Annotated in this window: 55 protein-coding genes (2 of these 55 running past the window's edge); 12 read left to right on the forward strand and 43 right to left on the reverse strand. The window is 67.0% G+C overall.

Features of this window, described 5'->3' with window-relative positions:
• A protein-coding gene (locus LDO22_RS05905; RefSeq protein WP_159631682.1) for an amino acid permease crosses the window boundary here: on the forward strand, positions 1–1151 show its 3' portion. Its footprint begins 247 nt before the window's first position; 1151 of the gene's 1398 nt are visible here — the last part of the coding sequence; its start codon lies beyond the left edge, outside the window; its stop codon occupies positions 1149–1151.
• Positions 1152–1232: 81 nt separating this feature from the next.
• Positions 1233–2060, forward strand: coding sequence for an alpha/beta fold hydrolase (locus tag LDO22_RS05910; RefSeq protein WP_224026448.1), 828 nt, complete (start codon positions 1233–1235; stop codon positions 2058–2060).
• A 125-nt stretch (positions 2061–2185) separates the two neighbouring features.
• Here LDO22_RS05910 and LDO22_RS05915 read toward each other — a convergent pair whose 3' ends face one another.
• Complete coding sequence (locus LDO22_RS05915) at positions 2186–3520, reverse strand: MFS transporter (protein ID WP_224026449.1); 1335 nt, start codon at positions 3518–3520, stop codon at positions 2186–2188.
• A 253-nt stretch (positions 3521–3773) separates the two neighbouring features.
• Between LDO22_RS05915 and LDO22_RS05920 the strand changes: the two genes are divergently transcribed.
• Entirely contained in the window at positions 3774–4508 is a 735-nt protein-coding gene (locus LDO22_RS05920; protein ID WP_224026450.1) for an IclR family transcriptional regulator, read from the forward strand.
• Positions 4509–4565: 57 nt separating this feature from the next.
• Here the strand turns inward: LDO22_RS05920 and LDO22_RS05925 are convergent, their stop codons facing one another.
• From LDO22_RS05925 to LDO22_RS05940, 4 genes are all read right to left on the reverse strand, one after another.
• The gene (locus LDO22_RS05925; RefSeq protein WP_224027171.1) at positions 4566–5825 is read right to left on the reverse strand and encodes an MFS transporter; all 1260 of its coding nucleotides are present in this window, start codon (positions 5823–5825) and stop codon (positions 4566–4568) included.
• 197 nt (positions 5826–6022) lie between these two features.
• Complete coding sequence (locus LDO22_RS05930; RefSeq protein ID WP_224026451.1) at positions 6023–9109, reverse strand: SMC family ATPase; 3087 nt, start codon at positions 9107–9109, stop codon at positions 6023–6025.
• Positions 9106–10284, reverse strand: coding sequence for an exonuclease SbcCD subunit D (locus tag LDO22_RS05935; protein WP_224026452.1), 1179 nt, complete (start codon positions 10282–10284; stop codon positions 9106–9108). The genes LDO22_RS05930 and LDO22_RS05935 overlap by 4 nt, the downstream gene beginning before the upstream one ends.
• Positions 10285–10341: 57 nt before the next feature.
• Positions 10342–11274, reverse strand: a complete 933-nt coding sequence (locus LDO22_RS05940) for an aquaporin (protein WP_224026453.1) — start codon at positions 11272–11274, stop codon at positions 10342–10344.
• A gap of 221 nt (positions 11275–11495) precedes the next feature.
• Here LDO22_RS05940 and LDO22_RS05945 point away from each other — a divergent pair, with 221 nt between their 5' ends.
• Positions 11496–12581, forward strand: coding sequence for an ADP-ribosylglycohydrolase family protein (locus tag LDO22_RS05945; RefSeq protein ID WP_224026454.1), 1086 nt, complete (start codon positions 11496–11498; stop codon positions 12579–12581).
• On the opposite strand, the gene LDO22_RS05950 is transcribed toward LDO22_RS05945, so the two are convergent.
• Together LDO22_RS05950 and LDO22_RS05955 are read right to left on the reverse strand one after the other, a co-directional pair.
• Complete coding sequence (locus LDO22_RS05950) at positions 12562–13041, reverse strand: DUF4395 domain-containing protein (RefSeq protein WP_159631674.1); 480 nt, start codon at positions 13039–13041, stop codon at positions 12562–12564. The two genes, LDO22_RS05945 and LDO22_RS05950, sit on opposite strands and share 20 nt — an antisense overlap.
• A gap of 79 nt (positions 13042–13120) precedes the next feature.
• Positions 13121–14182: an exonuclease domain-containing protein gene (locus LDO22_RS05955; RefSeq protein ID WP_159631673.1), complete on the reverse strand. Its 1062-nt coding sequence runs from the start codon at positions 14180–14182 to the stop codon at positions 13121–13123.
• Between the two features lie 82 nt (positions 14183–14264).
• Between LDO22_RS05955 and LDO22_RS05960 the strand changes: the two genes are divergently transcribed.
• Positions 14265–15059 carry a VTT domain-containing protein gene (locus tag LDO22_RS05960; RefSeq protein WP_159635376.1) on the forward strand — a complete coding sequence of 265 codons (795 nt, stop codon included), beginning with the start codon at positions 14265–14267 and terminating at the stop codon, positions 15057–15059.
• Between the two features lie 106 nt (positions 15060–15165).
• On the opposite strand, the gene rdgB is transcribed toward LDO22_RS05960, so the two are convergent.
• The 6 genes from rdgB to clpS all read right to left on the reverse strand — a co-directional run bounded on the left by rdgB (position 15166) and on the right by clpS (position 19510).
• Positions 15166–15813 (reverse strand): RdgB/HAM1 family non-canonical purine NTP pyrophosphatase, encoded by a 648-nt coding sequence (rdgB, locus tag LDO22_RS05965; protein ID WP_159631672.1) that lies wholly within the window; start codon positions 15811–15813, stop codon positions 15166–15168.
• The gene (gene rph, locus LDO22_RS05970; RefSeq protein ID WP_159631671.1) at positions 15810–16568 is read right to left on the reverse strand and encodes a ribonuclease PH; all 759 of its coding nucleotides are present in this window, start codon (positions 16566–16568) and stop codon (positions 15810–15812) included. Before rph ends, rdgB begins: the two co-directional genes overlap by 4 nt.
• Positions 16569–16636: 68 nt before the next feature.
• Positions 16637–17434, reverse strand: coding sequence for an MBL fold metallo-hydrolase (locus tag LDO22_RS05975; RefSeq protein WP_159631670.1), 798 nt, complete (start codon positions 17432–17434; stop codon positions 16637–16639).
• The gene (gene murI / locus LDO22_RS05980; protein WP_201302407.1) at positions 17431–18501 is read right to left on the reverse strand and encodes a glutamate racemase; all 1071 of its coding nucleotides are present in this window, start codon (positions 18499–18501) and stop codon (positions 17431–17433) included. Before murI ends, LDO22_RS05975 begins: the two co-directional genes overlap by 4 nt.
• A gap of 66 nt (positions 18502–18567) precedes the next feature.
• Positions 18568–19134 (reverse strand): DUF2017 domain-containing protein, encoded by a 567-nt coding sequence (locus tag LDO22_RS05985; protein WP_224026455.1) that lies wholly within the window; start codon positions 19132–19134, stop codon positions 18568–18570.
• Complete coding sequence (gene clpS, locus LDO22_RS05990; protein ID WP_224026456.1) at positions 19127–19510, reverse strand: ATP-dependent Clp protease adapter ClpS; 384 nt, start codon at positions 19508–19510, stop codon at positions 19127–19129. The genes LDO22_RS05985 and clpS overlap by 8 nt, the downstream gene beginning before the upstream one ends.
• A gap of 96 nt (positions 19511–19606) precedes the next feature.
• Between clpS and LDO22_RS05995 the strand changes: the two genes are divergently transcribed.
• Both LDO22_RS05995 and LDO22_RS06000 read left to right on the forward strand, forming a co-directional pair.
• The gene (locus LDO22_RS05995) at positions 19607–20935 is read left to right on the forward strand and encodes a nicotinate phosphoribosyltransferase (protein ID WP_224026457.1); all 1329 of its coding nucleotides are present in this window, start codon (positions 19607–19609) and stop codon (positions 20933–20935) included.
• On the forward strand, positions 20935–21567 hold the full coding sequence (locus LDO22_RS06000) for an isochorismatase family protein (RefSeq protein WP_224026458.1): 633 nt from the start codon (positions 20935–20937) through the stop codon (positions 21565–21567). The genes LDO22_RS05995 and LDO22_RS06000 overlap by 1 nt, the downstream gene beginning before the upstream one ends.
• 4 nt (positions 21568–21571) lie before the next feature.
• Here the strand turns inward: LDO22_RS06000 and LDO22_RS06005 are convergent, their stop codons facing one another.
• The 5 genes from LDO22_RS06005 to LDO22_RS06025 form a co-directional block, all read right to left on the reverse strand.
• The gene (locus tag LDO22_RS06005) at positions 21572–23353 is read right to left on the reverse strand and encodes a DEAD/DEAH box helicase (protein ID WP_224026459.1); all 1782 of its coding nucleotides are present in this window, start codon (positions 23351–23353) and stop codon (positions 21572–21574) included.
• The gene (locus LDO22_RS06010; RefSeq protein WP_159631664.1) at positions 23353–23691 is read right to left on the reverse strand and encodes a DUF3039 domain-containing protein; all 339 of its coding nucleotides are present in this window, start codon (positions 23689–23691) and stop codon (positions 23353–23355) included. The genes LDO22_RS06005 and LDO22_RS06010 overlap by 1 nt, the downstream gene beginning before the upstream one ends.
• 109 nt (positions 23692–23800) lie before the next feature.
• The gene (nagB, locus tag LDO22_RS06015) at positions 23801–24580 is read right to left on the reverse strand and encodes a glucosamine-6-phosphate deaminase (RefSeq protein ID WP_159631663.1); all 780 of its coding nucleotides are present in this window, start codon (positions 24578–24580) and stop codon (positions 23801–23803) included.
• A 21-nt stretch (positions 24581–24601) separates the two neighbouring features.
• Positions 24602–26173, reverse strand: a complete 1572-nt coding sequence (locus LDO22_RS06020; protein ID WP_159631662.1) for a transporter — start codon at positions 26171–26173, stop codon at positions 24602–24604.
• Complete coding sequence (locus tag LDO22_RS06025; RefSeq protein ID WP_159631661.1) at positions 26155–26949, reverse strand: ABC transporter ATP-binding protein; 795 nt, start codon at positions 26947–26949, stop codon at positions 26155–26157. Before LDO22_RS06025 ends, LDO22_RS06020 begins: the two co-directional genes overlap by 19 nt.
• Positions 26950–27000: 51 nt before the next feature.
• On the opposite strand from LDO22_RS06025, the gene LDO22_RS06030 reads away from it, so the two are divergent.
• Positions 27001–28878, forward strand: coding sequence for a Na+/H+ antiporter (locus tag LDO22_RS06030; RefSeq protein ID WP_159631660.1), 1878 nt, complete (start codon positions 27001–27003; stop codon positions 28876–28878).
• 10 nt (positions 28879–28888) lie between these two features.
• Here the strand turns inward: LDO22_RS06030 and LDO22_RS06035 are convergent, their stop codons facing one another.
• The 4 genes from LDO22_RS06035 to LDO22_RS06050 are packed head-to-tail and all read right to left on the reverse strand — an operon-like array spanning position 28889 to position 33022.
• Positions 28889–29167: a DUF3253 domain-containing protein gene (locus LDO22_RS06035; RefSeq protein WP_224026460.1), complete on the reverse strand. Its 279-nt coding sequence runs from the start codon at positions 29165–29167 to the stop codon at positions 28889–28891.
• Positions 29168–29195: 28 nt separating this feature from the next.
• Positions 29196–30293 carry an NADH:flavin oxidoreductase/NADH oxidase gene (locus LDO22_RS06040; RefSeq protein ID WP_224026461.1) on the reverse strand — a complete coding sequence of 366 codons (1098 nt, stop codon included), beginning with the start codon at positions 30291–30293 and terminating at the stop codon, positions 29196–29198.
• Positions 30293–31300 carry a tetratricopeptide repeat protein gene (locus tag LDO22_RS06045; protein WP_224026462.1) on the reverse strand — a complete coding sequence of 336 codons (1008 nt, stop codon included), beginning with the start codon at positions 31298–31300 and terminating at the stop codon, positions 30293–30295. Before LDO22_RS06045 ends, LDO22_RS06040 begins: the two co-directional genes overlap by 1 nt.
• Positions 31301–31351: 51 nt before the next feature.
• Positions 31352–33022, reverse strand: a complete 1671-nt coding sequence (locus tag LDO22_RS06050) for a hypothetical protein (RefSeq protein WP_224027172.1) — start codon at positions 33020–33022, stop codon at positions 31352–31354.
• 233 nt (positions 33023–33255) lie between these two features.
• Here LDO22_RS06050 and LDO22_RS06055 point away from each other — a divergent pair, with 233 nt between their 5' ends.
• Positions 33256–34569, forward strand: coding sequence for an AI-2E family transporter (locus LDO22_RS06055; protein WP_159631656.1), 1314 nt, complete (start codon positions 33256–33258; stop codon positions 34567–34569).
• A 13-nt stretch (positions 34570–34582) separates the two neighbouring features.
• On the opposite strand, the gene LDO22_RS06060 is transcribed toward LDO22_RS06055, so the two are convergent.
• Positions 34583–35380, reverse strand: a complete 798-nt coding sequence (locus LDO22_RS06060) for an alpha/beta hydrolase (RefSeq protein ID WP_224026463.1) — start codon at positions 35378–35380, stop codon at positions 34583–34585.
• 45 nt (positions 35381–35425) lie between these two features.
• On the reverse strand, positions 35426–35779 hold the full coding sequence (locus LDO22_RS06065; protein WP_159631654.1) for an ATP/GTP-binding protein: 354 nt from the start codon (positions 35777–35779) through the stop codon (positions 35426–35428).
• A gap of 128 nt (positions 35780–35907) precedes the next feature.
• Here LDO22_RS06065 and nucS point away from each other — a divergent pair, with 128 nt between their 5' ends.
• Positions 35908–36603 (forward strand): endonuclease NucS, encoded by a 696-nt coding sequence (nucS, locus tag LDO22_RS06070; RefSeq protein ID WP_159631653.1) that lies wholly within the window; start codon positions 35908–35910, stop codon positions 36601–36603.
• A 304-nt stretch (positions 36604–36907) separates the two neighbouring features.
• Positions 36908–37111, forward strand: coding sequence for a cold-shock protein (locus LDO22_RS06075; RefSeq protein WP_011692441.1), 204 nt, complete (start codon positions 36908–36910; stop codon positions 37109–37111).
• A 130-nt stretch (positions 37112–37241) separates the two neighbouring features.
• Here the strand turns inward: LDO22_RS06075 and LDO22_RS06080 are convergent, their stop codons facing one another.
• The 14 genes from LDO22_RS06080 to LDO22_RS06145 all read right to left on the reverse strand — a co-directional run bounded on the left by LDO22_RS06080 (position 37242) and on the right by LDO22_RS06145 (position 50780).
• Positions 37242–39788, reverse strand: a complete 2547-nt coding sequence (locus LDO22_RS06080) for a phosphatidylglycerol lysyltransferase domain-containing protein (RefSeq protein WP_159635367.1) — start codon at positions 39786–39788, stop codon at positions 37242–37244.
• 32 nt (positions 39789–39820) lie between these two features.
• On the reverse strand, positions 39821–41149 hold the full coding sequence (locus tag LDO22_RS06085; RefSeq protein WP_159631652.1) for an alpha/beta hydrolase-fold protein: 1329 nt from the start codon (positions 41147–41149) through the stop codon (positions 39821–39823).
• A 5-nt stretch (positions 41150–41154) separates the two neighbouring features.
• Complete coding sequence (locus LDO22_RS06090; RefSeq protein WP_159631651.1) at positions 41155–41586, reverse strand: DUF2550 domain-containing protein; 432 nt, start codon at positions 41584–41586, stop codon at positions 41155–41157.
• Positions 41587–41596: 10 nt separating this feature from the next.
• Positions 41597–41881: a F0F1 ATP synthase subunit epsilon gene (locus LDO22_RS06095; protein ID WP_018760117.1), complete on the reverse strand. Its 285-nt coding sequence runs from the start codon at positions 41879–41881 to the stop codon at positions 41597–41599.
• Between the two features lies 1 nt (position 41882).
• Positions 41883–43337, reverse strand: coding sequence for a F0F1 ATP synthase subunit beta (gene atpD, locus LDO22_RS06100; RefSeq protein WP_159631650.1), 1455 nt, complete (start codon positions 43335–43337; stop codon positions 41883–41885).
• 82 nt (positions 43338–43419) lie between these two features.
• A complete protein-coding gene (locus tag LDO22_RS06105; protein ID WP_159631649.1) occupies positions 43420–44310 on the reverse strand; it encodes a F0F1 ATP synthase subunit gamma in 891 nt (296 codons plus the stop codon).
• A gap of 72 nt (positions 44311–44382) precedes the next feature.
• Entirely contained in the window at positions 44383–46020 is a 1638-nt protein-coding gene (atpA, locus tag LDO22_RS06110) for a F0F1 ATP synthase subunit alpha (protein WP_141160059.1), read from the reverse strand.
• 78 nt (positions 46021–46098) lie between these two features.
• Entirely contained in the window at positions 46099–46926 is an 828-nt protein-coding gene (locus tag LDO22_RS06115) for a F0F1 ATP synthase subunit delta (protein ID WP_159631648.1), read from the reverse strand.
• Positions 46926–47477 (reverse strand): F0F1 ATP synthase subunit B, encoded by a 552-nt coding sequence (locus tag LDO22_RS06120; RefSeq protein WP_159631647.1) that lies wholly within the window; start codon positions 47475–47477, stop codon positions 46926–46928. The genes LDO22_RS06115 and LDO22_RS06120 overlap by 1 nt, the downstream gene beginning before the upstream one ends.
• Before the next feature lie 54 nt (positions 47478–47531).
• The gene (gene atpE, locus LDO22_RS06125) at positions 47532–47750 is read right to left on the reverse strand and encodes an ATP synthase F0 subunit C (RefSeq protein WP_003804776.1); all 219 of its coding nucleotides are present in this window, start codon (positions 47748–47750) and stop codon (positions 47532–47534) included.
• A 110-nt stretch (positions 47751–47860) separates the two neighbouring features.
• Positions 47861–48661, reverse strand: coding sequence for a F0F1 ATP synthase subunit A (gene atpB / locus LDO22_RS06130; RefSeq protein ID WP_159631646.1), 801 nt, complete (start codon positions 48659–48661; stop codon positions 47861–47863).
• Between the two features lie 81 nt (positions 48662–48742).
• Positions 48743–49081, reverse strand: a complete 339-nt coding sequence (locus LDO22_RS06135; RefSeq protein ID WP_224026464.1) for an AtpZ/AtpI family protein — start codon at positions 49079–49081, stop codon at positions 48743–48745.
• Positions 49074–49556, reverse strand: coding sequence for a hypothetical protein (locus tag LDO22_RS06140; RefSeq protein WP_159631644.1), 483 nt, complete (start codon positions 49554–49556; stop codon positions 49074–49076). The genes LDO22_RS06135 and LDO22_RS06140 overlap by 8 nt, the downstream gene beginning before the upstream one ends.
• Positions 49557–49667: 111 nt before the next feature.
• The gene (locus LDO22_RS06145; RefSeq protein ID WP_159631643.1) at positions 49668–50780 is read right to left on the reverse strand and encodes an MraY family glycosyltransferase; all 1113 of its coding nucleotides are present in this window, start codon (positions 50778–50780) and stop codon (positions 49668–49670) included.
• 289 nt (positions 50781–51069) lie between these two features.
• Here LDO22_RS06145 and LDO22_RS06150 point away from each other — a divergent pair, with 289 nt between their 5' ends.
• On the forward strand, positions 51070–51966 hold the full coding sequence (locus tag LDO22_RS06150; protein WP_224026465.1) for a glycosyltransferase: 897 nt from the start codon (positions 51070–51072) through the stop codon (positions 51964–51966).
• A gap of 46 nt (positions 51967–52012) precedes the next feature.
• Here LDO22_RS06150 and LDO22_RS06155 read toward each other — a convergent pair whose 3' ends face one another.
• The 5 genes from LDO22_RS06155 to rho form a co-directional block, all read right to left on the reverse strand.
• Positions 52013–52780: a WecB/TagA/CpsF family glycosyltransferase gene (locus LDO22_RS06155; protein WP_224026466.1), complete on the reverse strand. Its 768-nt coding sequence runs from the start codon at positions 52778–52780 to the stop codon at positions 52013–52015.
• Positions 52780–53667 (reverse strand): L-threonylcarbamoyladenylate synthase, encoded by an 888-nt coding sequence (locus LDO22_RS06160; protein ID WP_224026467.1) that lies wholly within the window; start codon positions 53665–53667, stop codon positions 52780–52782. Before LDO22_RS06160 ends, LDO22_RS06155 begins: the two co-directional genes overlap by 1 nt.
• Positions 53664–54569, reverse strand: coding sequence for a peptide chain release factor N(5)-glutamine methyltransferase (gene prmC / locus LDO22_RS06165; protein ID WP_224026468.1), 906 nt, complete (start codon positions 54567–54569; stop codon positions 53664–53666). The genes LDO22_RS06160 and prmC overlap by 4 nt, the downstream gene beginning before the upstream one ends.
• 16 nt (positions 54570–54585) lie before the next feature.
• Entirely contained in the window at positions 54586–55659 is a 1074-nt protein-coding gene (gene prfA / locus LDO22_RS06170) for a peptide chain release factor 1 (protein WP_159631638.1), read from the reverse strand.
• 256 nt (positions 55660–55915) lie between these two features.
• Positions 55916–56519: the final stretch of a transcription termination factor Rho gene (gene rho / locus LDO22_RS06175; RefSeq protein ID WP_224026469.1), read on the reverse strand. The gene runs 1535 nt beyond the window's last position; the window shows 604 of its 2139 coding nt (coding positions 1536–2139); its start codon lies off the right edge, out of view; the stop codon is at positions 55916–55918.

Here is a 56519-nt window from a genome sequence, read left to right on the forward strand (position 1 = left end):
CCAGCGGGGCTTTTTCCGTGTACGCGGAGCGGGCGCTGGGCCGGACGGCAGGAGCCACCATCGGATGGCTGTGGTGGCTGCAGCTCGTGGTGGTGATTGCGGCCGAGGCCCTGGGTGCCGCCGGCCTGCTCTTCTCCGTCTGGCCCGTGGTGCCGGTCTGGGCGCTGGCGCTGTTGTTCATGGTGGTCTTCACCGGCATCAACCTGGCCGGCGTCCGGAACTTCGGTGAGTTCGAGTTCTGGTTCGCCATCCTCAAGGTGGCCGTCATCGTCCTGTTCCTGGCAGTCGGCGCCGCCCTGCTCCTGGGCCTGCTGCCCGGCGTCGACTCCCCCGGGGCGGAAAACCTGACCGGAAACTTCGCCCCCCAGGGCCTGGGTGGGGTTGCTGCGGCCCTGTTCGTGGTGATCTTCGCGTTCGGCGGGACGGAGATCGTCTCCGTGGCCGCGGCCGAAACCGAGGATCCCGAGCGCAGCGTCGGCAAGGCCATCCGGACCGTGGTGTGGCGAATCCTGGTGTTCTACATCGGCTCCGTCTTTGTCATTGCCGCCGTGCTTCCCGCCACGTCCAAGAGCCTTGCCTCGCCCTTCGCCGGCGTGCTGGACGCTGCCAGGATCCCCGGCGCCTCCACCGCCATCACCCTCGTGGCCGTCGTCGCACTCCTCTCGGCGCTGAACGCGAACCTCTACGGCGCCTCCCGCATGGTGTATTCGCTCTCGCAGCGGGGGGAGGCGCCCCGCGTCCTCACCCGGCTCAACAATGCCGGCGTGCCGCTGCTCGCGGTCGCAGTCTCCGTGGCCTTCGGTTTCATCGCCACGGTCCTGGAGCTGTTGTTCCCGGAACGGATCCTGCCGGCCCTCTTCCAGCTGGTGGGTTCCACGTGCCTGGTGGTGTGGGGCAGTGCCCTGGTCTCCCAGCTGATCCTGCGCCGGCGGGCAGACCGGGACGGCACCGCGCTGCCCCTGCGGATGCGGGGCTTCCCCGGCCTGACCATCCTGGGCCTGGTCCTGCTGGGACTCATCTTCGCCGTCGGTTTCAGCGCCGAGGGCAGCCGCATCCAGCTCTTCAGCACCTTCGCCCTGATCGCCGGAATTGCGCTGGCGTGCGCCGCCGGGGCCCGGCTGACCGCCAGGAACCGGGCCGCCAACAGGTAGAGTGGAGCGTACCTTTCCAAGGAAGACGCACCGACGCGCCGGGCCCGCCCAGGCGCCGTACCTGATTGGGGAACTGACACCATGAGCGGCAGGCACACCGGACAGCAGCAGGCGCACACCGTTGAAGGGACCGACCCGCAGCTGTACGTGGCGGTCCATGAACCCGCCAGCGACGCCGGCCTCCGGCCGGTCCTGCTGCTGCACGGCTTTTCCTCCTCCTCCAAACTCAACTGGGAGGACACTGGCTGGGTGTCGGCCCTGCTTGACGCCGGCCGCCGGGTTATTACCGTTGACCTGCCGGGCCACGGCCGCAGCGGCGCGCCGGAGGACCGGGATTCCTACTCCCCCAGCAAAATCAGGGCGGACCTGCTCCAGGCAGCGTTCGACGCCGGAGCGCGCCCCCTGCACGACGGCGACCCTGCCAGCGGGCTGGACGTAGTGGGTTATTCCCTGGGGTCCCGGCTCGCGTGGGAGTTCGCCGCGACCCAGCCGGAGTTGGTGCACCGGCTGGTGCTCGGCGGGCCCAACGACGCCGACCCCCTGGCCGCATTCGACCTTCGGGCCGCCCAGGACTACCTGGCGGACGGCACGCCGATCAACGACGAATCCACCGCCCAGCTGCTCAAAATGGCCCTGCTGCTGCCGAGCAACAACATCTTCGCCCTGCTGTCCCTGGTGGAGGCCATCAAAGCGGAACCCTACGACCCCTCCGAAGCGGTACCCCACGTTCCCATGCTGCTGGTGGTGGGCGACAAGGACGAGCGGGCCCACACCCTGCCCAGGCTCGCCGAACTGGCCCGAAGTGCCGGCTCCATGGCCGAGCAACTGGTCCTGCCCGGCCGGAACCACACCAACGCCATCACCAGCAGGGCGTTCAAGCAGGCCGCCATTTCATTCCTGGGCGTTTAGGCGGCACGGACCTCCCGGGCAGTCGGCAGACTTACCCCGCATGCACCAGCAGCCCGGACCTGGCGGTCCGGGCTGCTGGTGCATGCGGCTTCGCTGATCTTGGCGGGGTCAGGGTGCCGGTGGGATCAGTGGTGGCTGCTGACGCCGAGCGGGCGGCCCTTGGTCTCCTTGGCCAGCACCACGCCGACGGCGGAAATGACGCAGAGGATCATGATGTAGATACCGATGGAACCGGTCCATTTGGTGGACTGCAGCAGGGTCTCCGCGATGGTTGCTGCGAAGGCGCCGCCCAGGATGGCGCCGAAGGCGTACCCGATGGAGATGCCGGAGTACCGGACGTTGGCGGGGAACATCTCTGCGTACATGGCGGACATGGGTCCGTAGGACAGGCCCAGGCCGATCGTCAGGACGAACAGGGCGAGGCCGTAGAGCATGATGTCCTTGGTGTCGATCAGGGCAAACATGGGGATCATCCACGCAAAGACAATGGCGTAGCCGATCAGGAAGGTCTTGACGCGGCCGATGCGGTCCGACAGCCATCCGCCCACCAGGGTGAAGATCAGCCAGCCGAAGGATGCCAGTGTGGTGGCCAGGAGGATCTGCGGTGTGGGCATCTTCAGGGTCTTGGTGGCGTAGGAGATGAAGAACGCAATCAGCAGGTAGCCCGCTGCATTGTTGCCGATGAAGATCAGGGTGGAGTACAGGACGGGCAGCTTGTGGTTCCGGACCAGCTCACCCAGCGGTGCTTTGCTTTCCTTCTTCCGCAGGGCCATCTCCTGGAAGACCGGGCTCTCGGCGACCGCGCGGCGGATGAGGTAGCCCACCACGATCAGGACGATGGAGAGCAGGAACGGCACACGCCAGCCCCAGGCAGCGAAGTCTTCCTTGGACATGCCGGTGTTGAGGAAGAACAGGAGGCCGGTGGCGAGGATCATGCCCACGGGCACACCGATCTGCGGGTAGGCACCGAAGAGGCCGCGCCGGTTCACCGGCGCATGCTCGACGGCCATGAGGGCGGCTCCGCCCCATTCACCGCCGGCCGAGAAGCCCTGGATAACCCGCAGCAGGATCAGCAGCACGGGGGCCCAGGCCCCGATCTGCGCGTAGGTGGGCAGCATGCCGATGAGGGCGGTGGCCGCGCCCATCATCACGAGGGTGAAGACCAGCATTGCCTTCCGCCCCAGGCGGTCACCCAGGTGCCCGGCGATAACTGCGCCGAGGGGGCGGAACAGGAAGCTGATGCCGATGAGGGCAAAGGAAAGGATCTGCGCCAGGCCCGGGTTGGACTCGTTCAGCGGTGCCAGGAACAGCGGTGACAGCAGCGTTGCGGTCAGCTGGGCAAAGATGAAGAAGTCGTACCACTCGATCGTGGTGCCGACGAGGGTGCCGGCGAGGACCTTGCGCTCCTCCCGCCGGCTGCTGGGACCGGCGAGCGTATCCACCTTGGAAGGTGTGGTCATTGAAACTCCATTGTTCATTGGGCAGCAGTGCTGCCCGTACGCCTTCAGAATTACCGACAGAACGGTCAGTTAGTTAGTAGGGTACTACGGAAAGTGTGATGCGGGACACGGAATGGTCAATATTTGCGGTGAACGGCAACCGGAACAGAAGTTCTATATTTGAACTGCAAGTTCGTATAAAGGACACTACCGGCAGCGAGTGGCTGGGACAAGAGTCATAGAACTCCGGGGCCGCCAACCTAGGATGGACATCATGACTCCTCCAGCAGCCGCAGCCGGGACGGGAGCGGCGGCACACGCTTCGCCGTCCCAGACCCTCTCGCGCGGCATCCGCGCCCTCGAAATCCTGGCAGCCGCCCCTGGCCCGCTGACCATCGCTGAGCTTGCCGATGCCATGGGTGTCCACCGGTCGGTGGCTTACCGGATCCTGCGCACCCTCGAAGACCATTCGCTGCTGGTGCGCGATGATGCCGGACGGGTCCAGCCGGGCCCCGGCCTGGCGGTCCTGGCACGGGGCGTGTCGCGCAACCTGCAGAGCGCCGCGTTGCCCGAACTTACCCAGCTGGCGAACTCCCTGAACATGACTGCATTCGTGGCGGTGTGGGACCACCATGACTGCATTACGCTCGTCACGGTCGAGCCGAGGCATTCCGGCGCAACCGTTGCCCAGCACCCGGGCACACGGCACCCCATCAATGCCGGCGCCCCCGGGATCGCCATCCAGTCCGCCCTCTCGGAGGAGGAATGGGACCGGTTGGCCACCGGCGTGCCGTACCGCCCGGAGGCTGCGGAGGCACGCCGGAAAGGCTACTCGGCCAGCCACGACGAGGTGATCGCCGGGGTCTCATCGCTGGCAGCACCGGTGCGGGTGCCGGGTGGGCGTCCGGCTGCACTTGCAGTGGTCTATATCCGTTCCGCCCATGATCCGGATGCCGTGGGAGCTGCCATCGCCGAAAGTGCGGCGAGGATCGAGCGCCAGCTGGCGTAACCGCTCTGCCGGAGTAACGCCGTAGCGGACCGGCGCCGCCCGCAGGGACGTGCCGTGTCAGGCTTTGCGGCGGAGGACGACGGCGGTTCCCGCGCCGAGCACGGCCAGCGCCGCCGCCGCGAAGACCGGGACGAGGAACGCGGCTCCGGCCCCCTGGAGCTGGGCCAGCTGTCCCCCAACAGAGGACCCGATGGCTGTACCGGCGACAATGCCGCTGGCCAGCGCAGTCATCACGGTGCCGAGCCTGCCGGCGGGTGCCACTTTCCCGCCCACGGCGAAGACGGTAACCATGACGGGACCCACCGGGAGTCCCAGGACCAGCAGGACTGCCGCCATCATGGGCAGCGATGACGGTACCAGCAGCAGGACCGCGAGACCTGCCATCAGGACCGCGCAGGACACCCAGCGCAGCGCCAGTCCCGCACGGCGCGGCCAGTATGCAACCGAGAGCGCCGCGGCGGCGGAACTGAGGCCCATGACGGCATACAGCAGCCCGGCGATTTCCGCGCCGGCAAGCCCGGCAGAGAAGGCGCTCAGGGCGGCCTGGGTGGAACCAAAGAATGTGCCCATGCAGGCCATGGCAAGGACGGGCAGTGCCACGGTCCACGGCAGCTTACTGCCGTGCGCAGCATCCTTGCGGGTCCCGGGTGCCGCCGGCCGGCTGGCGGGGACAGCCCGGTGGGTTGGATGAACGGCGAAGAGAGGCACCAAAATGATGGTCATCGCCGCTGCCAGGACCAGCGGAAGCCACGGCGCCACAAGGCTGGCCAGGATCCCCACCAGGGCCGGTCCCAGGACAAAAGTCACCTCGTCGGCCGTACTCTCGTAGGAAAGCGCTGTGTCCAGGTCACGGGCAGCCCCACCGGATGATGCCGTTGGATCTCCGGCGTCGGCCGTGAGCGACATCCACCTGACCCGGGCCAGGGGCCCAACCTGTGGGCAGGTGGCACCGGCCGCGAAGGCAGCCGCAAGGACAGCGGGCAGGAAACCGCCCGAAACGCCAGCGGTATGGGCGGCGAGGACCAGGGCCAGCACGGCCACTGTGTTGAATACGGCCGCCAGCAACAGGACCGGCCGCTGTCCCCGCCTGTCCGCAAGGGATCCCAGCACGGGAGCCCCCAACGCGGACCCGATACCAACGGCGCCTGCTGCGGCTCCACCGGCCGCAAAGGAGCCGCTGGCGGATGTGGCCAGGGTGAGCGTGCCCATGGCCAGCATGGCCAGGGGAAGCCGCGCAAAGAGGCCAAGGGGAATGAAACCCCTGCCGGCCAGTTGGGGAAGGCGGGTAAAGCGTCCCCGCGCTGCCGCTTCCGTCATGTCCGGGTCAAGGGTTTCCCGGGATGGAGATGCCTGGACAGGGGCGGTGCCGGTGGATGAGGGGGTGGTTTGTGGTGTCACGTCGGGGCTCGTTCAGTACGTGCGCATCGTCCCTCCTCCCGATGCGCGCAACCCGGTAACACCGATCAGTATATCGGCCCCCGTCAGGGGTTGCGCAGAGGATAGGCAGGGGTTGGTCAGAGGAGGGCGTCGAGGCTTTCGGAGATCCGCAGGGTTGAGCCGTTGCGGTTCTTGACCACCTGCAGTTGGGTGCCGATCCGCTGTTTCATTTCGGCCACGTGGCTGACCAGTCCCACGACCCTCCCGCCGTCGCGGAGTCCTTCGAGGGCATCCATGACTTGCTCCAGGGACTGGTCGTCCAGGCTCCCGAAGCCCTCGTCAACGAACAGGGTTTCGATTTCCACCCCTCCGGATTCCTGCTGGACCACGTCCGCGAGCCCCAGGGCCAGCGAGAGGGAGGCCATGAAGGATTCGCCTCCGGACAGCGTGGAGGTGTCCCGGCGGAATCCCGTCCACTGGTCCACTACTTCCAGGCCCAGCCCTGACTTTGCTCCGCGGGCTGCCTTGGCGTCAGTGTGCTGGAGAAGGTAGCGGCCGTCGCTCATGGCCACCAGGCGTTCGGAGGCCGCGAGGGCCACCTGCTCCAGCCGCGCGGCCAGCACGTAGCTGGTCAGGCTCATCCGGTAAGTGTTTTCGCCCCGGCCAGCGGCGGCATCGGCCAACCCGGCAAGCATCTGCGCACGCTCCGCCGGCTCGCGCGAGGAGCCGGCCAGCGCTGCATATTCGGCGGCGATGGACTTCAACGACGCCAGGCAGCGGGCAGCCATGCCGGCAGCCAGATCGGCTTCGCGCGCCACATTCCTGGCTGTCGCCGCGTCCAGGCGCAGCGCCGCCAGCCGCTCCTCATCCGCTGTGAAGCCGCCGGCGGCTTCGTCCAGGGCGAGCACAATGTCCTCCGACTCAAACAGCCCTGCCACGCGGGCTGCCTCGTCCTGGGCTGCACGGACGGCGGACTCGAGGGCTGCCAGTTCAGCGGGCCCGAGGAGCTGGCTGCGGGCATCGTCGGCGCTTGCGAAGCCGGCATCTGGCAGGGCCAGTTCCAGGTGTTCCTGTGCTTCGGCGGCCTGCAGCCGGGCCATATCCAGCCGCGCCTGCGCTTCGACGGCTTTGTCCAGTACAGCCACGGCCTCCTCAAGTGCCCGCAGCCGGCGTTCCAGGCTGCGGTGGCCGCCCCGGAGGCCGGTAAGCGCCGTGTCCAGCGACGCAATCTGTTCGGCCAGGTCGGCAAGGGACGCTGCCGTCCGGGACAGCTCCACTTCCGTTTCGGACAGCGTGGCCCGCGCCTGGGTAAGGGCGGCGTCCAGGGCGTCCAGCCGCTGCCGCCTGTCCTGCAGCTCCTCCGCAGCCTGCTCGGCGTCCGCCGCCGCAGCAAGGGCCTCCTCCGCGCCGGAGCGGGCCTCCTGCACGGGGGTAGTCCCACCTTGACCGGCGAGGACCGCCACTGCCTGCTCTGCCTCGGCAAGGTCTGCGGCGACCAGGGCATGGGCTGCCTCGGCGGCTTCGTACAGACCGTGGGCCCGTTCCTCATCCTGGGCCAGGGCCGGGCCTCCGGTTCCCGCATCCGCCGGGCCGGGATGATGTCCGCTTCCGCAGACGGGGCAGGGTTCCCCGGCAACCAGCCCCGCTGCCAGTTCCGATGCAGCGTTGGCCAGCCGTTCCTCCCGCAGGTCCAGCCAGCGGCGTTTGGCCTCGAGGAGGTTCTCCCGCGAGTCGCCGTGGCGGCTCTTGACCCGGTCCCTGCGTTCGATGGCTGTCCCGTGCCGCCGGACGACGTCCAGCAGCTCCGCCGCCGCAGCAGCTTCCTTGCGCCGCAGCGCAGCTTCCACCGAACGGGCCTCCAGCTGGTCCATGCCGTTGGCCAGCTGTTCGCGTTCCGCCACCAGGCGCTCGGTGCGCCGGCCCAGTGTCTCCACGGCGAGCTCCAGCTCACCCAGCCTGCCGGTGAGGCCTTGGTGCCGCTTCCGCAGCTCCTGGAACCTGTCCTCGTCGGGCAGCCGTGCCTCGACGACGGCCAGCAGCGATCGCAGGCGGCCCAGTTCCTCCGGAGCCCCCGGCATGCTCCCCCAGGCGTCTTTTGCGGTTCCGGGGCTGGCATCGGCACTCTCTGCCGGTCCACTGCCGAGCTGGGCCAGTTCGCCGCCGTCCCCGGCGGCCAGGCGGAGCAACGTCATGGCTGATTCGGCGGCCGCGGCGGCGGCACGGACTTTGGCAGCTGCAGCGTCCACAGCCTGCAGTTGCCCGTGAAGAACCTCTGCCTGGCGGTGCCGCCCAAGCCGGGCGCTGGTTTGTTCCCGCTGCGCCGCCCCTGCCTCGACGGCCTTTTGCCGTGCTGTCGCGGCTGCGAGTTTGCGGTGCCGTTCATGGCGGGCAGCCTCCTGCTCAGCCTCTGTGCGGCGCGCCTGGTTCACAGCCTCAGCGGCGGCGGCCCGCTCCGTGAGTTCCGCCAGGCGCACGGCAGCAGACGCCTGCAGCCAATCAAGGCGGCGGGGGATGTCGTCCGCCGGCGGCGCCTCCTCCTCGGGAAGCTGGAGCGGGGCGGCCTCGGTTTCGGCACGCGCGGCCAGGATGCCGAGTTGGCCGGACAGCACGGCCACGTCCTCCCGCGCGGCGGCGGCCTGCCGTGACAGTTCCTGTTCCAGGGCTTCAAACCTCTGGGTACCGAAAAGCTTCTGCAGCAGGTCCAGCCGGTCAGCAGCCTTGGAGCGAAGGAAGGCAGCGAAATCACCCTGCGGCAGCATCACCACCCGGGTGAACTGTTCGCGGTCCATGCCCAACAAGGCCATGATCTCCGCGCCCGCTTCATCGTTGCGGGCAGACTTCTCCACCCAGGCCCCGCCCACCCGTTCGCGGAGCAGCGTCTTGGCCTGCTGGACCGTGAAGCCGTTCTTTCCGCGGGTACTGGGCTTCTCCCACGCCGGGGACCGGGTCACTTCGAAGCGGCGGCCCTGGGCGGAAAATTCACAGGTAACGGCGGGGTCCTGCCCGGGCTCGGCATGGTCGCTGCGCAGCCGCTTGCCGTCCTGCCGTGCCCCCGGAACGGAGCCGTAGAGCGCAAAGCAGATGGCATCAAGCACGCTGGTTTTGCCGGCGCCGGTGGGCCCGTTCAGCAGGAACAGTCCGTGTGCGCTGAGCCGGTCAAAATCGATGTCCTCGGTTCCGGCAAAGGGCCCGAACGCCGAAATGCGCAGATGGTGGATCCTCACCGCGACACCTCCAGGAGCCTGACGTTCTCCAGCGCGGCCGCGAGCGCGGTCCTTTCCGCCGGGTCAGCGCTCCTTCCCCGCACGTGGTCCAGGAACCCGCAGCAGACGGCGAGGTCGTCCGGGGCGCCTGCGAGCCTGCTGCTGTAGCTGGCCTCCGTGGCGGCAGTGGCGCCTTGGGGATCAAAGGCAAGGACCAGCGTGTCAGGGAACCTGGCGCGCAGCCGTTCCATGGCACGGGTGGGGCGCTGGGAATCGGTAAGGGTGACCTGGCAATAGGCGGTTTCAGCCCATGCATGGGCCGGATCCCCCAGGAGATCCTCCAGCGGTCCGCGGAGAACGGCCAGCGAACGCGGGGCCTCCCAGAGGACTTCCGCCACCGACGCGACGCCCTCCGGGCCGATCTCCACCAGCCAGGCGCCCTTCTGGTGCGTGGACTCCGAAAAGGAATAGGCCAGCGGCGACCCCGAATACCTGACGGAACCGGACAGCTTCTGCCGGCCATGCAGGTGGCCCAGCGCGGTATAGCTGAACCCGTCGAAGAGGTCCAAAGGAACAGCTCCCACGCCGCCAATGCTGAGGTCCCGCTCGCTGTCTGAACTGATGCCTCCGCTGGCGAAGGTATGGGCCAGGACCACTGAGTGGACGGTGCCAGACGCGGCGCGCCGGGCGATGTCTTCCCGGATCAGTCCGGTCGCGGCGCGGGTGACCTCGAAATGGCTTGCCGTTTCCACCCCCAGCTGTTCGGCGACCATCCTGGGCTCAAGCCACGGGATGCCGTAGAGCGCCAGCGTCGCCTCCTTCCCGGCCGCATCCGTTCCCAGCGGCAGCAGCAGGGGCTGGTCCAGGTCCTCCACCCTGGTGCGCAGGTGCACTCCCCCACGTTCCAGCAGCCGGGAGGCGAACCCCAGGCGGATGGCGGAGTCGTGGTTGCCGCTGGTGAGGACCACTTTCGCGCCTGCGGCAGTGAGCCGGACCAGGGCGTCGTCAAGAAGGTGGACCACGTCCACGCCCGGGAGCGCCCGGTCATAGACGTCGCCGGCGATCAGGACGACGTCGACGCTGTCCCGCTCAACCGCCGCCACCAACTGGTCAACGAAGGCCCGCTGGGCATCCAGCATTCCGACGCCGTGGAAGGAACGGCCCAGGTGCCAGTCCGAGGTGTGAAGTAACCGCATGTTCCTAAGCTATCGGCAGCCACTGACAGTGCAGAAAAACGCCGCGGCAAACAGCGCTCAGGACCTTTTGCCGTCAAAGAACTCCTGTGCCTCGCTGACACCGCGGGCTTTCTCCTGGCGGGCAGCCGCCGCAGCGGCAGGCTCATTCACGGCAACAGCGTCGGCGTCATCATCGGCGTCATCGTCAGCGCCGGTGTCATGCCCGGCAGCCTCCACGTCGGCAACGGGTGCAGGGGAACCGGTCACCTCGCCGATCCGGAACACCAGCCCCGCGATGGCAGCGCCGGCCAGCGGCGCCACCAGGAAGACCCACAGCTGCTCCACGGCCCAGCCGGAGCTGAAGACGGCGGACGCAACGGCACGTGCGGGGTTGAACGGCAGGTTTCCCACCGACTGGCCCACCTGCAGCAGGGCGGCAAATGACAGGCCGACGGCGACGGGCGCCACCGTGCGGGCGCCTCCGTCACGGCCGGAGGCTCCCAGGAAGACAGCCACGATGATGGCGGCACCCAGCAGTTCCAGGAGGACGACGGCGGCGAGGGGCGCCTGGATGATGGAGTGCTCACCGAAGCCCGCGGCCACGGTATCGAAGGCGGTGCGGCTGTCCGGGATGCTGGGCAGCGTGCGCAGGATGCCGAACAGGGCCAGGGCGCCCACCAGGGCCCCGACGAGCTGGGCGGCAGCGTAGGCGGCGGCCGCGCCGGCCCGGATCCGCCCGGCCAGGAGGTGCCCCAGGGTGATGGCAGGGTTGAAGTGGCCGCCGGAGATATGTCCGAAGGCCAGCATGGCGGCGGTAACGGCCAGGCCGGCAGCCAGGGCGGAGGGGACCGGGCTGGACTGCGGAATGCTGAACAGGGGCACACCCAGGCCGGCCACCGCCAGGAAAAGGCTGCCAAAGGCCTCGGCCGCCAGGCGGGGCAGCAGGCCGGTGGGTGCGGCAGGCGTGCCGTCGGGCTGCAGTGCGTCGCGGGCTGGGACAGGGGTGCTCATGATGGGACCTTTGCTTGTGGGGGTCTGGGGTTCGGGCTGCCGGGGTGGCTCGGGCGCCGCGGCCGTCCAGCGATGTGCCGCTTCCCGTCGATGGTGGCGCCGGGCAACCCGAGCAGTATGCCAGTCCCGGCTGTGCGTTTGCTGGACGGCAGCTGTCTGTCGGGTTGCCGGACCCCGGTATGCAGCGCGGGCCTCCGGGCTGCGGACGGTAAATTTACTCCATGAGCTTCGACCACGGCATCCCCGCGCCCACCCTCAAGTCCCGCATCCACGGCTCCCTCCTGGGCGGGGCGCTGGGCGACGCCCTGGGCTACGCCGTGGAATCCGATTCCATTGCGGCGATCCGGCAGCGCTTCGGGGCGCAGGGCCTGGCTGGCTTTGAGGACCTGCAGGGCCCGTGCCATTTTTCCGACGACACCCAGCTGACCTTGTACACGGTGGATGGGCTGGTGGAGGCGCTGGAATGGGCCAACTCCGGCGTGGGCGCGGACGTGAACGCCTGCCTTTGGCTGGCGTACCTGCGCTGGCTGGCCACCCAGGGTGAGGAGGCCGGGCCGTCCGCACCGGCACCCCAGCCCCGCTGGATCGACGGCAACGAGGTGCTCCGGCAGCGCAGGCGCCCCGAGGGGGAATGCATTTCCGGGCTTGCCAGCGGTGAAATGGGAACCATCAGCCGCCCGGTGAACCCCGGAGCCAGGGGCGCCGGCACGGTGATGCGTTCGGCACCGTTTGGGCTGGTGCCGCACATCACGCCCGACGCCGTCTATAAGCTCAGTGCCGACGCCGCCGCCCTGACGCACGGGCACCCTTCAGCCCGGCAGAGTGCGGGCATCTTCAGCCTCCTGATCCACCGGCTGGTGTCCGGCGTGGGGCTGCGGGACGCCGCCGCCGGGGTTACGGCGCACGCCGGCGACCTTGTGGACGTCGCCCCGGAGCTGCCGGAACGCCTTGAGGCGGCCCTCCGGCTCGCGGACAAGGCGCTCGTCGGGCCCGAAGAACTGCTCCAGGTGCTGGGCGGGGGCCGGACAGCGGAGGAAGCCCTCGCCGTCGCGCTTTATGCCGTCATGGCCACAGCCCCGGCCGACGGGGCGGACACACAGCCCGTTGACCATTTCCGTCGTGCCATGGCCGTTGCCGTGAACCACAGCGGCCCCAGCGATACCGCGGGTTCGCTGGCAGGAAACATTCTGGGAGCCCTGTACGGTGAGGACTGCCTCCCGGCGCAGTGGCTCGGGGCCCTGGAAGCGCCGGAGGTGGTCCGCGGCATGGCCGATCAGCTGGTGAAGGTTACGACCGGCGAAGGCTGATGTTGTTGCAGGCTTCGCAGACGTCCTCCGGGATCACTCCGCGGCGCTGCAGGAACCCGAAGATGGTGCAGCCCAGGCAGAAACCCGCGAAGGCTTCCAGCGAGGCAGCAATCACCAGGATGCCCAGCAGCGTCCAGGCTGCCGGCGCCGCGCCGGCGGCGAAGAGGAGGAGCGCGCCGGTGGACACTGCCGCACCGATTCCCTGGGCGAAACGCTTGGGCGGCCCGGAAACCAGCTTCACCCTTCCCAGCCGCGGGGTGATCACCTTGACCGACAGCAGCGCCAGGGGCGAAATCCGCGGGCCGAAGAGCAGCCGCAGCCAGAATCCGGCGGCAATCGCTGCCAGCCCCCAGCCTGAATTTGCCACCGCGGTGACGACGGCGAGCAGCACCACGAGCGCTGCCGTGGTGCGGGCGGCGTATTCATTGACGGGGTTGGGGAAAGTGAACAGGGAGGCCATCCCGCAAGGGTAGGAGCCAGCCGCCGGAGCGGCCAAGCTTTATTGCGCCGGATGACTGTGCGCAGCCCCCGCCCGGGGATCAGGCGCTGACGGCGGGTGCGCGGGCGCCGGCCCAGGCTTCCCCGGGACCATCGAGCGGCCCCCGGGCATCCGCGCCGCCCACCATCTGCAGGAACTCCCCCTCGGACAGCACTTCAATGGCCTGCCCCCGGTCGTGAAGCTCCAGGACCCGGCGCGCCTTGCCGGTGAGCCTGCCCGAGCGAAGGTCCGAGGCAACAAACCCGTCCCCCACCACCAGGACGGTGGTCCGCGCGGTGACCCGGCTCTCGGTCCGCGCCCCGCACCGGGCCGACCGCAGTTTGGCATCCGGACGGTTGATGGAGAGCTGCCCGGTGAACACCACCGTCTGGGCGTACAACGGGTGCCCGGGCTCGGCGTCAAGGTTGGGCTCCGGGTTCAGTCCTTCCTCCGGCCAGCCGGACTGGAACCGGCGGACCAGGGTGGCCCCGTTGCCGGAGTTGCCTGCCAGCGCCGCGAGGCTGGCTTTGGACAGGTCGTCCGTGGCGGGGTCGAAGGCCTGCTGCCGTGGCATGGCCAGCCCCAGGGACAGGTAGAGTTCGGCGATGCTGTTGGCACCGTTGCGGCCGGCGATGTCGACGAGGATGCCGGCGCAGGCGCGGGCATCCTCCGCGGCGTCGTGGTGGTTGACCAGCGGGACGCCCGCTTCCTCGGCGGCGAAAGGCAGGGAATTGGACACCAGCGAATAGCAGCGACGGGACAGCATGACGGTGCAGACGTAGTCATAGGCCGGGCCGGGCAGGCCGGAGACTTCCAGCGCCGAGCGGATCACGCCGAGGTCGAAGGCGGCGTTGTGCGCGGCCAGCACGTCGTCGCCGATAAATGCGCCGATTTCGGGGAACAGGTCGCCAAAGCGGGGCGCGCCGGCGACGTCAGCGGCGGTGATGCCGTGGATCCTGACGTTGTTGTGGTCGAAGGAGTCGTATCCCGACGGCGGACGCATCAGCCAGGAGGCCTCCTCAACGATCCGGCCTCCCCTCACCTTGGTCAGCCCCACCGAGCACGGGGAGCCACGGAAGCCGTTGGCCGTTTCGAAGTCGATCGCAGTAAAGTCCAAACCCACGGCCCCTACCTTACCGCCGCGGCCCCCCGGCCCCGGGGAGCACAGGCCCGTCAAGTACCCTTGAGGGGTGAACTTTCCTGTGATGAATGACCTCGCTGTGTCCATGCTGGGCGGTGCGGGACCGGTCCAGCCGAAAATGGCTTCCTTCCTGCCCGATTGGCTGAACCCCCAGGTCTTCCTGGCCGATCCCGCGCTGGCCCCCTGGGTGGTCCTGCTGGTGTGCGGCATCATCTTCGCCGAGACCGGCCTGCTCATCGGTTTCTTCCTGCCGGGCGATTCCATGCTGTTCACGGCGGGCCTGCTGGTGGCCACGGGCACCATCAAGTTCAACATCTTCGCGTTCGCCGCGTTGATCGTGGTGTCCGCGATCATCGGCAACCAGGCCGGCTACCTGATCGGATCCAAGGCCGGCCCCGCCATCTTCAACAGGCCCAACTCCAAGCTGTTCAAGCGCGAAAATGTCGAGAGCGCCCACGCATTCTTCGAAAAGCACGGCGGCAAGGCACTGATCCTGGCCCGCTTCGTGCCTATCATCCGTACCTTCGTGCCCGTGATCGTCGGCGTGGCGCAAATGAGCAAGCGAAAGTTCTTCATCTACAACGTCATCGGCGCCGTGCTGTGGGGCGGCGGCGTCACGCTCCTCGGCTACCTGCTGGGCGACAAGGTCCCGTGGGTCCGCGACAACCTTGACATTATCTTCATCGTCATCGTGCTGGTCTCGGTGGTCCCCATCGGCATCGAGCTCCTGCGCGGGCTGTCCGCACGGCGGCAGGCGAAGGCATACGGCACCGACACCGTCGACGAATACATCGAGGAACACGAACCGGAAGAGGAGCAGAAGACTCCCCGGAACATCCATCGCGGCCGGCCGGAGTAGCAGTCCTCCGCCCGCACCCGACACCCAAAAAGGTGCGCACCCCGCCGGGGTGCGCACCTTTTTTGCTGGGTCCGATTTGCGGGTTCCCGCGGCCCCGCGCCTTGTCCTAGCCTGCGGCTTCCAGTGCCGCCACGATGGACGGCAGCAGCGCCCGGAAGGCCTTGCCGCGGTGGCTGATGGCGTTCTTTTCCTCGGCGGACAGCTCGGCGCAGCTGCGTTCCTCGCCCGCCGGCTGCAGCACGGGGTCGTAGCCGAAACCACCGGCACCGCGCGGTTCACGCAGGAGGATGCCCTCCAGCTGCCCGTACTCCACCACCTCGCGCCCGGGGCCCTCCGCGTCCGCGGGCACGGCCAGGGCGGCGGCGCACACAAACGCGGCACCGCGGTGCTCGTCGGGAACATCGGACAGCTGGTTCAGCAGGAGTTCCAGGTTGGCGGCATCGTCACCGTGCCGCCCCGCCCAGCGGGCGGAGAAGATGCCCGGGGCCCCGCCCATGACGTCCACGGCAAGGCCGGAGTCGTCGGCGATGGCCACCAGGCCGGTGGCCCCGGCCACCGCACGCGCCTTCAGCAGGGAGTTCTCGGCGAACGTCACGCCGGTCTCGACGACGTCCGGCGCACCCGCCGCAGCGGCGTCCACCACCTGGGTGTCGACGTCGAGCCCTGGCACCTGTCCGCGCAGCAACTCACGGAGTTCGCTGAGTTTGCCTTTGTTGTGCGTGGCGAGCACCAGCCGGGGAGCCACACCGGTCACAGGGTGTCCGCGAGGGTCTCGCGCTGGATGGCGGCCAGCTGGGCCGTGCCCAGCAGCGCGAGGTCCAGGAGCTGGTTCAACTCGTCCCGGTCGAAGGGCGCGCCCTCCGCAGTGCCCTGCACTTCGACGAACTTGCCGGAGCCGGTGACCACCACGTTCATGTCGGTCTCCGCCCGGACGTCCTCCACGTAGGGCAGGTCCAGCATGGGGACGCCGTCGATGATTCCCACGGATACTGCCGCGATGGTGTCGATGAGCGGCTGGGCATTCCTGGCGATGAGCTTGGTGTCGCGGGCAAACCGGATGGCGTCGGCAAGCGCTACATAGGCGCCGGTGATGGCTGCGGTCCGGGTGCCGCCGTCGGCCTGCAGGACGTCGCAGTCCAGGACGATGGTGTTCTCGCCCAGTGCCTTGGTGTCGATGATGGAGCGCAGCGAACGCCCGATCAGGCGGGAGATCTCGTGCGTGCGGCCGCCGATCTTTCCCTTGACGGATTCGCGGTCCGAACGCGTGTTGGTGGCGCGCGGCAGCATGGCGTACTCGGCCGTGACCCAGCCGCGGCCCTCGCCCTTGAGCCAACGCGGGACCCCGGCGGTCAGTGATGCCGTGCACAGGACCCTGGTGTTGCCGAATTCGATCAGCGCCGATCCCTCAGCCTGGTTGGACCATCCGCGGGTGATGCTGATGGGCCGGAGCTGGTCGGCTGCGCGGCCGTCGGCGCGCACAATGGGTACTGCTGTTGCTTCAGATGTCATGCCTTTAGCTTATCGAGTGCCGGTGCGGCAGGCAGGCGCCGTGGAACCAGGCGCCGGGATACGCGCGGCTAGATCGTGTAGTGCACGCCCGCCACGGCAACCGCAACGTCGCCGGGAAACACCGGGCGGGCTTCGGCCATCACGGTGGTCTGGGACGTCCACACCGGGATGTGGGTCAGCAGGAGCCGCCGCGCGCCCGCTGCCGCTGCGGCCTCCCCGGCCCGCTTGCCCGTCAGGTGCACGTCGTTGATGCCGTCATCACGGCCCTCTTCGAAGGCTGCCTCGCACAGGAAGAGGTCCGCGTCCTTGGCGGCTTCCTCGAGCCCGGCGCAGGAATCGGTGTCCCCGGAATAGGTCAGGACGCGGGACACCGGGCTGCCGTCCTTGCCGGGTTCCACCACTTCCACCCGGAGGGCGTAGGCCTCCTCGATGGGGTGGTTGACGGCGAACGGGGTGATGGTGAACGGCCCCACGGTCACGGGCTCGCGTTCGGTCCAGTTGGTGAAGTCGAATTCTTCGTGCATGCCCGGGTCCAGGGGAAGGCCGTAGGCGGTGGCCATCCGGTCTGCCGTGGCGGCGGGCCCCCACACGGGGATCCGGCCACGGCCCCAGCCGCCCGGCTTCCAGCGGATGGCAACGTGCAGCCCGCACAGGTCCATGCAGTGGTCAGGGTGCAGGTGGGTGAGGAAGATCGCGTCGATGTCCTCCAGGTCCGTGTAGCGCTGGATGGCCCCCAGTGCCCCGCTGCCGAGGTCCATCACCACCTTCCAGGTCCGCTCGCCGTCGGTGGCGGTCAGGAGGTAGCACGACGCCGGGGAGCCGGGTCCGGGGAATGAGCCCGTGCATCCCACGATGGTCAGCTTCACTGGGCGGACCTTCCGCCGCGGCGCGCCCCGGCTAGACCGCCGCCCACGAAGTTGGAGATCCGGGGACGGTTGCGCGCGCTTTGGGCGGCGGCGATCATCTCAGGGGTTATCCGGGCCAGGCTGCCGGTGGGGTACTGCGCGGCCACATGGTCCACGTGCCGGACTGACAAGACTTCCGGTCCCAGGAACCGCCGGGCGAGCGCCTCGAACTGCCCGGCGTCACCGGTGGCGACGAAGTGGTGCTCGGGCGGCGCCTCCGAGGTGCGCTGCAGGTTGTGGGTGGCCAGGGCGCGGTAGACGTCCTTGGCGGTCTCCTCCGCGCTGGAAACCAGCGTGACGTCGGCGCCCATGACGTAGGAGATGACGCCCGTCAGCAGCGGGTAGTGGGTGCAGCCCAGGACCACGGTGTCCACCCCGGCGGCCTTCAGCGGTGCCAGGTATTCCTCGGCGACGGCGAGCAGCGCCGGACCCGTGGTGATGCCGGCTTCCACGTAGCTGACGAACTCCGGGCACGCCACCGACGTGATGTCCAGGTCAGGCGCCGCGGCGAAGGTGTCCTCGTACGCGCGGGACCCCACGGTTGCGGACGTGCCGATCACGCCCACCTTTCCGGTGCGGGTGGCGGCAACGGCACGCCGGACGGCAGGCTGGATGACCTCGATGACCGGGATGCCGTACTTGGCGGTGTAGCGCTCCCGGGCGTCCCGCAGGACAGCGGCCGACGCCGAGTTGCAGGCGATGGTGAGCAGCTTGACGCCGGAGTCCACCAGTTCGTCCATCACACCCAGGGCGTTGGCCCGCACTTCGGCGATGGGAAGCGGGCCGTATGGCCCGTGGGCGGTGTCCCCCACATAGAGGATGGACTCGTTGGGAAGCTGGTCAATGATGGAGCGGGCCACGGTGAGGCCCCCGACACCGGAATCGAAGACGCCGATGGGGCGGGCTTCCGGGGCAGCGGCCGGCAGCTCGCCTTCGCCGGAGTCAGGCTGCGTTTCTGCCGGTGGTTCCATGCTCGGGGCTGTTGTCATGATTATTCGAGGATAGGGGGTCCCGGAACCGTCAGCCATCATCTTGTGTCCGGTAACTCATGTCTGGTGTGTCACAGCGCACGGCCTCCCCCGGGCCGCCGGAGCTCACCGCCGGGGTTCCATGGACTGCAGCATGGCCTGGACCAGTGACTCCTGCAGCCAGGTGGTGAAGTTGTACACCAGTGCCAGGTAGCTCTCCACATCCTCGGCCTGGGACCAGTCCTGCATGCGGTGGACGTGCTCGGCGTCTGCCTCATCGCGGATGTCCAGCCGCTCCGCCAGGACCAGCCGCACGTCGTTCAACGCCATCGACCAGTGCCGGGCCCCTTCGGGGGTCAGCACGATCTCGTCCTTGTCCAGGTCCAAAGCAGCCGCACGGAGGGCGCCGATCTTTGTTTCCCGCAGTGAACGCTCGGTGAGCTGGCGGAACTCAAGGGACGCGGCGCCGTCGTCCTTCACCACGTTGGGGAGCAGCCGCTTAACCGCACGGTCCGTGGGTTCGGCCACATCCATGTCCAGGCCAATGAGGGCCGCCAGCGGGTCCTGACCCGTGCGGTCCTCGGGCTGGAGCATGGAGATGACGTCATCGATAAGGCTGCGGAGCAGGTCCCGTTCAGCAGGTTCCAGGTAGCCCGTGATGCCTTTGAGCCCGTATTTGAATGCCTTAGCCACGCTTCCCCTTACCTTGGCCCGGACCGCCGGACTTGCCGGAATTGCCGCCGGTGCCGCCGCTGGCTTTTTCCACCGTGGCCCAGAGCCCAAACCCGTGCATGGCCACGGCGTGGCGCTCCACTTGTTCCTTGCTGCCCGAAGCAACGATGGAACGGCCCTTCTTGTGGACTTCCATCATGAGCTTGTTCGCTTTGCTTTCCGGGTAGCCGAAGTAGCTTTGGAAAACGTAGCTGACGTAACTCATCAGGTTGACGGGATCGTTCCAGATCACCAGGTTCCAGGGGATGTCCGGGGCGGTCAGGGAGTCGGTGGACTCTGCTGTGCCGGTCCGGATGCCCTCCTGTGTATCAGGGCCGGGCGCAACGCTTATGGTCATCTGTCCATTCTATGTTGGGGTTGGGCCCACGCCGGCGAGGGCCCCACGGCGAAGCGAAGCGAGACGAGGGAGCCGGTGGGGACTAGAGTGATTTTCGTGAGCACCTCAGCCGGCTGGGACCATCCCCGCACGTCCTTTTATACCGACCACTACGAGCTGACCATGCTGCAGGCGTCCCTTCATTCGGGGGCGGCACACCGCAGGTCCGTGTTCGAGGCGTTTGCACGGCGACTGCCCGACGGCCGGCGCTACGGCATTGTTGCGGGCACTGGACGCCTCCTGGAAGGCATTGCGAATTTCCGTTTCGGCGAGGCGGAACTGGATTTCCTGGAACGCACCCAGGTGGTCAACCAGGAAACGCTGGAGTACCTGGCCAACTACAAATTCTCCGGGGACATCTGGGGCTACGCCGAGGGGGAAGCGTATTTTCCCAACTCCCCGATCCTGGTGGTGGAGGCCTCGTTCGCCGAAGCCTGCATGCTGGAGACCTACCTGCTGTCCGTGCTCAACCACGACACCGCCATCGCCTCCGCCGCGTCCCGGATGGTCAGCGCGGCGGGCGGCCGTCCCTGCATCGAAATGGGATCCCGGCGCACCCACGAGGAGGCCGCCACCGCATCGGCGCGTGCGGCGATCATTGCCGGCTTTGACAGCACGTCCAACCTTGAGGCGGGCATCCGCTACGGCGTGAAAACCGTGGGGACTGCAGCCCACTCGTTCACCCTTCTGCACGACACCGAGCGGGAGGCCTTTGAGGCCCAGATTGCCTCGCTCGGCGCGGGCACCTCCCTGCTGGTGGACACGTACGACGTCGAAAAGGCCGTCCGCACGGCCGTCGAGCTGGCAGGGCCGCAGCTGGGCGCCGTCCGGCTGGACTCGGGCGACCTGGTGGCCCAGGCCCAGTGGGTACGCCGCCTCCTGGACGACCTCGGGAACGAGCACACGAAGATCGTGGTGACCTCGGACCTGGACGAGTACGCCATCGCAGCCCTGCAGTCGGCCCCTGTGGACTCCTACGGGGTGGGCACCTCGCTGGTGACCGGGTCAGGGGCCCCGACGGCGAGCATGGTCTACAAACTCGTCAGCCGCACCGACGACGACGGCAACTTCGTCTCCGTTGCCAAGGCGGCCAAGAACAAGGCCAGCGTGGGCGGCCGCAAGTACGCACTGCGGAAGCTGGACGAACGCGGTACCGCCACCGCAGAGGTAGTGGGAGTGGGCCACCGGCCCGAGGACGACGGCAACGACCGTCCGTTGCTGCAGCAGTTCATGAAGAACGGCGAACTCCTGCCGGGCTGGACCGGGCACGAAGGCGTTCTGCGCGCACGGCAGCGCCACGCAGATTCCATGGCTGAGCTGCCGCCGGTGGTCAACCGCCTGCAGCGCGGCGAGGCCGCGATCCCCACCATCTACGAGGAGCACTGATGTCGCGCGCTTTGATCATCGTGGACGTGCAGAACGATTTCTGCGAGGGCGGCTCGCTCGCCGTTCCCGGCGGAGCCGCAGTTGCGGGCGCCATCAGCGAGTACCTGGACGCCCACCACAGCGAATTCGACCATGTGGTGGCCACCCAGGACTGGCACATCGACCCCGGCAGCCACTTTTCCGATACGCCCGATTACAAGGAGAGCTGGCCCCGGCACTGCGTGGCAGGCACCCGCGGGGCCGAACTCCATCCGGACCTGGACACGGAGTACGTCGATGCGTACTTCCGGAAAGGCCAGTTCGCCGCCGCCTACTCAGGCTTCGAGGGCCTGCTGGCCCCTGAGGACGCCGTCCCCACCGGGGAACGGCAGCCCGGCGGCCTGCCCGGCGCCCAGGCACAGCTGGAAGCCGACGAGGACGCCGTCGGCCTCGACGACTGGCTGCAGAGCCATGACGTGGAGGACGTGGTGGTGGTGGGCATCGCCACCGACTACTGCGTGAAGGCCACAGCCCTGGACGCCGTCCAGGCCGGCTACGGCGTGACCGTGGTGCGGTCGCTGACCGCCGGTATCGCCGAGGACCTGGAAGACGCCGTTGCCGAGATGGAACTCGGCGGGGCGGACATCGCCTAGGGCGCTATTTGCGGCCCACGAACCAGTCCTGGAGCTTGCGCAGCCGGGACTTCAGCTGCTCCTCGTTGGCCTGGGCCACGGGCGGGCCGCCGCAGACCGTGCGCAGCTTGGTGTGCACCACCCCGTGCGGGGTCCCGGTCCGGGCAGCCCAGGCGGCCACGTTCTTGGCCAGTTCGTTGCGCAGGTCCATCAGCATGCGGTGGTCCGGAACGGCGGGAACCTGCTGGGCGTCCGCGGCCGGCGACTTCCGGTTCTTGCGGTTCAGCTGCTCATGCTGGCGCCGGCGCAGCAGCGTTCCCACCTGCTCGGCGTCCAGCAGCCCGGGGATGCCCAGGAAGTCCATTTCGTCGTCGGACCCCACCTCGCCGCCGGTGCCGAACTCGCCGCCGTCGAACAGCACCCGGTCAAAGGACGCCTGGGAGTCCAGCGCTTCGAACTTGCCCTTCGTGAGGCTGTCTGAGGCCTTCTCTTCGCGGTTGGCCTCGTCCATCAGCGAGTCTTCCGGGTTGAAGAGGCCGTCGCCGTCTTCCTTCTCGGGCCGGTCCAGCGCGTGGTCCCGCTCCATCTCCATGGAGTTGGCCAGCGCCATCAGCTGCGGCACGGACGGCAGGAACACCGACGCCGTTTCGCCCCTCTTGCGGGCACGCACGAAACGGCCCACGGCCTGGGCGAAGAACAGCGGCGTGGACGTAGACGTGGCGTAGACGCCCACGGACAACCGGGGCACGTCGACGCCTTCGGACACCATGCGGACAGCCACCATCCAGCGCTTGTCGCCGGCGGAAAATTCCTCGATCTTGCTGGACGCCTTGGCATCATCGGAGAGGATGACGGTGGGCGACTCCCCGGTGATCTTCTTCAGCTGGCCGGCGTAGGCACGGGCGTCCTCGTGGTCGGTGGCGATGACCAGGCCGCCGGCATCCGGCACGGTGCGCCGGACTTCGCTGAGCCGCCTGTCCGCGCCGGCCAGGACAGCAGGAATCCACTCCCCTGCCGGGTTCAGGGCGGTCCGCCACGCGTGGCTGGTGATGTCCTTGGTCACCGCGGCCTCACCCAGGGATGCGGCCATTTCCTCGCCCGCGCTGGTGCGCCAGCGCATCTGGCCGGAGTAGGCCATGAACATTACCGGCCGGACCACGTGGTCGCGGAGGGCGTTGCCATAGCCGTAGGTGTAGTCGGCCTTGGAGCGCCGGATGCCGTCACGGTCTTCGGCGTACTCCACGAACGGGATGGGCGAGGTGTCCGAACGGAACGGCGTACCGGTCAGGGACAGGCGGCGCACCGCGGGATCGAATGCCTCGCGCAGGCCGTCGCCCCAGGACAGGGCCTCGCCGCCGTGGTGGATCTCGTCCAGGATCACCAGGGTGCGGGCGGCCTCGGTCTTGGCGCGGTGCAGCAGGGGTTTGCTGGCCACCTGTGCGTAGGTGACGGCAACGCCAATGAAGCCGCGGCCGTGCTGGCCGTCCGAGTTCTTGAAGTTGGGGTCGATGGCGATCCCCACCTTGGCGGCAGCGTCCGCCCACTGGCGCTTCAGGTGGTCGGTGGGGGCAACAATGGTCACGCGGTTCACTGCCCCGGAGTCGATCAGCGTGGAGGCGATGCGCAGCGCGAACGTCGTCTTACCTGCACCAGGGGTTGCCACCGCAAGGAAGTCGCGGGGGCTGTTCGCAAGGTAGAGGTCAAGGGCTTCCTGTTGCCAGGCACGGAGTTTCGGGGCGGTTCCCCAGGCTGCACGTTCCGGGTAGGCCGGAGGCAGGGTGGGGCCGCCAAAGAGCGTCTCCGTCACTACTTGTTGTTGCCCGAGCCGCCCGGACCCTTCCCGCCGTCGTTGCCCGGGCGGAGGCCATCATAGACTTCCTTGCACTCGGGGCAGACAGGGAATTTCTTCGGGTCCCGGCCCGGGGTCCACACCTTGCCGCACAGGGCAATGACGGGCTCCCCGGTCATGGCGGACTCCATGATCTTTTCCTTCCGCACATAGTGCGAGAAGCGCTCCCGGTCCCCCGGCTCCACTTCCTGGCGCAGTTCCTCGCGCTCAATGGTGGCCGTGGACGTTCCAGCCCCGGAAAGCTCGCGCATCGGGTCGTTTTCGAGAGGGTCCGTCATGCTAGTCATGGCATCCATCTTAGCCGTTCCCCCGGCCGGACGTTCGACGGCGGCACGCCCGTGCCGGGGTCCCGCACCGGCCGCCGTCGTACTTTTGGACGCCCTGGCGCCGCTCCCGCAGGCGCCGTCACAGCCCCTGCCACGCGGGCTTGTTCTCGTACGTGTGGCGGTAGAAATCGGCAAGTTTCAGGGCCGAGGCGGCGGCTTCGTCCAGCAGGACCGTGGCATGCGGATGGAACTGCAGCACCGACGCGGGACAGATGGCGGCCACCGGTCCCTCCACGAAATCGCGGACCGCCTGCGCCTTTTGCGCCCCCGTGGCCAGGAGGACCACGTGGCGTGCCGCCATGATGGTGCCCAGCCCCTGGGTGATGACGTGGTGCGGCACCTCGGCCAGGCTGGTGAAGAACCTGGCGTTGTCCCGGCGTGTCTGCTCGATCAGGCTCTTGATCCGCGTCCGCGACGCGAAGGAGGAGCCCGGTTCGTTGAAGCCAATGTGCCCGTCGGTGCCCACGCCCAGCAACTGAAGGTCCACGCCGCCGGCCGCAGCGATGGCCTGTTCGTACGACTCGCAGGCAGCCGGGATGTCAGTGGCGGTTCCGTCGGGGCCGTGGACGTTCTCCGGCGCGATGTTCACGCGGTCGGTGAATTCCCGGCGTATCACCTCCCGGTAGGACTCGGGGTGGCCGGCCGGCAGGCCCACGTACTCGTCCAGCGCGAACGCGGACGCCCTGCTGAAGTCCAGGCCCCGTTCATGGCGCGCGGCGAGTTCGTCATAGACGGGCAGCGGCGATGACCCCGTGGCCAGGCCAAGGACAGCGTCCGGCTTGCGGCGGACCAGGTGTTCGATGGCGTCCGCCGCGAGTCTTCCAATCTGCCTGATGCCGCCGAGTATCACGATTTCCATGGTGTTCCCTTCCTGGAACTGTCAGCGGTTGACGGTAACCTGCGCCAGGAGTTCCGGCCCGCGGGCCTCCAGCCACCTGCCGCCCAGCCGGACGCCGGCCCCGAAAAGGACCAGGCCCAGGACGGTTCCCACCGCGAGGTTGAGCCAGCCGAACAGGATGTTGCCCGTGACCGCCTGGGCAACCAGCAGCGCGGCCTCCGGCAGGACCAGCACCATCAGGACCAGCATTCCCACGAACTGCACGGCCAGGGTCTGCCCCACGTTGCCCGGCGGTTTCTTGAACGGGCTGTCCCCCGGCAGCGGGACGGTGACGGTGTAGCGGGCCGATACCACCGAGGAAAGGCCCAGGCCGGTGAAAAGGATCCCCAGGCTGAACCCCAGCTGGCCGGGCAGTGCCGTCCAGTTACCCGTGAAGGCGGCGTAACCCACTGAGAACACCAGCACCACGGGCAGCGCAAAGGTCATGCACGCCAGTGCCCGGCCCAGCCGGTCCGCCACCCCCCTGACGCCGGTGGCCAGGTGCAGGGCAAACGCGGTGTTGTCATAGGAGACGTCGGCGGAGATGGACCAGGCCAGAATGAAGGCGGCCACGGGGGCAAGGAAAGCTAGGCTGCCGTAGCTGCCCGTCTGCGTCCCCTGGAACGCCAGGACCACCGGAAGCAGCGGGATGACCACCAGGGAACCCGAGTACCGCGGGTCCCGGAGCCAATAGGTGAGAGACCTGGCCATCACCGCACCGGCCGGGGTGGGCGGCAGCACGCCGAACAGTCCCAGCCTGCCGCCCCTGCGCTTCCCCGCGCCGGCGTACGGCGGGGTGACCAGGGCCCGTTCGAGCAGCAGCTTCCAGCACCAGGCCAGGGCGCCGAGGACCGCCACCGCTACCAGCAGTTTCACCGCGGCCTGCCCGGGCCGGCCCGACGCGACGTCGCCGCCCAGTGACCATGGCGCCCCGAGCGGCGTCCAGGACAAGGTCAGGGCGAACTCTGGCAGGAACCCCGTGGATGCCGGGATGCCGCGGCCGACCCCTGCCACGATGGGGCCCAGCAGGACCAGCGGCACCATGACCGCAATGGCGCTGATGTCCTTGAAGCGCCGGGAAGCCGCCAGGCTGGCTGTTGCGGTGGTGACCACCTTGGCCAGCACAATACAGGTCATGACACCCAGGCACGCCCCGGCCAAAGCGGCGAGCGCGGGGAGCACGCCCCGTGACCAGGTGACCACCGTGGACAGTGACACGAGCGCGGTGGCCAGGCCCGGGATGCCGATCAGGCCGCCAAGGGCAAGGCCGGCAAGCAGCTGCTTCATGGGGACCGCAAAAGTGGTGAAGCGGGCCGGATCGAGGGTCATGTCCGTGGCGGAGGCCACCACCGGAACCACGGCCCAGCCCAGGACGGCGGCGGAGCCGCCCAGGACCACGGCCGTGTGGGCGGTCACCGGACCGGCGTTGCGCAGCAGGACAAGGGCGATGACCAGCGTTGCCACCACGCCCAGGGCGTAGAGCCCGGCGATGGCCATCCCCACCAGCTGCCAGGGGCTGCGGCGCAGTCCGTTGCGGAGCAGCGTGAGCTTGAGCCTTAGAAGGTGCGCAACCATTCCAGCCCCTCCGTGTGGCTGTGGCCGCCAACCAGCTGTACGAACCGGTCCTCCAGCGAGGCTCCGGCGCGCACCTCCTCCACCGTGCCCGCGGCCAGCAGCCGGCCTTTGGCCACCACCGCCACGTGGTCGCACATGCGCTGGACCAGGTCCATCACGTGGCTGGACACGATGACCGTTCCGCCGGAGTCCACGTACCGGTCCAGGATGGAGCGGATGTTCGCTGCAGACACGGGGTCAACGGCTTCGAAGGGCTCGTCCAGGACCAGGAGCCGCGGGGCGTGGATGAGTGCAGAGGCCAGGGCAATCTTCTTGGTCATGCCCGCCGAGTAGTCCACCACCAGTGTTCCGGCGTCCTGGCTGAGGTCCATGGCAGCCAGCAGCTCCCCCACCCGCGCGGCCACCACGTTCTTGTCCATGCCGCGCAGCAATCCGGCGTACGTGATCAGCTGCTCTCCGGTCAGCCGGTCGAAGAGCCGGACCCCGTCGGGCAGGATCCCCATGAGCCGCTTCGCTTCAAGGGGGTGCTGCCAGACGTCGACGCCGTGCACCACGGCGGTGCCGAAGTCCGGGCGCAGGAGGCCGGTGGCCATGGACAGTGTGGTGGTCTTGCCTGCACCATTGGGTCCCACAATGCCAAAGAATGAACCGGCCGGGACCTCCAGGCTGATACCGTCCACCGCGATCTTGCCGCCAAACCGCTTGGCCAGCCCGCGGATGGACAGGGCCGCCACGGGGCCGGGATTCGACGCCTGGTCAGGCATGGGAGCAGTCATGGTGCCAGCCTAGTCCGCGGGCCGTCGCTGCGGGGGTGCGAAACTAACCTCATGGACATTGCCCTGGGCCTCCTGGTGATCGTTGCGGTGGTGTGCGCCGGCAGCGCGGCGGGGCGGAAGCTCAATCTCCCGGTTCCGCTGCTCCTGGTCCTTGCGGGCGTGGCAGGATCCTTCCTGCCTTTCATCCCGCAGGTCGAGCTCAATCCCGAACTGGTCCTGGTTGGCCTGCTGCCCCCGCTGCTCTACGCCGCCGCGTTCCGCACATCGTTGTTCGACTTCACATCGAACCGCCGCTCCATCGGGCTCCTGTCCGTGGGCTATGTCATCTTCGGCACACTGGGGGTCGGGGCGGTGGTCTGGTGGCTGTTCCCGGAAATCCCGCTGGCTGCCGCCATCGCCCTGGGTGCGGTGGTGGCTCCCCCGGACGCCGTGGCGGCCACGGCGATCGCACGGAAGGTGGGCATGCCCCGCCGGATCGTCAACATCCTCGAAGGCGAGTCACTGGTCAATGACGCCACGGCGCTGGTGTGCCTGCGGGCGGCCGTGGCCGCCATCGCCGGTTCGGTGTCAGCGCTGGATGTGGCGGGCGGCTTCGTGGTGGCGGCCGGCGGCGGGCTGGCGGTGGGCCTCGCCGCCGCGTACATCCTTACCGAAATCCGGAAACGGATCAGCAACGTGGCCATCAACACCTCCACGTCGCTGATGGCCCCGTTCGTTGCCTTCCTCCCTGCCGAGGCCATCCACGCCTCCGGTGTGCTCGCCGTCGTCGTCACCGGCCTGGTGATGGGCACCAAGGCGCCGTCCATGCCCAACGGGGCCGCGCGGCAAAGCGCCCGCAGCAACTGGGACACGGTGCAGTTCCTCCTGGAGAACTCCGTGTTCCTGCTGATCGGCCTGCAGGTGCGGACCATCATCGACAGCGTCCAGGACGATTCCCTGGGCGCGGGCCGGGTATGGATTGGCTGCGCCGTGATCCTGGTGGCCGTGCTGGTGCTCCGGCCCATCTGGGTCTTTCCCGCCACATACCTCCCCCGCCTGATTCCTTCCGTGCAGCGCAAGGACCCCGCACCGCCATGGCAGTTTCCCGCCATCGTGTCCTGGGCGGGCATGCGCGGCGTCGTCACGCTGGCCGCCGTGCTCACGCTGCCCGATGACCTGGAACACCGCAACGTCCTGGTCCTGGCCGCCATGGTGGTGGTGGCCGGCACCCTGGTGCTGCAGGGCTTTACGTTGCCGGCCCTGGTCCGCGCCCTGGGTTTGCCCGGGCCGGACCGGCGCGAGGATGCGCTGAACCAGGCCTCACTGATGCAGCTGGCCACCACTGCGGGCATGGAGCGCCTGGAGAAGCTCCGGCGGGACAGCGATCCGCCTGAAGTCATGGACATGCTGCGGCGGCGGACCCAGGAGCGGGGACTGGCAGCCTGGGAACGCCTGGGCAGGCCAGCGGCAGAGGCAGCCACCCCGAGCCAGCGGTACGCCCAGCTGCGGATGGCCATGCTGGAAGCCGAACGGGAAAAAGTCCTGGAACTCCGGCGCGGCGGGGACTTCGCCCATGAGGTCCTCAGCGAAGTCCTGGAGCGGCTGGATGTGGAAGAGTCCATGCTCGATGCTTCCCTCAACGAACTCGACTCCGCTGCCGGCGGCGGTGGCGGTGAAGGGCTCTCCCAGCCGGGCGGCGTCTGCGACCACCTGACGGCGGCCATGCCGGCACCGCTTCCCGACAACCCGGCCTGTGCAGGCTGCGAACGGGAGGGCACCACACCGGTGCACCTGCGCATGTGCCTTGCCTGCGGACACGTTGGCTGCTGCGACTCCTCGGCGGGACGTCACGCCAGCCGCCACTTCAAGGAAACCGGCCACCCTGTCATGCGCAGCATCGAACCCGGCGAAGAATGGCGCTGGTGCTACGTGGACGACCTGCTCGGCTGACGGCCGGCCTTCACGGCGCCTTGCGGATCCGGATCGGCCCCTTTGCCGTGGCGGGATCGACGACGGAGCCGCCCTGGGTGATGTGGACCTGGCCGGCGTCAACCAGGCGCCGCGCAGCTTCGCGGGCCGGCTCCATGAGGTGCCGCCAATCGTCGCCGCCCACCGCCCTGGCGGCATCGGACGGGCAGATGGTGGACGTTGCCGCCCGGGAAGCGAGCAGTTCCAGGATTTTCGCTTCCAGCTGCCGCCCAACCGGGATGTCAGGGCCGTCCCCGGCAGAGTCTGCCATGCCTGGCTCCGTCTTCACGGGATGGGGCTTAGAAGGTCCGCCGCGGGATGGCCCGCTCGTACTGGGGCGGCCAGGCCATGTCGTGGCCCAGTTCGAACGCGGCCCGGAGCCACCAGTGGGGATCGCGCAGCGCGGCCCGGGCAATGAAGACGCCGTCGGCCTGGCCGGTGGCGATCGCGTGCTCCGCCTGTCCCGGCGTGGTGACCAGGCCCACCGTGCCGGTGGCGATACCGGCCTCCCCGCGGATGGCGGCGGAAAACCCGGTCTGGTAGCCCAGGCCCGGCTTGATCTGCTGGTGGGCCACCGCCCCGCCGCTGGAAACATCCACCAGGTCCACTCCACGGCCGGCCGCCTGGCGGGCCAGGCGGACCGAGGCTTCCTGGTCCACGCCGCCCGGCGCCCAGTCGGTGGCCGAGATCCGGAGCAGCAGGGGCATGGAATCGGGAATCACGGCGCGGACCGCGTCAACCACGGCCAGCATCAGCCGGTTGCGTCCGGCCTCGTCCCCGCCCCACTCATCGTCACGCTCGTTGATCAGCGGGCTCTGGAACTGGTGCAGGAGGTAGCCATGTGCCCCGTGGATCTCCATGGTGTCGAAGCCCGCGGCCACCGCGCGTTCAGCGGCTGCGGCAAAATCGGCGATGACGCCGTGGATTTGTTCCACCGTCATGGCAGCTGGCGCCTCGTAGCCCTCGAACGAGGTGGTGGAAGGACCAACGGTGTCCCACCCGCCTTCGGCGGCGGGAACACTGCCGTGCCGGCCGGAGAAAGGCCAGAACGTGGACGCTTTCCGGCCCGCGTGGGCCAGTTGCACGCCGATCTTGGTGCCGGCAGTACCGTTCCGGTGGACGAAGGAAATGATCCGCTGCCAGGCTTCCGCCTGCTCGTCGTTGTACAGGCCGGCATCCCGGGGGCTGATCCGGCCCTCGGCGTTCACGGCCGCGGCTTCCGTGAGGATCATCGCCGCGCCGCCCACGGCAAAGCCGCCCAGGTGCACCAGGTGCCAGTCGTTCGGAACCCCCGGGGCGTCGTCGGGATCGCAGCTGTACTGGCACATGGGCGACACCCAGCCCCGGTGCTGCAGCTCCATGGACCGCAGCGCCAGCGGCTGGAACAGGGCCGGCACTAGAACAGCACCCGGGCCAGCGCCTGGCGCGCCTTGGCCACGCGCCCGTCACCGGCGCCCACCACCTCGAACAGTTCCAGCAGCCGGATCCTTGCGGTCTCACGCTCCGGACCGAAATTCCTGCCGATGAAGGCCACCAGCCGGTTCAGTGCGTCCTCCACGTGGCCGCCGGCCACGTCCAGGTCCGCCACCCCAAGCTGGGCTTCCAGGTTGTCCGGCTCGTTCGCCGCCAGCGTGCGCAGCGCTTCGCTGTCCTGGGCCGACACGGACTGCAGCCGGTCCATCAGCTCCACCTGGGCCAGGCCGGCCTTGGCTTCATGGTCCGACGGCATTTCCTTCAGCGCCTGGCGGTAGGCCTCGGCCGCGGCGGCGTAATCCCCGGCTTCGATCGCGTCGTACGCCGCCTGGTGCAGCGGCGGCAGCGGTGCCGGCTCCTGCTCAGCGGCGCCGCCGGCGTCAAGGCTTCCGGTGACGCCGTTGGCTGCGGCCACCTTGAGGAGTTCGTCGAAGAGGCTGCGCACCTGCTGCTCCTCCGCAGACCCTTGGAAGAGCGGTACCGGCTGCCCCTTCAGGACGGCGACGGCGGTGGGGACGGCCTGCACCTGGAAGGCCTGGGCAAGCTGCGGGAAAGCTTCGATGTCGGCGGCGCCAAGGACCAGGCGGCCGCCGTAGCTGGCCACGATGCGGTCGAGGGTCTCCACCATCCTGCCGGACTCCGGCGAGTAGGAAGCCCACAGCGCGAACACCACCGGAACCTGTGCGGACAGTTCCACCAACTGCTGGAAGTTTGCTTCGGTGACGTTGACCTTGAGCTCGGGTCCGCCTGCCGCCGCGCCCGGCTGCCCTTCCTGCGCCTCCCCTGACGGCGGTCCGGACGGGGAGGTGCCGGAGGGAGCTGTACCGGAGGGAGCTGCGGGGCGCTTCAGTGAGGAAAGGTCGACGGCGCCGCGCAGGTTAAGCAGGTTGGCAGCGGCAGGAGGGACTGGGCGGGAAGCTGGCGAACTCATGTTTCCCACTCTAGCCACTCCGGCCGCTGCCGGTGGTAATGCAGTCAGGCGCTACTTGAAGCTGGCGCCCACCAGGCCGCGGGTGGCGGCAACGAGCTTCATCGGGTCCGTCGATCCTGCCGGCGGCACGTAGACAGCCATCGATTCGGCGAAGTTCAAGACCATGCCCGTGGTGGTTTCCTTGCCACCGGCCAGGGCTGCGGCATCGTCACCGATGCTGAGCTTGTCGCCGGCAGCCTTCGGGGTGCCTTCGAAGCCGAAGTTGATCCGGCCCAGGACCAGGGCCCCGCCGTCGGAGGTCCGGAACACCACGGTGCTCTCGGGGACCACCTTGTGGGTGAAGGAGAAGTTGCCGTTCTCGCCGGCCTTGACCACCTCTGCCTGGTAGGACAGGGTGTCGGCGATGTACGGCGAGGAGTCGCCCTCGACCAGCTTGTCCTTGAACGGCGAGTCCGCGGACGTGAGCCTGTCGGCCAGGCCGGACATTGCTTCCTCGCCGCTGTAGAGCAGCCCGGACTTGTCCGACGCGGCCAGGGTGTCGGTGCCGCCCCGGCTGATGTTCGGGAACGTGGTTCCCGGCTGCAGGGGCGTGGTTTCCATGAGCTTGTAGTTCTCGCGGGGCGACTGCTGGACCAGCGTCAGGATCTGCGGGACAACGTTGCCTTCGCCCTGGGTCACGGCCAGCACCGAACGCGGCCAGTCACGGTCGCTGGTGACCACCGTGGTCAGCAGCTTGGTGGAGCGCACGGGCATGCGCGGCTCGTAGGAGCCCACCTGGGAGCGAATCTTGTAGTTCTGGGTGCGGATTTCCAGTTCGGGGCCGGCAACGCGGTCCGCGAGCTTGGCGGCGTCCTTGGCCGCGTCCCCTGCATCGGTGGCGCTGGAGACCTGCTCCAGGATCCGGCGGAACTGTGCGTCCAGCAGGACAGGCGATCCTGCTGCTTCCTTGGCCGGCGATGAGGCACTGCCGGAAGGCTGGGGGCTGGGGCTGGCAGCCTGGGCGGCCGTGCCCGATGCGGCCAGCACTGCTGCTGCCACACCGGCTGCCACCATGGTGACCTTGGAGGACGACGACGGGTCCTGGTTCTGCGTCTTGCGGGCACGGGCGCGGGCAGCGAAGCCGGAGTCGCCGCCGTTGTCGCCTTCACCGTTTTTCCGGCGGGCAGAGAGCAGCGCCAGGACGATTCCGCCCACGATCAGGAGGCTGCCCAGGACCATCAGCGGAACAGCCCAGGGAGTGGACGTGTCGTTCGGGAACGTCATGGACACTGTGGCCGGTGCCGGCTTGGTGCCGTCGGAGGCAAGCAGGAGGCTCCAGTCGCCGTCGGCGGGCGGTGTCCAGGTGTATTCAAGCTCGCCGCTGGCGTTCTCGTTGGACACCCAGAGGTCCGAACCGGCCGGGTTCGGTGCCGTGCCTTCACCGTCGGCGTGCTCAACCTGGAGCGACTTTTCGTCCTCGGACACCCCGGTGATGGTGTTGTGGGCTGTCTTGCCCACCCAGGCAGCCACGTCATCCGGCCGGCCGGAGGCCAGCATGAAATTTCCGTCGCCCTGGACGTTGATCTTGACCGTCCCGCCGTGCAGGGTGCGCAGCTTCTGGTCAATAACGGTCAGCGGCGCCGCTGCGGCATCGGCCGGCGCGGACGCGGTGAACGTCTCGGAGGGAGCCCAGATGGTTCTCTGGCCGATACCGGCCAAAAGTGTCAGGAGGCCGAGCAGCACAAGTGCGGCTGCAGTCTTTAAACGCAAGGGAAACACCTATCATCAGCGGGGGTTTGCCTTCAATAGTAACCTTTTTGTTACCAGAGCCCCCTTTTTTGCCCGTCCGCCCCGGCCCGGCTGGCCAGCGCACGGCGCCTTCGGCTCGTGGTGACAAGCCTGCTGATAGTGTTTGCGATGATCATCACACCGGCCCGCGCAGGCGGTGCCACGCACGGAACAGGCCCCCAAAACCATTGACTGACAAGACGGACCCGTCCTCGGCTGCAGCCGGAAATCCAGGGGATCCCAGGGGCCCGGTTCCTGCCGCCGTTCCTCCGCTCGGCATGGCAGCACGCCGCGGGGGTTCAGCCGCTGCGGCCCTTGGCCATGTGGTCCGCCGGCTTCGCCAGCCATTGCCCGGCGCCCAGCCCAGGCTTCGGTTCGAGATGCCGCCGGAATACACCGGACAGGCCCCGGAAGCGGACCACGACGGTGACGAGGAGCCGCAGTTCGGCCACCCCGGACCGCGCATGTCCCCCCAGCATCCGCTCTACATGGGCTTCATGGGAACCGTGGGCGTGGGACTGGCGCTGCTGGTCTACTGGATCGGTTCCCACACCACGCAGCTGCTGCTGTGGATCGTGGCCGCGCTGTTCATCGCCCTGGGCCTGGAACCGGTGGTGGGCTGGCTCGAAAACCGGAAGATCCCCCGGCCTGCCGGCATCCTGGTCTCCGTGGCAGTCCTGATGGGCGCTGTGGTCGGATTCTTTGCCACCCTCATTCCCACCATCGTTGAACAGGTCTCCGAAATCGTGCGGCAGGCGCCTGACTGGGTGCGAAACTTCATGGATTCGGATTTCTTCCGCAGCGTTGACGACCAGTTCGGCGTGCGCGACCGGATCACCGAGGAACTGAACAAGTTCGTCAACGACCCCGCCGCGATGGGTGGCATTTTCGGCGGTGTGCTGGGCTTCGGATCCACCGTGGCCAACAGCCTCTTCGGCGCCCTGATCGTCCTGGTCCTGAGCCTGTACTTCCTGGCAGCGCTGCCCGCCATGAAGAAGTGGGGCTACCGCCTGGCCCCGCGCTCCCGGCGGAAGCGGGTGGCCGCCCTCTCGGAGGAGATCACGCGGTCGGTGGGAAACTACGTGATCGGCCAGGCATGCGTGGCCCTGCTCAACGCCACCTTCGCGTTCGTGGTGATGTCCATCGTGGGCATTCCGTTCGCCCTGCTCCTGGCATTCGTGGTGGTCCTGCTGGCCTTCATCCCCCTGGTGGGCGGGATGATCGCGGGCATCGTGGTAACCCTGGTGTCCCTCACCGAGGGCTGGCAGGCGGCGGCCATCTATGCCATCTGCTACTTCGCATACCTGCAGTTCGAGGCATACTTCATTTCACCGCGCATCATGCAGAAGGCCGTTGCAGTGCCGGGCGCCGTGGCGGTGATTTCCGTCATCGCCGGCGGCAGCCTGCTCGGTGTCCTCGGGGCCTTGATCGCCATCCCCACGGCCGCCGCCGTGCTGCTGCTGGTCCGGGAGATCTACATCGTCCGGCAGGACCAGCACTAGCGCTGCGGGAAGCCTAGGCTCCGGCAGTCGCCGCCGGACCGTCCCATTCCTGCGGCAGCTCCGCACGGTCGGGGTCATGACTGACCTGGGCCACAATGTCGTTCAGCACCCGGGCCGCGTACTTCTCCCCCACCCACAGGTGCTTGGCCCCGGCCACGCCCACCACGCGGGCCTGCGGCACCAGGCTGAAGCGTTCGGCGGCCTCGGCCGGCTGCAGGAAGTCGTCATGTTCCGGCACCAGGACGGTGAGGGGCTTGCCTGATTCCGCCCACATCTGCAGGTGCTTGTCCGTGGCGCGGTGCAGCGGGGGCGAGAGCAGCACCGCGCCCTCAATCTGTCCGGCCATCGGTTCCACGGCGCCGTACATCAGCGCCAGCTCGGTCCCGAACGACCAGCCCACCAGCCACCGGTTGGGCAGGCCACGTTCGACGGCGAAGCGGACGGCTGCCTCCACGTCGTAGCGCTCGCCCACTCCCTCCTCGAAGGCGCCGCTGCTGGTGCCGCGCGGTGAGGCGGTGCCCCGGGTGTTGAAGCGCAGCACCGCGATGCCGGCCAACGCCGGAAGCCGGTAGGAGGCCTTCCGGTAAACGTGGGAATCCATGAAGCCGCCGTGCGTGGGCAGCGGGTGGAGCGTGATCAGCGTGGCCTTGACCGGACCCGACTCGGGCAGCGCCAGCTCCCCCACCAGCGTGTGGCCGTCCTCTGTCTGCAGCTCGATGTTCTCGCGCCGGGCAGGCAGAACAGTGGAGGCACGGATGGGAGCGGGGCCCTGGGTCGGGCTGAATTCGTACGACGCCGGATCAAAAGTCATGCCTGCCAGCTTAGCGACAGCGGAGGTTCTTCTGCCGCGCCGGGGTCAGCGGTAGCGGTAGCTGCGCGTCATCCAGCAATTGGTGTGCCAGTGCCGACGTTCCGCCAGGCCGGCGGCAGCTCCAAAGAGATGGTCGTCCTTCCACACCACCAGGTGGGCGATCCCTGGCAGCACCGCGGTGGAGCATTCGGGGCAGATGTAGGTCTTCTCGGCATTTTTGGCGGTCATGGTGCGGACCATCCACTCGCCGTCGGGCGCGCTTTCCCGGCGGGCGATTCCGGCCCGGGCACGCTCAAGGTCCAGTTCGGGAACGTCCGCACTGCCCTTCCGGCCTGCGCCCCGGCCGGAAACAGGGCCCTTGCCGGAGGCGGGACGGCGGGGACGGTTGGAACGCGGCATGCCTCCATTCTGCCCCAGCCGGTTGCCGCGCCTTACCGTGGTGCCCCCGCCCGTGGCTTCCTGCCGTCCCGCCCGGCCGCCCGGCGTCGACCATGGCCTGCCGCAGCCCACGCGATAGTCTGTACGGCGTGCGACTCGTCATAGCCCATTGCTCCGTTGATTACGTTGGCCGGCTCAAGGCCCATCTCCCCCTCGCCACCCGGCTCCTGCTGGTGAAGGCTGACGGCTCCGTGCTGGTGCACTCCGACGGCGGTTCCTACAAGCCGCTGAACTGGATGAGCCCGCCGGCAACCCTGCGCGTTACGTCCCCGGACGAGGTGGACCTCGAGCTGGGCGTAGTGGAGCAGTGGACCGTGCAGTCGGCCAAGACCGATGACCGGCTCATCATCAACATCCACGAGAAGGTCAGCGAGTCCTCCCACGATCTGGGCGTGGACCCGGGGCTGATCAAGGACGGCGTGGAAGCGGACCTGCAGCGGTTGCTGGCCGACCAGATCGAAACGCTGGGCCAGGGCTACTCCCTGATCAGGCGCGAGTACTTCACGGCGATCGGACCCGTGGACATCCTGGCCCGGGACGCCGATGGTGCCACGGTGGCCATTGAACTCAAGCGCCGCGGGGACATCGACGGCGTGGAGCAGCTGACCAGGTACCTGGAACTGCTCAACCGCGATCCCCTGCTGGCACCTGTCCGCGGGATCTTTGCAGCCCAGCAGATCAAGCCGCAGGCGAAGGTACTGGCCAACGACCGCGGGATCGACTGCGTCACCCTTGACTATGACGCCATGCGCGGGGTCGACGACAGCGAATCCCGGCTCTTCTAGAATTCCCTTTGTTGCTTCGGGCACCTAATTGGCGCCTTTCCAGATGGCCTTCCCTGTCACCTGTTTTTTACCTAAATTTTTTCCTTTTTACTGTTCGGGCCGTTGACCTGCGGGAACGGGCATGAAATTCTTATCTCAGTCTTTGTGTAGGTGTTTTTCATGCTCGCAAGACATGTTGCGAGCGCGAAGCTCCTGCAGCGCCGGACCTGTCCCAGGCAAGGCAATCCAGGATTCTTCTCGCGGAGTGACCAAGGTCGGCACGAGGTGTGCCGGGCTTAAAAAGTTCCACAATGAGGAGAAATAAATGGCACAGGGAACCGTCAAGTGGTTCAACGCTGAAAAGGGCTTCGGCTTCATCACCCCGGACGACTCCGATGGCGATGTCTTCGTTCACTACTCCGAGATCCAGACCGGTGGCTTCAAGACCCTCGACGAGAACCAGCGCGTTCAGTTCGAAATCGGCCAGGGTGCCAAGGGCCCCCAGGCCACCGGCGTAACGCTGGTCTAGTACCGCCCGGCCGCCTGGCGCGGCTGTCAGCAAAAACAAATGATCCCCGGCGCAATTGCCCGGGGATCATTTGTTTTTGAAAATATGCGCCGCAAATATGACTTTATCGTTGAGCGGCGTATGGCCGGTGTCAGGTTACTAATTTGCGGACCAGGCGGGCGCCCTGGGCAAGGGAAAGCCCCGGCAGGTAGGCGCGCGTCAGCGCCCTCCCGATGGCGGGCAGGTGCAGCGGGTCCTGGTAGTACAGGTACAGCGCCCGGTACTCGGGCTTGAACCGGGATTTGAAGGCTGCCAGGGAGCGGAAGCCATAGACGGGCTCAAGCGCGTGGCCCACCAGGTCCAGGATCCTCACGAGGTTCTGCGCGCCCTCATCGGTGGCGGCTGCGTCTTCCTCCCTTTCGGCGTCCCCTGCTGCGTCGCCCTGGGCTGCGTCCTCCGGACGGCTGGCCAGGGGCGAGCCTGACAGCGAGATCATGTCCACTGAATCGCGCAGCTCAAGGACGGCAGAAGCGATAAGGAACTCCATGACCCCGGGAAAGCCCTCACTGCCCCTGCGCATGACGTCCAGCGTCCGGCTGACCAGCCGCCCGCCGTCGTACACCGGAAGCCAACTGGTCACGCCGTGGACCGCACCGTTGCCGTCCACGGCCAGGCAGCAGAGGACTTCCTCGTCATCGAGTTCGTCCACTCCCCCAAGCGTGAAGCCCATTTCGGGAACGGATTTACCGGCCGCCCATTCCTCGGACACTTCGTTCAACCGCGACCTGAGTGCGGCCGGCAGCGAATGGTAGGAGCCCCAGACCGCATGCACCCCCAGCTTGGCGGCGCGGTTCAGGGCCGTCCTGACGTTCTGCCATTCCTTTCCCTTGAACTCCAGCTGGTTCAGCGCCAGCCGCGTCTCCTGCGCCACCGCCACCCGGGAGAAGCCCCGTTCCCTGAGCGCCGGCCACAGCGTGTCGTCGCAGGAATACAGTGCGGGGATCAGCGCCTGGCTGCGGCAGTAGTCCAGGAACCCCTCCGTCACGCGCTGCTCCGCCTTGCGCTCACCAAAGGCGCCGCCCAGGGTCAGTGCCACCGTCCCGTGCTGCTGGAAAGCCATGGCACCGGCGCCGTCCGGGCTGAACCAGTAAGTGTTGGGCTCCCACAGCGCCATCCAGGACAGCGGGCCGCCGCCCTGGTGGAGCAGTTGCCGGGCGCGGTCCCGGTCCTGCCGGCCGAAGTTCAGGCCATGGTGCCGGCCCACGAGGACCCACCACACGGCCACCAGGGCCACGAGCCAGAAGATTGGCCCCGAGTAGGCGAACAGGAGGGCTTCGGCGCTGTCCCGTTCCGGGAAGACCCGGCGGAAATGCTGGGGTATGGGCACCGGAACATACTGCCGGGCCAACTCCGCGAAAAGGCCCAGCAGGCCGCCGTCGCGGGCCAGGCCGCCGGACGAGAACCAGGCCACGGTGTAGGAACTGGCCAGGACAAGCCACGTTCCGCAGACCACGGCCCCGAGGGTGCGCCGGGCACCCGGCCGGGTCTGCACGCGGAACTGGCGGCGGTTCAGCCACAGGACCACCGCCAGCAGCAGGGGGACGACCACGAGTGGCAGCACGTGGGCGAAGGCCGAGGACAGCGGCGTGGCATGCGTGCCCTGAAGGCGTGAGGGAACCAGGGCGAACAGGGCCAGGTAGACCGCCGCCAGCGCCGTGACAGCCAGCTGGATGGCCAAGGCGATGTTGAGCGCCAGCCGGCGGCCCCGGCGCATGCCGTCCGCGCAGATCAGCAGCAGGATGACCGGCACCACTGCCAGCGCCAGGCCGAACGGCCCGGCGAATCCTGCCCTGCCTGTTTCCAGGCAGGAGGCATCAACGGTGGCGCCACAGTTGAACACGAGCTGGCTGAGCGTGGGCATCGGACTCAGCACGACGTCCCGCAGCAGGGCAAGGGGGCCGGTGGGCGCGCGCGTGATTCCCGTCAGGATGGGGCCCACGGCAAAGACGGCAACGGTGAGGGCCAGGAGGTTCCTGGTCTCGCGGCCGGTGGACCGGTGGCGATGGAGCCGGCCCTGGTCACCCTGGATCCACCACCCTGCCAGGAGGCCAAGCAGGGCACCGATGAGCCCAATGATGGTCTCGGCGTGACCGACGTAGAGAACCAGCAGGATCGAGATCGACAGCACCACGGTGCGGAGCCGGCGCTGCCACAGCAGCGTGATCCGCGCACTGGCGGCAAGGCCCGCCGTCAGGACCGGCGCATAGGGCCCGATGAGGCTGTCATCCACCATCCTGTCCAGCCAGCCGTCCCCCACGTACCCCGCCAGCTGGGTGACCAGGAGGAACACCGTGACGGCGGCAAACTGGCCGCCAAAGAAGAGTCCGACGGCGGCGCGCCGGCCCAGCTTGCGCTCGGCGAGTCCGAGCAGCAGGACAATCATCAGCGACGCGGTGAGGTAGGCCAGCGGGTTGGTGGCGAAGAACAGGCTGGTGAACAGCGACCACCACTGACCCTCGCGCAGGCCGGGCCCGCTGACGGACGCCAGTCCCAGGAGTTGCTCCGGCGGTCCATCCAGGAAGCTCCCGGTCAGTGCGGCAGCAGCCAGGAAGGCGACCAGCACACCAAGTGTGAAGGGCATCGATTTCAGTGTGCCCAGCGCCTGCCGGACGGCAGGGCGCCCGACGGCGGCCCACATCAGGACGACGGTACGGTCCGGTTTCCGTGTGCTCACCACTGCAGGCCCCATTGGCTGCCCAGGAACTGCAGTGCGTCCGCAAAGCGCTTGGACGACGTATCCCAGGAGTGGCCTGTGTGTTCCACCTCGTGCGCCTGGACGGTGAAGCCCGCGTTCTCTGCCGCGGCGGCCAGTGTCCGGAGGTTCCCCACGAACTCCGGATCGTTTTGGCCTGCCGTAAGGTACATGCCGCTGGACTCGAACCGTTGGTGTTTCATGATCTCCAGTGGAGTCTGCTTGGTGAATTCTTCGGGGTTTCCAGGAAAGGCGGCGTCGATGGTCTTCTGCCGTTCCTTGGCAATGGCGGGTTCGGCCTCGCTGGAAAATGCCAGCACGTCCGCGTAAATGTCCGGATGCCGTGTTCCCATCTGCACTGCGCAGGTGCCGCCGAAGGAGAACCCGCCCACGGCCCAGTGGCGGTGGTTGGTGTCCACCGCCAGGGTGGAACTGATCCAGCGGGGCACGTCCTGGGACAGGTAGGTGTCTGCCTTGGCGATGCGGCTGTCCATGCACATAGTGTTTGCGGACTGCGACCCGTTCGGGTCCGGAATGACCACCACCGGAGCCACCCCGCCGTGTGCCGCGGCGAATGAATCCATATGGCCGCGGATTGCGCCACCGGTGAGCCAGTCCGCCGGGCCGCCGGGCTGCCCGGCCACCAGAACCAGCACGGGCAGCGCGGGCCTGTTGGCAGCAAAATAGGCAGGGGGAAGGTAGATGAAGGCATCCCGGGTAGACATCCCGGAGGCTGTTCCCGGGATAGCGGACTTCCGCAGTTCGCCTCCGGCCGGCAACTCCCCCTCGGGCTTCCAGCCCTGGAGCGGGACACCGTCAGATTCGCCGGCGTGCCGCATGACGTCCTGCTCGAGGACCGGTATCCGGGCCAGTGCCGTTCCCAAAAGGTCGCTTACCGTCCTGTTCAGGCCAAAGTAGGCGTTGATCTGGATTGCTGAGAGCAGTACCACCAGCAGCATGGCGAGGATTCCGGCACCGCGTCCGCCCCAGCCCGTCCTGGGCAGGCGGAGCAGGCCCAGGAGGACCGCCGCCACACCGGGCACCAGCCACAGCAGTACGGGATCCGGCAGGTCCTCCGGGAAGACAGTGAAGACATTGATGAGGGCCCAGTGCACCGTGGCCACCAGCGCAAACGCGGCGGCGGCAGCAAGGAGGATACGCAGCGCCCAGGTCCGGGCCCGGTGCACGGACGTCATGGAGGCACGCCGGGGCGGCACCAGGAGATAGGCTGCGCCGCCAACTCCCAATACCAGGACGGTTCCATACAGTGGACCGTCCGTGAGCCGGATGTCTGAAAACCAGTCCACGCCGGCTAGCGCCAGGTCCCCACGCCGATGACCGGACCCGCTTCCAGCCAGGAGGAAAGACCCGTATAGGCGTCGAATTTCATGGCGAAGTGCAGGTCCTGCCCCTCGTACCGGAGTTCGACGATCACCACGTCCGGCTGGACTTTGACGGCTTCAGCTTCGGTGGGTTTCCTGCGCCCCAGGAGCTCCAGGGAGCTCCGTTTGAAGGTGTACTTGGGGCGGACGCTCAGGGAGATGAGCCTGAACCATTCAAGGTCGTTGTCCTGATAACGACAAACCCCCATCTGCCAGCTGTTTCCAGCTACGCAAATGGAGGCGTCCACCGTGCCGAGGGCACGCCGCAGGTTGAAGCGGCGCACCCCCGAAAGGCACAGTGCAAAGATCAGCAATCCGAACGCGATTGCCAGTGCGATGAACGAAATACCCGGTGCGTCCATCAAGGTCGTGCTAGCGGATCCCAGCGGTAGCCGAGCCGCCCAGCTGGGCGTTGTCAGCAACGATAACCACACGGTTGTTGTCGACGGAGAAGAATCCACCGTCCACATCTACCGCAATACGGTCCCCGGATACCGGCTGGATTGCCAGTTCACCCTCGGCCAGGATCGCCAGCAGGGGCGAGTGGCCGGGCAGGATTCCGATTTCACCATCGCTGGTGCGGGCCTTGACCATCTTGGCCGCTCCGGACCACACAAAGTGGTCCGCTGCGACAATCTCAACCTCAAGCTCAGCCATATTACTTGGTCTGTTCCTGGATCTTGGCCCACTGACGCTCAACGTCATCGAGGCCGCCAACGTTGAAGAAGGCCTGCTCTGCGATGTGGTCGAGTTCGCCGTCGCAGATGGCTGCGAAGCCTTCCACGGTGTCCTTGATGGAAACCGTGGAGCCCTCGACGCCGGTGAACTGCTTGGCGGTGTAGGTGTTCTGCGACAGGAACTGCTGGATGCGGCGTGCACGCGACACGACGATCTTGTCTTCCTCGGAAAGTTCATCGACACCGAGGATGGCGATGATGTCCTGGAGTTCCTTGTTCTTCTGCAGGATCTGCTTCACACGGACAGCCGTGTTGTAGTGGTCCTTGCCGATGTACTGGGGATCCAGGATGCGGGAAGTCGACGTCAGCGGGTCAACGGCCGGGTACAGACCACGGGAGGCGATTTCACGGGACAGTTCCGTGGTCGCGTCGAGGTGTGCGAAGGTCGTGGCCGGAGCCGGGTCGGTGTAGTCATCTGCGGGAACGTAGATGGCCTGCATCGAGGTGATGGAGTGGCCCTTGGTGGAGGTGATGCGCTCCTGCAGGAGGCCCATCTCGTCCGCCAGGTTGGGCTGGTAGCCCACGGCCGAAGGCATGCGGCCCAGCAGGGTGGAAACCTCGGAGCCTGCCTGGGTGAAGCGGAAGATGTTGTCGATGAAGAGCAGCACGTCCTGGTTCTGCACATCGCGGAAGTACTCCGCCATGGTCAGCGCGGACAGGGCCACGCGCAGGCGCGTTCCCGGCGGCTCATCCATCTGGCCGAAAACAAGGGCGGTGTCCTTGAGGACGCCTGCCTCTTCCATTTCCACCCAGAGGTCGTTGCCCTCACGGGTACGCTCGCCAACACCGGCGAACACCGAAGTACCACCGAAGTTGCGGGCAACACGGGTGATCATTTCCTGGATCAGAACGGTCTTCCCCACGCCGGCGCCGCCGAACAGGCCGATCTTTCCACCCTTGATGTACGGGGTGAGGAGGTCGATGACCTTGATGCCGGTCTCCAGCATCTCGGTGGAACCTTCGAGCGAAGCGAAGCTGGGAGCCTTGCGGTGGATGGGCCAGCGTTCGCTGACTTCCAGTTCCGACTCTGCAACGTCCAGGGGCTGGCCCAGCACGTTGAAGATGTGGCCCTTGACGCCGTCGCCGACGGGAACGGAGATCGGGGCACCGGTGTCAATGACGCCGGTGCCGCGGACCAGGCCGTCGGTCGCCTGCAGCGAGATGGCGCGGATGAGGTTGTCGCCGAGGTGCAGCGCAACTTCGAAGGTGATGGTCTTGGTCTCACCGTTGAGAGTGATCTCGGTGGTAAGGGCGTTATAGATCGACGGGATTGCGTCAGCCGGGAATTCGACGTCGACAACCGGGCCGATTACGCGCGCAATACGGCCGGTTGCACCGGACGTTGCGGCTACGTGTTCGGTAGCAGTGGCAGTCATCTCTCTCACTTCATTCAGTAGATGGCGTGGGGTTAAGTCTATCTGTGGTGGTGCTGGTTCCGCGGAACCGAGGGTCGGGAGGCTACGACGCGAGAGCGTCGGCACCTGCGACAATCTCGGAGAGCTCCTGCGTGATTTCGGCCTGGCGGGCCGTGTTGCGCAGTCGCGTGTACTTCTTGATCAGGTCCGTTGCGTTGTCGCCTGCGGACTTCATCGCCCGCTGGCGGGCCGCAAGCTCGGAAGCTGCCGCCTGCAACATGGCTGCGAAAATCCGCGATTCGATGTAGCGCGGCAGCAGGGCGTCAAGGACACGCTCGGTTTCCGGCTCGAACTCGTACAGCGGCAGGAGCTCCGACTCGGAAGCAGCCTGTTCTTCCACTACTTCCAGCGGGAGCAGACGGATGACCGTCGGCTCCTGGGTAACCATGGACTTGAAGCGGGTGTAGACAACGTGGATTTCGTCCACGCCGCCCTCTTCGAAGTCAGTGGCGAAATCTGCCAGCAGCGCTTCGCCGATTTCACGGGCGGTGCCGAACTCTGGAGCGTCGGTTCCTCCGGTCCAGACCCGCGTGTACTCGCGGTTCCGGAATTCGAAGTACGCCTGGGCCTTGCGGCCCACGAGGTAGGTCTTGACTTCCTTGCCTTCGTCGTGGAGCAGCTCGAAGAGACCTTCCGCCTGCTTGAGCACGCTGGCCGAGTAGGATCCTGCGAGGCCACGGTCCGAGGTGATTACCAGGACGGCGGCACGGCGGATCTGCTCCGGCTCAGTGGTCAGCGGGTGGTCGATTTCGCTTTGGCTGGCGACGGCAGAAACGGCGCGCGTGATCGCGTTCGCGTAAGGCAGTGAAGCTGCTACGCGCGCACGGGCCTTCCCGATGCGCGAGGTAGCGATCAGTTCCATCGCCTTGAAGATCTTGCGCATCGACGTGGTCGAGCTGATCTTCTGGCGGTAGACCCGGATCTGGGCTCCCATACTTATCCTTTCCTAACATTCCGTAGCCGGGTGTGCCGGACCCTGGGGCCCGGCACACCCGGCAATGCGGAACTAGCGCTTCTGCTTGACGATCTTTTCCTGGTCGACTTCGCCCTCGGAGATAGCGTCATGCTCCTCGTGGCCGGCGCCTACCAGGTGGTTGTCACCCTCGCCGAAGAAGCCCTTCTTGAAGTCCACAATCGAGGACTTCAGAGCGGCAACGGTGTCATCGTCCAGCACGTTGGTCTGGGCCAGCGTGGTCAGGATCGAGGACTTGTGGCGCAGGTGCTCCAGGAACTCGGCCTCAAAGCGGCTGATGTCCTCGACGGGAACGTCATCCAGGTAGCCATTGGTGCCGGCCCAGATGGAGACAACCTGGTCCTCGACCGGGAACGGCGAGTACTGGCCCTGCTTGAGCAGTTCCATCAGGCGTGCACCGCGGGTCAGCTGCTGGCGGGACGCTGCGTCCAAGTCGGATGCGAACATCGCGAACGCCTGCATGTCGCGGTACTGGGCAAGGTCCAGCTTCAAGGTACCGGAGACCTTCTTCATGGACTTCACCTGGGCGGCACCGCCAACGCGGGACACCGAGACACCCACGTCAACAGCGGGGCGCTGGTTGGCGTTGAAGAGGTCCGACTGCAGGAAGATCTGGCCGTCGGTGATGGAGATGACGTTGGTCGGGATGTAGGCGGACACGTCGTTCGCCTTGGTCTCGATCAGCGGCAGGCCCGTCATGGAGCCGGCACCGAGCTCGTCGGAGAGCTTTGCACAACGCTCCAGCAGGCGGGAGTGCAGGTAGAACACGTCGCCCGGGTAAGCTTCGCGTCCCGGCGGGCGGCGGAGGAGCAGCGACACGGCGCGGTATGCCTCGGCCTGCTTGGACAGGTCATCAAACACGATCAGGACGTGCTTGCCGCCGTACATCCAGTGCTGGCCAATGGCCGAGCCCGCGTACGGTGCCAGGTACTTGAAACCTGCGGGGTCGGACGCGGGAGAGGCCACAATGGTGGTGTACTCAAGCGCGCCGTTGTCCTCGAGGGTCTGGCGGATGGCGGCGATGGTGGACGCCTTCTGGCCAATGGCGACGTAGATGCAGCGGACCTGCTTGGTGACATCTCCCGAAGCCCAGTTGGCCTTCTGGTTGATGATGGTGTCGATCGCGATGGCGGACTTGCCGGTCTGGCGGTCGCCGATGATCAGCTGGCGCTGGCCGCGGCCGATCGGGATCATCGCGTCGATGGCCTTCAGGCCGGTCTGCATCGGTTCGTGGACCGACTTGCGCTGGGTCACGCCGGGCGCCTGGAGTTCCAGGGCACGGGTGGTCTCAGCCTTGATCTCGCCCAGGTCGTCCATGGGCTGGCCCAAGGGGTCAACCACGCGGCCGAGGAAGGCGTCGCCAACCGGAACGGACAAAACCTGCCCGGTGCGGTGCACTTCCTGGCCTTCCTCGATGCCCTGGAAGTCACCGAGGATAATGACACCGATCTCGCGGACGTCAAGGTTCTGGGCCAGGCCCAGCGTGCCGTCTTCGAAGCGAAGAAGCTCGTTCGCCATGACCGAGGGAAGGCCCTCAACACGGGCGATGCCGTCACCTGCGGTCGTTACACGGCCAACCTCTACGCGCTCTGCGTTTCCGGGTTCGTAGGACGCCGCGAACTCGTTCAACGCATTACGGACGTCGTCGGCGTTGATGGTCAATTCGGCCATCTGCAGTCCCTGCTCTCCTGTTTGTGATCACCGCAAACGGTGACCGGGTTTTCTATCAGTTTGGTTGTGCTTGTCCGGCTAGCCGGCCAGCTGGCGTTGCAGTTCGCCCAGCCGGGAGAGAACCGAAGCGTCAAGCACTTCGTCACCCACCTGGACGCGGATTCCGCCAATAAGCGAGGGGTCAACGTTGATGTTGACCTTCAGTTCCCGCCCGTACAGCGCATTCAGGCCCGCCTGGAGGCGTTCCATCTGCGTCTGCGACAAGGGCCGGGTTACGCTGACCGTTGCAATCCAGCGCTGCTGCCGCTTGGCCGCCAGTTCGGCGAACCGTTCCACAAGCCGGGTGGGCTTGATCCCGCGTGGCTCGCTGACAGCCTGCGTGATGAGGACTTTGGCTTCCTCACTGACGCCGGGTACCAGCTTCTCGGCAAGGCCAGCCTTAGCTGCGCCCGATGCCTGCGGTTCGGACAGAGCACGTTGTACCTCGTGGCTGGAGGCAACAGCCTGGTTGAAGGAAAACAGATCATTTTCCAGCTCTTCCAGGCCAGTGATTCCGGAGGCAGAAACGGCCGACTTGTTTTCAGCAACGGAAATGACCACCGTTGCGGCAAGAGTCTCGAGTGCATCGCCGATGTCACGCGCCGATGCCCAGCGTGAGCTGGCCAGTCCTGACGCGATCTCAGCAGCATCAGCGGAGACTTTTCCGCCAACCAGCTGCCGCACCAGCGCCGACTTTTCGTCACCGCTGCGGGAGGGGTCAGTCAGGGCACGGCGCAAGCCAGCCGAGCTGTCCACCATTCCCAGGATTCCGAAGAGTTCCTTTGCCAGCTGCAGCGACGCCGTGGGAAGCTTCGCTTCCAAACCGGCAAGGGCTGTTGCCAGCGATTCGCTCGATACGCCTGCCATTACTTAGCTGCACCTGCGTTCTGGGACTCCAGATCTGCCAGGAAACGGTCCACTACCCGTGCTGCGCGTGCGTCGTCGTCGAGGGACTCGCCCACGATGCGGCCGGCAAGGGTGGTGGCCAGGGTGCCTACCTCAGAGCGCAGGGACACAACGGCCGCCTGGCGCTCGGATTCGATCTGTACGTGGGCCTGTGCGGTGATGCGGGCAGACTCTGCTGCCGCCTTCTCCTTGAGATCCGCGAGGATCTGGGCACCTTCGGCGCGGGCTTCCTCACGGATGCGGTTGGCTTCGGTGCGGGCGTCGGTCAGCTGCTGCTTGTACTCTTCGAGTGCAGCAGACGCCTCAGCCTGGGCCTTTTCAGCCTTGGCGATACCGCCTTCGATGGCCTCGGCACGCTCTGCAAAGGTCTTCTCGAACATCGGGACAACAAACTTGACCACGATGAAGAAGAGGATGGCAAAGCCCACGAAGACAACCAGCATTTCCCAGCCATTGGGAACAAGGGGGTTGACGTCGCCTTCAGCGGCGGCTGAGATGATCAGCTGATGCATATTTCACCCGTCCTTATCTACTCGGTTCTGAATGTTCGCTAAGTTCTGAAGGGTTTACTTGAGAACGAAGGCGAAGACCAGGCCCAGGATGGCGAGTGCTTCGGTCAGGGCCAGGCCAAGGAATGCGATCGGCTGCAGGACGCGCTGGGCTTCCGGCTGGCGTGCAACGCCGTTGATGTAGGCAGCGAACACGAGACCCACACCGATACCACCGCCGATAGCCGAGAGGCCATAGCCGATGAGGTTGAGGGAGCCGTTGATGGAGCCTTCCATTTTTTTTCCTTTCAAGATGCCACTTATGTGGCAGGTTGTTTGGGTTGCTTCATCCCCGCTAGGGGAAGACTGTGGTGTGCCGCCGGTGCGTGTTGCCCCGGCCGGCGTGCCTAGTGGCTGTCGGCGTGCAGTGCGCCTTCGATGTAGATCGCGGTCAGCAGCGTAAAGACATAGGCCTGCAGGACCATGATCAGGGCTTCAAGCATGTACATGGCGATGGCACCGGCGAGAACCAGGATCGAGGTTCCCTTCAGCAGCACGTTCTCCTGCATGATGAGGTACTCGATGCCGGAACCGGCGATCATCACGATCAGGTGGCCGGCGAGCATGGTCGCGAACAGACGGAGGCTGTGCGTGACGGGCCGGACAACGAAGTTGGAGATGATTTCGATCGGTATGACGATCGGCAGGATGTACCACGGCACGCCCGAGGGGACCGTTGCAAGCTTGAAGTAGCGCAGGCCGTTCTTCTTGACGCCGATGGCGATCCAGGTGACGTACACCAGGCCGGCCAGCACATACGCTCCACCCACGTGCGAGAACGTGGGGAGCTGGAACACCGGGATGGCGCCGTAGATGTTGTTGACCAGGATGAAGAAGAACAGGCTGAACAGCAGGGGGACGTACTTGATGAAGTCCCTGCCGCCGATGATGTCCTTGGCAATGCCGTTGCGGACGAAGCCGTAAGCGGCTTCGCCGGCGAACTGGAGCTTGCCGGGTACCAGCTGCTGCTTGCGTGCGGCGAGCACGAAGAAGACGGCGATAAAGACGACAGAGAGGAGGACCAGCAGCATCTGCTTGGAGAATCCTTCTGCGGCACCCCACGGCAGGATTGCCGGCAAATGCATTTCGTTAATACCAGGAGGAGTGAACTCTCCTGAATCTTGGGCCGGGAGCGCAAGCGCGATCAACGCGTTTCCTCTCTGCAGTGTCCATCATTGGGCGTTGGGCGGGGTCCGGCAGCCTGACAGCCTGCTGTTCCCCCTGTGAAATTATTTGGCATTATCTTTTCCGTCCTGGGACGGTGCGCTGGGAGCATGGCGCCCATCAGCAATTTTTCGGGAACTGGTGAGGCCGTGCATGTGGGAAAGGTAGAAACCTCCGACGGCTCCAAGCAGAGCGCCTGCGAGCACAATCCAGCGCGTTCCCCACAGATAATCCAGTCCCCACCCTATCAAACTCCAGACGATGATTCCGCCAATGATGTAGCTGAATACAGCCATTCCAGCGTTGTAGCCGCCATCGGTGGACACGTCGGCAGGACCCTGCGTGGAGTCGGTTGATCCGCGTTTGCCGTGTGCGGCGCCTGCGGTTTTTTTCCGATCACGCATTGGATGCTCCCTTGTCTTCTGGATCGTTGTAGATCTGGAGTCGCGCCCTGCTGAAGCCATGGATCTCCGCGGCCTGCCACAGGATGACGGCGACGATGGCGCCGATGATGAACCAGCGGCCGTGGAGCCATTCAGGAGCACCGATGACGAACAGGACAACGGCAAAGCCAACCACTTTGATGAAGTAGGTGGCGACGAACATTCCGATTGCACCCGATGGGTTGCTTCGTCCCACGAAGTGGCCCACCAGCAGGCTGATGCCGAAGAACAGCATCACCAGCAGGCCGCCCAGGACGCTGGAGAGCGCCCCGGTTGCCCCGTTGAGGACGGCGGCCGGGATAGCGCACAGCACAAGTCCGGCAGCCGCAGCAATAGAGCTGCGCTTGAGCAGGTTCAGCCAGAGCGAACGGGTGGGACCAGACGTACCAACGGGTCCATTGCCGGAGGCAGGTCCGGACTCGGCGTTGGAGGTCATGAGATCCCAATCGTCGTCACCACATGGCGGATCGCCAGGAGGCAGGGGGTGGAGTGGCAGCTTGGGCTGCCCCTAAATTCTACACGAGATAGAAATAATTCAGAACTGCCGTTACGCCGCAGTTTCCCCGTTGCCGCGGGACAGGTACGGCCACGCTGTCACCAGTCCCATGACCAGCGTGGCGAAGATGTCCACGGCGAGCACGATGTGCCAGGGGAAGACAGCGAACGCCAGGCCACCGAAGGAGAGCACGGCGGTCCACAGGTACATCAGGACCACAGCGGTACGGTGCGAATAGCCGATGTCCAGCAATTTGTGATGCAGGTGTCCGCGGTCCGCCGACCAGGGCGAACGCCCGCGGGCCGTCCGCCGGACGACCGCCAGCCCGAGGTCCAGCAGCGGCAGGAAGAGGACGGCGAAGGGAAGCAGGATGGGAATGATGGTGGAGATACCGTTGGCGCGGTCGTAGAGGCCCGAGGTGATCTGCCCCGTGGACACGACGCCGGCCGAGGCCATGAGGAGCCCGATCAGCATGGCGCCGGAGTCGCCCATGAAGATCTTCGAGGGAAAGAAGTTGTGCGGGAGGAACCCAAGGCACCCGCCCACGAGGACCGCGGTTATGAGGGTTGCCAGGTCCGAATAGTCCAGCAGTACCGCGTTGCGGTGGACCCAGTAGGCGGTAATGAAGAACGCCGTGCCGCCGATGATGGCCACTCCCGCGGCGAGGCCGTCCAGTCCGTCAATGAAGTTGAAGGCGTTCATGGTGGTGACGATCAGTCCGGCCGTCAGCACTATCCGCAGTGTTCCGTCGTGGAGGTAGATGGGTTCAGGTACCCAGGGGACGATGGTCATCTGCACACCCCAGATGGCCACGGTCAGTCCGGCCGCGCTCTGGCCGATCAGCTTCACCCACCAGCGAATGTCCAGCAGGTCGTCCGCCACGCCCACCAGGACGATGACAGCTGCTCCTGCCAGGACACCCCACGGTGAAAAGTTGTTGCGGTAAATGTCCTTGACGAAGAAGGACTGGCTGGCAACGACCAGCGCCACCATGACGCCCAGGAAGATTGCCACCCCGCCCAGCCTGGACACCGGCGTGGAATGCATGTCCCGGCTGCGGATGGGCAGGTGCAGCTCAAGCCGGTGCCCCACGACGCGGGCGCCCCAGGTGGCCGCGTAGGAGACGATGGCGGCGGTGAGCCCCATAAGCAGGTACATGATCATGGGACGGCAACCGCTTCAAGGATGGTGGCGCCAAAACCGCTCGCCTGCGGTGGCAGCCGGTTGGGGGTGTGTGGGCTCACGGGCCGGGAATCTGTTCTTCGATAAATGAAACTTCTCCGTCGCCGAGCGCGCAGCAGGCGGTGCGCTCAGACATGCGCGCAGCGCCTTACAGGGCTGTATTACAGTGGACTCTAGTCAAAGATACTAGTGCCACCGGCACCATGGCTCCGCGCCACACGGGCGCACAACAGGCGGGGAACTCCCTTGCAGCCATGCTGAAAGGACCCCCATGACCCCCCGCATTGCGGTTGCCGCCGTGACTTTCGACCGGCCCAAGGAACTGTCCGTCCTGCTGGATTCGATCAACGCCCAGAGCCGGCACGTGGACACGATTTGCCTGGTGGACAGCGGCACCACCCCGGCCGCGGATGTGGCTACGACGCACCCCAACGTGGACTATGTGCGCTCCGAAGCGAACCTGGGCGGCGCCGGCGGATTTGCGCTTGCCGCGCTGAAGGCCGTCGCCAGCGGGGCCCGCTGGATCTGGATGATGGACGACGACGCCGAGCCGGCAGATCCGGAGTGCCTCGCCACGCTGCTTCGTGAGGCTGAGGCACGCGACCTGGAGGCGGTGGTCCCTTTGGTCACGGCGCCCGGCCATCCCGACCGGTTGTCCTTCTTTTTCCGGCTGGACGGCAAGGTCACGCACGACAGGGCCGAGGTGGAGAAACGTGGCTTCCTGCCGGACGATGGCCATTTCTTCAACGGTGCGCTGATCCGCTCCGACGTGTTCTTCAAGGTGGGCCTGCCGGACATGCGCCTGTTCATCCGGGGCGATGAGGTTGATTTCACCATCCGGCTGCGCAAGGCCGGGATCCGCTTTGGCACCGTCACCACCACGGCCATTACGCACCCGCACGCGTTCGGGGAAACGCAGCACGTCTACGGCGCCCGCTGGCATGTGATCGTCCCGGACTCCGCCTTCAAGCGCTTCTACTATTACCGGAACCGGGGCTACCTGATCCGCCGCTACTTCCGGGTGCGCTCGTTCGTGGCCGACGTCGGCGGGTACCTGGGCTACTTCCTGCAGCGCCGCGACCTTCCGGGCTTCCTGGTGTGGGCACGTTCGTTCACCACCGGCCTGCGGGGCAAGGGCTTTGCTCCGTTGGAGGACCAGAAGTTCTAGGCGGGCCCTGCCGCCGTTTGCCGCGCTCCGCTGCGTACGGCCCCGGCTATTTGGCCAGCCCCGGTTTTCCGAGCCTCCGGGCGGCCAGGAGCCACAGCAGGACCCAGGGCTCCCCCAGCACGCGGTAGGCCACGCGGCGGGGATGCAGGAGCAGGCGCCAGGCCCACTCCAGGCCCATCCTGCCCAGCCACCGGGGGGCCAGCTTCTGGACGCCCGCCAACTGCTCGATGGCGCCGCCCACGGCGCAGTACACGGCAGGCGGCATCTCAGCCAGCCGCCGCTGCAGCACTTCCTCCTGGAGCGGCATGCCCAGCCCAAGCAGGACAAGCTGCGGCTGTTCACGGTGCAGCCAGGCAACGGCTGCCTCTTCCAGCTCAGGACCCCATCCTTCACCGGGAAAGCCTGAGACGCGGGCGCCCGGAACGATGTCCTTCAGCCTGCTGACTGCCCCGGCGTTCGCTTCCGCACCGGCACCGATCACGGCAATCCGGTCAAGGCCGCGCACCTGGTCCAGCGCCGGCAGCCAGTCCGTTGAACCCAGCCGGTAATCCATGACGGGGCCTTCGGCGTTGCCGGTCCTCCCCCACAGCCACAGCACGGGTGCCCCGTCCAGGAGCACGACGTCGCTGTCCTCATAGAGGCGCCGGAATCCGTCGTCGGACAAAGCCAGCGTCACGCTGTGCAGGTTGTGGCCCAGGACGGTACGGGTGGAGCCATCCGCCACGAAGCTGCTCAGTTCCGCCACCAGTTCGGGGACGCGCAGCGGCGTGGCGTGGACGTCCAGGACAGGGATCTGCTGGCGGTCCAGCGCCATCAAGGCTGCTGGTTCCCGGCCGGCGTGGCGGATTCCGCGGCCGGGCCGGTCACTGCGGACGACCCGGACGCCTCAGGTGCGGCCCCGCCGTCGTCCTGTACGCCGGCTGCGCTTGACCCGCCTGTGCCCGGCTGCCCGGCGCCGGTTTGCCCAGCGCCGATTTGTTCAGCGCCAATCTGCTCACCGCCAAGCTGCTCAGCTGCGGCTTCCTCTTCTGCCATGGGGATCTCTCCCAGGCCCAGGACGCCGGGGACGTGCCCGCGGAGCTGGTCCAGGCTCACTGCCCCGTTGCGCACCACGCGCAGGATGGGGCCGGTGGCGTCCACAATGGTGGACGGCACGCCGGCCTCGCCCTCTACGGGGCGCTGGCCGCCCTCCAGGTATACCTCGACGGAATCAGCAAGCTGTTCCCGGGCGGCAGCAGCAGTCTGGGCCGGTGCGTGGCCGGTGCGGTTTGCCGAGGACACGGCAAGCGGGCCGGTCAAGGTCAGCAGTTCCAGGGCCACTTCGTCGGCAGGCATCCGCAGGGCCACGGTCCCCTTGGTTTCGCCCAGGTCCCAGTCCAGGGACGGCTGTGCGTGCAGGATCAGCGTCAGGCCTCCGGGCCAGAAGGCCTCGGCCAGTTTCCGTGCGTCGGCCGAGACCTCAGTGGCCAGGCCGTCCAGGGCGTTGATCCGCGGAATCAGGACGGGCGGCGGCATGGTGCGGCTGCGTCCCTTGGATACCAGCAGCATGGTGACGGCCTGCGGCGAGAACGCGTCCGCGCCGATCCCGTAGACGGTGTCCGTGGGGAGCACGACGCATTTCTTTTCACTGATGGCGCGCTGGGCGTGTTCCAGCCCCCGGGCCCGCTCGTCGTCGATGGTGCAGTCATAAGTTGTGGTCACTGGCCCATTCTTTCATTCCGTGCGGAGTCCTCCACGAGCACGGCGCTGGTGGCGCGCTCCTTGCCGTTGAGGTCCAGGTGCGTTGTGATGGCTGTCCAGGTTCCGGTCTTTGCGAGCATGGCGGCAATCCAGCCGGCCTGGACTTCTGCGTGTTCCATGACGAAGTAGCCCCCCCGCCGCAGCAGCCGGGCAGCGGAGGCCGCTGCCGCCGTCGGAAGTTCCATGCCGTCCGCTCCCCCGCCGTACAAAGCCTCCGGCGGATCGTGCAGGGCTACTTCGGGTTCGTTGGGGATGGCTTCGGCGGGGATGTACGGAGGGTTGGAAACCACGACGTCGACGCTTCCGTTGAGCTCCATGAAGGCGTCCCGCAGGTCCCCCAGGACAAGGTTGACGCCCAGGGGCGCCAGGTTTTTCGCCGCCCAGGCGTGCGCGAACGGGCTGAATTCGACAGCGTGTACCTCGGCTCCGGGAAGCTCGGAGGCGAGCGAACCGGCGATGGCGCCGGACCCCGTCCCAAGGTCCACAATGCGGGGACTGTCCATGCCACGGACATGGTCGATGGCCAGCTGGACCACCGATTCGGTCTCCGGACGCGGAATGAAGACCCCCGGCCCCACCGCCAGCTCCAGGTAGCGGAAATATGCCACTCCGGTGATGTGCTGCAGCGGGATCCGGCGCGCACGTTCGGCCACCAGCTCGGCATACCCCGGCGGTGCGGGAGTGTCGCCAAGCATCAGGGAGCGCAGGCGTCCCAGCCCGACGTTCAGGAGGTGGTCCGCCAGGAGCTCCGCGTCGGCGCGGGGGCTGGGGACCCCGGCCTCAGCCAGCAGTGCGGCAGCCTCACGGACAGCTGCAGCCAGTGTCTGGGTCTGGGCAGGCACCGTGGAGGTGGGCTCGGTCATGGGTGACAGCTTCCGATCAGTCGCCGATGGCGTCCAGCCGCGCCTGCTCGTCCATTTCGATCGCCGACTGGATGACCGGTTCCAGGTCACCGTTCATGACCTGGTCCAGGTTGTAGGCCTTGTAGCCGGTGCGGTGGTCGGCGATCCGGTTTTCCGGGTAGTTGTACGTGCGGATGCGCTCGGAGCGGTCCATGGTGCGGATCTGCGACTTGCGCTGTTCCGAGTTGGCGGCGTCGATCTGCTCCTGCTGGTGCGCCAGGATGCGGGCACGGAGGACGCGCATGCCGGCCTCACGGTTCTGCAGCTGCGACTTCTCGTTCTGCATGGCCACCACAATGCCGGTGGGAAGGTGCGTGATGCGGACGGCGGAGTCCGTGGTGTTCACGGACTGGCCACCCGGGCCCGAGGACCGGTAGACGTCGATCTTGAGGTCGTTCTGGTTGATCTCGAGCTCTTCCGGCTCGTCCACTTCGGGCAGGACCAGCACGCCGGCAGCCGAGGTGTGGATGCGTCCCTGGGACTCGGTCACGGGCACGCGCTGGACGCGGTGCACGCCGCCTTCGAATTTAAGCCGGGCGTAGACGCCCTCAGCGGGGTCGTTCGAGTTGCCTTTGACGGCCACCTGGACGTCCTTGTAGCCGCCCAGGTCCGATTCGGTGGCGGAGATGATTTCGGTCTTCCAGCCGCGGGACTCAGCGTAGCGGGTGTACATGCGCAGCAGGTCGCCGGCGAACAGGGCAGCCTCGTCGCCACCTTCGCCGCCCTTGACCTCGAGGATCACGTTGCGGGCGTCGTCCGGATCGCGCGGAATCAGCAGGCGCCGCAGCTTGGCGGCAGCAGTCTCCAGCGCGGCCTCGAGTTCAGGCACCTCGGCAGCAAACTCGGGATCCTCGGCAGCCATCTCCTTGGCGGCAGCAAGGTCATCCCGGATGCCTTCCCACTTGTGGTAGGCCTCAACAATGCCATTGAGCTGAGCCGACCGCCGCCCCAGCTTCCGGGCAAGCCGCTGGTCAGCATAAACAGCAGGATCCCCCAGCTGCGCCTGGATGGAGTCATGCTCATCAAGCAGGCCCTGTACGGACTCAAACATCTATAAACCTCTTTCGACTTGTACAAGTCTAATGACTGCCATGCGGAGACTGACCGCACGTCCGGACGCGTGCCCGCATTTGGTGAGATAACTGCATGGCGTTCGGATTTTGCCGCCCCGGGAGTGGCATCGGGCCTGCCGGAGCTGGGCGGCGAACGATCGAAGATCGAAGCCGCCCAGCGAAGGGGCGGGGGCGGCAAAATCCGAACGACAAAGGCGGGGCCGGCAAAATGCGTCGGCCCCGCCCTCGGTGAAACTATTTGTCGTTGTCCGACTTCGCACCAAGCGTCGTCTTCTGGACCTGCATGAGGAACTCGACGTTGCTCTGGGTTTCCCGGATCTTGTTGGTGAGCAGTTCAAGGCTCTGCTGGGTCTCGAGTCCGGAGAGGACGCGGCGCAGCTTCCACATGATCTTGACTTCTTCGGGCGAGAGCAGGTTCTCTTCGCGGCGGGTACCGGATGCGTTGACATCCACGGCCGGGAAGATGCGCTTGTCTGCCAGCTGGCGGGACAGGCGTAGTTCCATGTTGCCGGTGCCCTTGAACTCTTCGAAGATCACCTCGTCCATCTTGGAGCCGGTCTCAACGAGGGCGGTGGCCAGGATGGTGAGCGAGCCGCCGTTTTCGATGTTGCGGGCGGCACCGAAGAAGCGCTTGGGCGGATAGAGGGCTGCGGAGTCCACACCACCGGACAGGATGCGGCCGGAGGCCGGTGCTGCCAGGTTGTAGGCGCGGCCCAGGCGGGTCATGGAGTCCAGGAGGACCACCACGTCCATGCCCATTTCCACGAGGCGCTTGGCGCGTTCGATGGACAGTTCGGCCACAGTTGTGTGGTCGTCTGCGGGACGGTCGAAGGTGGAG

Source organism: Arthrobacter sp. NicSoilC5, assembly GCF_019977395.1.
Lineage (GTDB): Bacteria > Actinomycetota > Actinomycetes > Actinomycetales > Micrococcaceae > Arthrobacter.

Excerpts from the sequence above, each read along its gene's own strand:
- LDO22_RS05910 (WP_224026448.1), top strand. The coding sequence starts at position 1,233 with ATGAGCGGCAGGCACACCGGACAGCAGCAGGCGCACACCGTTGAAGGG.
- LDO22_RS05915 (WP_224026449.1), bottom strand. The coding sequence starts at position 3,520 with ATGACCACACCTTCCAAGGTGGATACGCTCGCCGGTCCCAGCAGCCGG.
- LDO22_RS05920 (WP_224026450.1), top strand. The coding sequence starts at position 3,774 with ATGACTCCTCCAGCAGCCGCAGCCGGGACGGGAGCGGCGGCACACGCT.
- LDO22_RS05925 (WP_224027171.1), bottom strand. The coding sequence starts at position 5,825 with ATGACGGAAGCGGCAGCGCGGGGACGCTTTACCCGCCTTCCCCAACTG.
- LDO22_RS05935 (WP_224026452.1), bottom strand. The coding sequence starts at position 10,284 with ATGCGGTTACTTCACACCTCGGACTGGCACCTGGGCCGTTCCTTCCAC.
- LDO22_RS05940 (WP_224026453.1), bottom strand. The coding sequence starts at position 11,274 with ATGAGCACCCCTGTCCCAGCCCGCGACGCACTGCAGCCCGACGGCACG.
- LDO22_RS05945 (WP_224026454.1), top strand. The coding sequence starts at position 11,496 with ATGAGCTTCGACCACGGCATCCCCGCGCCCACCCTCAAGTCCCGCATC.
- LDO22_RS05950 (WP_159631674.1), bottom strand. The coding sequence starts at position 13,041 with ATGGCCTCCCTGTTCACTTTCCCCAACCCCGTCAATGAATACGCCGCC.
- LDO22_RS05960 (WP_159635376.1), top strand. The coding sequence starts at position 14,265 with ATGAATGACCTCGCTGTGTCCATGCTGGGCGGTGCGGGACCGGTCCAG.
- rph (WP_159631671.1), bottom strand. The coding sequence starts at position 16,568 with ATGACATCTGAAGCAACAGCAGTACCCATTGTGCGCGCCGACGGCCGC.
- murI (WP_201302407.1), bottom strand. The coding sequence starts at position 18,501 with ATGGCTGACGGTTCCGGGACCCCCTATCCTCGAATAATCATGACAACA.
- clpS (WP_224026456.1), bottom strand. The coding sequence starts at position 19,510 with ATGACCATAAGCGTTGCGCCCGGCCCTGATACACAGGAGGGCATCCGG.
- LDO22_RS06000 (WP_224026458.1), top strand. The coding sequence starts at position 20,935 with ATGTCGCGCGCTTTGATCATCGTGGACGTGCAGAACGATTTCTGCGAG.
- LDO22_RS06010 (WP_159631664.1), bottom strand. The coding sequence starts at position 23,691 with ATGGATGCCATGACTAGCATGACGGACCCTCTCGAAAACGACCCGATG.
- nagB (WP_159631663.1), bottom strand. The coding sequence starts at position 24,580 with ATGGAAATCGTGATACTCGGCGGCATCAGGCAGATTGGAAGACTCGCG.
- LDO22_RS06020 (WP_159631662.1), bottom strand. The coding sequence starts at position 26,173 with ATGGTTGCGCACCTTCTAAGGCTCAAGCTCACGCTGCTCCGCAACGGA.
- LDO22_RS06025 (WP_159631661.1), bottom strand. The coding sequence starts at position 26,949 with ATGACTGCTCCCATGCCTGACCAGGCGTCGAATCCCGGCCCCGTGGCG.
- LDO22_RS06030 (WP_159631660.1), top strand. The coding sequence starts at position 27,001 with ATGGACATTGCCCTGGGCCTCCTGGTGATCGTTGCGGTGGTGTGCGCC.
- LDO22_RS06035 (WP_224026460.1), bottom strand. The coding sequence starts at position 29,167 with ATGGCAGACTCTGCCGGGGACGGCCCTGACATCCCGGTTGGGCGGCAG.
- LDO22_RS06045 (WP_224026462.1), bottom strand. The coding sequence starts at position 31,300 with ATGAGTTCGCCAGCTTCCCGCCCAGTCCCTCCTGCCGCTGCCAACCTG.
- LDO22_RS06060 (WP_224026463.1), bottom strand. The coding sequence starts at position 35,380 with ATGACTTTTGATCCGGCGTCGTACGAATTCAGCCCGACCCAGGGCCCC.
- LDO22_RS06065 (WP_159631654.1), bottom strand. The coding sequence starts at position 35,779 with ATGCCGCGTTCCAACCGTCCCCGCCGTCCCGCCTCCGGCAAGGGCCCT.
- LDO22_RS06075 (WP_011692441.1), top strand. The coding sequence starts at position 36,908 with ATGGCACAGGGAACCGTCAAGTGGTTCAACGCTGAAAAGGGCTTCGGC.
- LDO22_RS06080 (WP_159635367.1), bottom strand. The coding sequence starts at position 39,788 with ATGTGGGCCGCCGTCGGGCGCCCTGCCGTCCGGCAGGCGCTGGGCACA.
- LDO22_RS06090 (WP_159631651.1), bottom strand. The coding sequence starts at position 41,586 with ATGGACGCACCGGGTATTTCGTTCATCGCACTGGCAATCGCGTTCGGA.
- LDO22_RS06095 (WP_018760117.1), bottom strand. The coding sequence starts at position 41,881 with ATGGCTGAGCTTGAGGTTGAGATTGTCGCAGCGGACCACTTTGTGTGG.
- atpD (WP_159631650.1), bottom strand. The coding sequence starts at position 43,337 with ATGACTGCCACTGCTACCGAACACGTAGCCGCAACGTCCGGTGCAACC.
- LDO22_RS06105 (WP_159631649.1), bottom strand. The coding sequence starts at position 44,310 with ATGGGAGCCCAGATCCGGGTCTACCGCCAGAAGATCAGCTCGACCACG.
- atpA (WP_141160059.1), bottom strand. The coding sequence starts at position 46,020 with ATGGCCGAATTGACCATCAACGCCGACGACGTCCGTAATGCGTTGAAC.
- LDO22_RS06115 (WP_159631648.1), bottom strand. The coding sequence starts at position 46,926 with ATGGCAGGCGTATCGAGCGAATCGCTGGCAACAGCCCTTGCCGGTTTG.
- LDO22_RS06120 (WP_159631647.1), bottom strand. The coding sequence starts at position 47,477 with ATGCATCAGCTGATCATCTCAGCCGCCGCTGAAGGCGACGTCAACCCC.
- atpE (WP_003804776.1), bottom strand. The coding sequence starts at position 47,750 with ATGGAAGGCTCCATCAACGGCTCCCTCAACCTCATCGGCTATGGCCTC.
- LDO22_RS06135 (WP_224026464.1), bottom strand. The coding sequence starts at position 49,081 with ATGCGTGATCGGAAAAAAACCGCAGGCGCCGCACACGGCAAACGCGGA.
- LDO22_RS06140 (WP_159631644.1), bottom strand. The coding sequence starts at position 49,556 with ATGACCTCCAACGCCGAGTCCGGACCTGCCTCCGGCAATGGACCCGTT.
- LDO22_RS06145 (WP_159631643.1), bottom strand. The coding sequence starts at position 50,780 with ATGATCATGTACCTGCTTATGGGGCTCACCGCCGCCATCGTCTCCTAC.
- LDO22_RS06150 (WP_224026465.1), top strand. The coding sequence starts at position 51,070 with ATGACCCCCCGCATTGCGGTTGCCGCCGTGACTTTCGACCGGCCCAAG.
- LDO22_RS06155 (WP_224026466.1), bottom strand. The coding sequence starts at position 52,780 with ATGGCGCTGGACCGCCAGCAGATCCCTGTCCTGGACGTCCACGCCACG.
- prmC (WP_224026468.1), bottom strand. The coding sequence starts at position 54,569 with ATGACCGAGCCCACCTCCACGGTGCCTGCCCAGACCCAGACACTGGCT.
- prfA (WP_159631638.1), bottom strand. The coding sequence starts at position 55,659 with ATGTTTGAGTCCGTACAGGGCCTGCTTGATGAGCATGACTCCATCCAG.